We start from the raw sequence: 57671 nt of genomic DNA, 5'->3' as shown, positions 1-57671 counted from the left end.
ATACCTTCAACCTGATGGTTGTTGGTAAAGTCTTCTACGGCAGCGGTGATGGTTTTCAGGGTCTCGGCTTTGTGATCATCCAGGAAAACGATGACTGGCAGTAGAGAGCAGCTACTGTTCATCAGACCTGCCGGAACGTAAGCCAGAGAGGCGTTGATTACGAACTGGTTGCGGCTGACAGAGCGCCATTTCAGGTTCCATTCGTTAAGGCCCGCAGTTACCCGCTCAGAGACATCAGTTAAGGATATGCTGGATTGCACCCCTTCAATGCCTTGCAGGTAGAACTGGAAGCGGTCAACCAGTGACAGGGTCTGGAAACTGCTGCACTGTTCCTCTTCAGTTGCGACCATCACCACAAAGACATCGCTGGAAGTGGAGTAGTTGTCGGTGATAAAGGCGTTATCCAGATTGTAACGGGAGTCCAGCCGTAGTTCTGGTGCGCCTTTATCCAGATCACCGATCTTCAGATCTTGACTGAAGTATAAACCGCCAACCAGCATAAACAGGGCAACGGTAATCGCCATGGTGGCACCTTTAGGTGTGGCGAATACAGAGAACATGCGCCAGTGAGAGTTCTCTTTTGCAATATTGCATTTTGCCCGGGCGATCGCATTTTTACCCACACCTACATAGCTCATCAGCAGTGGCAGTAGCATCAGATTGGTCAGTACGATTACTGCAACACCAACCGATGCTGCGACTGCCAGATCCTGAATCACCTGAATCTGAATCACCATCAGTGTAATAAACCCAATACCGTCTGAGATCAGGGCTGTGAGTCCGGGAATATAGATGGTTTTAAATGCATGGCGCGATGCCTGAATCTTATCGGCGCCATTGGTTGCGGATTCCAGAGTGATTGTATTTACAATCTGCACACCGTGGCTGACTGCAATGGCAAAGACCAGAAACGGCACAAGCATGGAGTAGGGGTCGATGCCATAGCCGAGCATTTTGAGCAGCCCCAGCTGCCAGATAACCGCAGCAAGGGAACAGATTAGTGGCACAATCGTACCCATAACACTGCCGGAGTAGAGATAGAGCAGGGCCAGGGTAATCAGAATAGCCACGGCAAAGAACAGAGCCACTTCAGTCGCACCATCAATCAGATCACCGACGATTTTGGCAAACCCGGTGATGTGAATATCGACGGCGTCTGAGCTGTATTTATCACGAATCAGCTCTTCAACCTGTTCCGAAAAGCTCTGGTAGTTAAGGCGTTCACCGGTATCCGGGTGCTTATCAAACAGCGGCACCTGAACCATCGCAGAGCGGAAATCGTTAGCAACCAGAATACCTACCTGACCGGAACGCAGAATGTTAGTCCGTACCTGTTCCAGACTTTGCTCGGAACCGTCGTATTTGGCGGGAATAACCGGGCCGCCGACAAAACCTTCTTCGGTAACCTCGGTCCAGCGGACGTTAGGGGTCCAGATAGATTTCAGGGCGGAGCGGTCGACACCGGGAATGAAAAACAGATCATCGGTAACGTTTTTCAACGTTTCCTGAAATTCTGCTGTGAAGATATCCCCATCTTTTGCAGCCACCACCACACGGATACTGTTGCCTAATCCGGCAAGGTCATCGCGGTAGTTGATATAGTTCTCAACATAGGGATGCGAGGATGGGATCATCTTGATAAAGCTGGCATCCGGGCGGATCTGGCTTGCTTGCCAGCCCAGAATCACAGTAGCAATCAGGAACAGGCCCAGTACCAGTTTGCGATGTGTATAGAGAAAGTATTCGGCCAGGCGTTCACTGGTCTGGATAGGCCACAAAAGCAGAGCGGATAGCTTGTTCATTGTGCAGCCTCCTTACCAATAAGCGATAGGTGCACAATGCCGGTTTCACCGGTAATCACCAGTGAATCAGCCACCTGTGTCAGGGACGTAAATGTTCGCAGCTGACGTTTACCCAGAGGCTCAAATCCAGTGCCTTTCTGGCGCAACAGCGTGCCGCCCTGACCGACCATAATAATCTGATCTTCAACCACAATGGCATCGTTGATGGTGGCTGCGACCGGCAGCTGAACTCTTTGCCAGTTCTGGTTTTGATCATCAAAACGGAAGGTGTTGCCGCGTAACCCCATGATGTACAGAGCATCCGATTCTGCTGCTGAGAAGAAGGAACCATCGTAAGGAAAATCAAGGTTTAGCCAGCTTTCTCCTTTATCGTCACTGACGAGCAGAAGCCCGGCTTCACCGAGAATAAGCAAGCGTCCGGATTTAAGTTGATAGATGCGGTTAAGATGGAAACCTTCCGGGTTCGGTAGCATATGTCCGATAAACTGCCAGCTTTGTCCTGCATCTCTGGTTTCGAGCATCGTACCGTAGGCACCGACCAGGAAACCGTGGCTGGAATTCAGAAACAGCATATCCAGCAGGGGTGAAGTTGGTCCTTCTTCCTGTGCGATGACCGCATCATCCAAGGCATATTCGGTATCTTCAATCTGTTCGGGTGTGAAGTTATCGGTCGTCATGGAACCGAGCAGATTCTCAAGAGCCGAGATTCGTAACTGGTTAATGTCGTTACCGCTAAGAACGGATTTCCAACTGGAGCCACTATCGTTGGTTTTAAGCACCAGACCATCGTGACCAATCGCCCAGCCGGTCTGATTATCCGTGAATTTAATACTGGTCAGCAGTGTACTGGCGGGTACTGATGCCTGTTGCCACTTCTTGCCCTGATCATCCGAGTAAACTATGACGCCTTGCTCTCCGGCAGCAACCAGTCTTTTGCCTGTATTAGCGACGGATAACAGCAGTGACTTTTCAGCACCTTCACGGGTGAGGGCTGAAGTAGACAGGCGATCTGGCGTCAGTTGTTCTGAGGCCGAAGATGAAGATAGAGGTGTAAATAGTGAGCAGAGTATCAGTAACGAACTGCCAGTAATTCTTTTGAACATCTGATAACCAGTAATTATTTTTATATTTGGTGGCCTTTCTGGATCTGCCTGAAAGGTTACCTGAATCATGCTTTATTAGGTATAGAATCGCCAATAACAAAAGTCACCAGTTTTTATGACATTATTTTTCAAACCCTGCTTAGGTGCTTGAATTACTGTGAAAATTGATAGGGAAAAAGGTGGCGTTTACGGTCATAAAAAAGGGCAGGGTTGATCAAAACCGCTGCCCTTTATAGATGGAATGGGTGTTTAAATTGTTGCAGCCAACTGCGTGCCCTGATGAATCGCGCGTTTGGCATCCAGCTCCGCAGCCACATCAGCACCGCCGATCAGATGGACCGGCACATCTTTAATCTGGTCAGCCAGATCACGTTTAGGCTCCTGCCCAGCACAGATAATGACATTATCAACTTCCAGTAATTGCGGTTCGCCATCGACCAGCAGGTGTAAGCCCTGATCATCGATCTTCTGGTACTCACATTTGTTGAGCATTTTCACACCTTTCTTGGCGAGATCGGTACGATGTATCCAGCCGGTTGTTTTACCCAGACCGCTGCCGACCTTGCTTTTCTTACGTTGCAGCAGGAACACCTCTCGAGCAGCCGGTTCAAAGACAGGTTTCATGTTCTCTACACCGCCTCGGGCGTTCATGCTCATATCCACTCCCCATTCTTGCATAAAGGCGGAGATGTTCTGGCTGGTGGATTCACCCTGATGCACCAGTACTTCGGAGATATCAAAACCAATACCGCCTGCGCCGATAACCGCGACTTTCTGACCAACCTCAGCACCCTTCATAACATCCAGATAGCTGAGCACTTTCTGGTGGTTAACACCCTCAATATCCGGGGTGCGGGGGCTAATGCCAGTGGCAAGTACAACCTGATCGAATCCGCCTACCTGAAGTGTTTCTGCAGTTACTTTAGTGTTTAGCTGAAGGTTTACTCCCGTAAGCTCAATCTGCTTACCGAAATAACGCAAGGTTTCATAGAACTCCTCTTTGCCTGGAATGCGTTTGGCAATATTAAACTGGCCGCCGATCTCGGATGCTTCATCAAACAGAGAGACTTTGTGGCCACGTTGAGCTGCGGTGGTGGAAAAGGCTAAACCGGCTGGCCCTGCACCGACTACTGCAATGTTCTTAATATCGGTGGCTGGGGTAATCACCAGTTCTGTTTCATGACAGGCACGCGGGTTAACCAGGCAGCTAGTCAGTTTGCCAACGAAAACGTGATCCAGACAAGCCTGATTGCAACCGATGCAGGTGTTGATCTCATCGGCTCTGTTTTCGGCGGCTTTTTGCACGAACTCCGGGTCTGCCAGAAACGGACGGGCCATAGAGACCATATCCGCATCACCACGGGCCAGGACCTCTTCAGCCACATCGGGCATATTGATTCGGTTTGAGGTGATGACCGGAACATTAAGTGCCTTACGCACCTTGGCTGTCACCCAAGTGAATGCAGCACGAGGTACCTTTGTGGCAATAGTGGGAATGCGGGCTTCATGCCAGCCGATGCCGGTATTGATGATGGTGGCACCGGCTTGTTCAATCGCCAGTCCAAGTTGAACGATCTCTTCGTAGCTGCTACCGCCTTCAACCAGATCCAGCATGGAAAGGCGGTAGATAATGATAAAGTCAGTACCGACGGCTTCACGCACCCTTCGAACGGTTTCCAGAGCAAAGCGGATACGCTGGTCATATTCACCCCCCCAGCCATCATCGCGCTGGTTGGTGCGTGCGGCAATAAACTGGTTAATCAGATAGCCCTCTGACCCCATAATTTCGACACCGTCATATCCAGCTTCCTTAGCCAGCGAGGCACAGTTCACAAAATCTCTGATCTGTTGCTCAATATCGTCTTCCGAAAGCTCTTTGGGTGGGAATGGGTTGATCGGTGCCTGAATCGCAGAGGGCGCAATTGGCTGAGGGTTGTAGGCATAGCGGCCCGTATGCAGGATCTGCATACAGATCTTGCCACCTTCCTGATGTACCCGATCCGTCACGATGCGGTGGTTTTTTACATCTTCTGATGAAGCCATTTGCGCAGCATGACCATGCACAGCACCTTCCTTGTTTGGACCTATGCCTCCGGTTACGATCAGAGCTACACCGCCACGGGCACGTTCTGCGTAGAACTCAGCCATACGTTCAAATCCATTAGGGGCTTCTTCAAGACCCAGATGCATAGAACCCATCAGGACACGGTTTTTCAGAGTGGTGAAACCCAGATCCAGGGGCTGTAAAAGATTAGGGTAGGCTGTTGTCGTCATTCTTAGTATCTCTTTATCGTTATTGTTTTAGTCGGCAGCTTGAAGTGGCTGGGTTATTTTGCGTAATGGTTCAAATACAGCGGCTTTTCCAGAAACCTTCGCGCTGAAGCTTTGCATCATGTCATTAGGTTGAAACATGCCGGACTGCCAGGTAGCCATGTAACTGAGGCTGTCATGCAGGCTGTGATCCCGAGCATAGTTGATCATCTGCTTGGTGCCAGTGATTGCCAGAGGGGAGTGGGCAGCAATCTGTTGGGCAATGCCCATTACTGCATCCAGCATCGATGCCTGATCCGGGAAGGTCTGATTTACCAGTCCGGATGTTTGAGCTTCCTGAGCATGCATTTTACGTGCGGTATACGCGAGTTCTCGGGCGAGCCCAGACGGTATAAGGCCTGGTAAACGTTGCAGGGTCCCCAGGTCTGCAGTCATGCCCAGCGCCGTCTCTTTTACGGTGAAATAGGCATCCTCAGTGCAGTAACGCATATCAGTGGCACACACCAGATCCAGAGCGCCGCCTATGCAGCCACCCTGAATCGCGGAGATAACCGGAAAGCGTGCGGTTTCCAACACCATAAAACATTCTTGCAGTTGCATAACCAGACGGCGCACAGATTCTGCTCTGCGACCGGCTTCACCATTGAACAGGCTTTGGTCCGGCTGAGTAAAAACCTCCAGATCCATTCCGGAACAGAAATGTTTGCCCTGAGAACTGATGACCAGTACCCGGGTGTCTCCCTCAATATCCAGCGCTCTGATGGCTTCCGGAAACTCTATCCAGAAGTCCCTGTTCATGGAGTTGCAGGCTTCGGGGCGTTTAAATTCTAGCCGGGCAATGTGTTTCTCAACGTTGAGGTCAAAACAGCTATAGCTCATCTGAAAACAATCCTGTTTAGGTTTTTGTTATTAAACTAGACGGTGTCAAGATAGTGATCTATTTTGACACTGTCAAGATTGGTTGATAGATTGCGTTCATGAACAGTAGAAAAAAACCATATCACCACGGTGATCTCCGGATTACCTTGTTGCAGGCAGCCACGGATCTGATTGCTGAAGGGGGCGTTGAAAGCCTCTCTATCCGCAAACTTGCGGACAAGGCAGGCGTGTCTCGCACTGCGCCTTATCATCACTTCAAAGACAAAAATGAACTGCTTTGCGCAATAGCAGAACAGGGCTTCCATCTTCAGGATCAATTGATTGAAGCCTTGAACGAAAACGCTAAAGAGCTGAATCCTGTAGAGCAGTTTGAGCGCTATGTGATTACCTACATCCGCTTTGCTGATGAGCAACGCGAAACTTATGACCTGATGTATGGCCGCGATATCTGGAAAACCGGAGAACCTACGCAGACATTGCAGGAAGTGTCCCGAAACAGTTTTCGCGTTTTGCTGAACTGGGTTGAAGAGCTGCAAGCCGAGGGCGTTTTTGAACCTTCTTTACCTGCATTGAGGATCGCTCAGTCTGCCTGGGCTTCTATTCATGGTTTGTGTAGGTTGTTTAATGACGGTATCTATGTAAATCGTGAAGATCTGCAGGATATTGCCCGTACATCGGTGCAGTTACTGATTAATCAGAATTACCCGGCAGAGGCAGAAAAGTGATTCAGTTCAGCCATGCTAACGGATTCCCCGGCAGTTGCTATGGCCACTTGTTCAGCTTATTACCTGAGCATGAAGTCAGCTGCGTTGAAAAGATGGGGCACGGGGATTACCCACTGAATGGCAGTCTGCGTAATTACGCGGAGGAACTGATTGCTGAGATCGAACAGCAGCATAATAAGCCCGTAATTGGGGTTGGTCATTCAGCCGGAGCTGTTGTCACCCTGATAGCCGCTGCGTTAAAACCTGAACTTTTTAGACAGGTTATCCTGCTCGATCCGGTGGTATTCAGTAAACGCAAACGTTATGCCTTGAAACTGTGTAAGGCCCTGGGCCTTATGGATCGGATTACTCCTGCCGGAAGAGCCGCTAAAAGGCGGGCTCAGTTTGCCAGTCGTGAAGAAGCGGAAGCTTATTTTGCAGGTAAAAGCCTGTTCAAAGATTTTCATCCTGCATGTTTTGCTGACTATATCAAACACGGTTTAACCGAAAACGAGCAGGGTGTTGAGCTGAGCATCTCAGCAGATATCGAAGCGGATGTTTTTCGCAATGTCTTACTGGATGTACCCCGGTGCCTTAAGCGTGTACGCGGTACTGTCATCTACGGTCGTAAGAGTCATTTGTTTAACCGTCATGATAAACGCTGGTGGCAACGCAACTTTCCTGAAATGAATCTGGTTGCTGTTGATGGCGGCCACCTTTTCCCTCTTGAATCCCCGGAAATCACAGCTGAACTTATTAATTCAGCGCTTTCAAAATAAGCCTGCCCTCGATTCTCCAGTCACCTGTTTATCAGTCATCAGCTATCAGCCATTTGGACTTTGGTAGAGAGTGGTTCTAATTAGGAAAAACTCCTAAAGAAATTTCTGACACAGCGTCTACTATTATTAGATCACGTCAGTAGGAGTGGGTTGATGAAAGCGAGTGTGGATATCCCGGTTGAATGTAACCAGTGTTTAGAGGAAGTCATGCAAGATGCGATGGCAAAAAAAGAACTCGACTGGGAACGTTATGGTCGTGAAATGCCTCAATGCAAGGAATGTATACAAGCCCTGAAAGAGGATATGGTAAAAACCACTGGAACAGGATTGAGTTTTAACCCAAGTGAGCAAAGAAGTCAGCAAAGACTGCTGTTACAGCTAATACACTTCAGAATTCAAATGGAAAGCCCTCCATATGAGAGGGCTTTTTGTTGTTACCTTGCTGGAGATAACTTGTTATTTTCCCAGTCGACGGATCGACTGAGGGGTAAAGTCTTTATGCTTGAAGCGCTGGGTAAAGTCGAAACCATCACCCTCTTCATTTGTCAGACTGCCAACCAGATAACGGCCGGATTGAAGGTCGTACAACGCTTCAGCCGTCAACCAAGGCACGTTCGCATCCCGGTACTGGAACTGGTGTGCTTCACCTACGCGCCATAGCTCGCCACGACCATCATAGTGATCTACAACAGCGATCTGCCAAGTGTCTTCATCAATGTAGAAGGTGCGTTTGGCATAAATATGGCGTTCACCCTCTTTAAGCGTAGCTTCCACTTTCCAGACTCGATGTAACTCGTAGCGTGTTAGCTCAGGGTTCATATGGCCTGGCTTCAGGATGTCATCATAAGTCAGACCGCGATCTGCGAGTTTAAAACTGTTATATGGGATATACAGTTCCTGCTTGCCTACCAGGTTCCAGTTATAGCGGTCGGGTGCGCCATTGAACAGGTCTAGGTTGTCGGTAGTACGCTGACCATCACTCGCTGTGCCTGGTGCGTCATAAGCGATCTGCGGTGCACGGCGTACACGACGTTGACCCGCGTTATAAGTCCACGCCTGGCGAGGTTGGGTCACCTGGTTCATGGTTTCATGCACAAGCAATACGTTACCGGTCAGACGTGACGGTGCCTTAACCTGCTGGACAAAGTAGAAAAGAATGTTTTCATCTTTCTTCGGATCAGCGCCACCTTCCAGTGATGTAGGCCAGGTCATTTTCTCGTTAATCTTAACCGCTGTGTAGCTACCGTTTGCCTGGACAGGAACCTGCACAAATGTACGTTCCAGTGCGCCGCCTCGATAGCGGGTCATGTGGTTCCAGATAACCTCCAGACCATTTTCAGGAACAGGGAATGGAACAGCGGTAGTAAAACCGCTTAAGCCGTTACCCCCATCAGTAAGGTTAGCTTTAGTCGCATTCTCTTTGGCTGCAGCATAAACATCTGCAGGTAATGCGGCCGTACGATGAGATGGGTACACGGGAATTGAATAGCTATCCGAGTATTTCTTCAGCATCGCAATCTGCCCAGGGGTCAGGTTGGCTTTGTGCTGATCCATGTTTGCTGCCGTAATAGTGAACAGCGGTTGTTCGCTTGCAAATGGATTTGTATAACGATCTGCTGAGCTTTCTAATCCGCCAGTCCATGCCGGAATAGTACCCGCAGCATTACCGGCTTTTTCCGCACCTATAGGCGTAAGTGTATCGCCGAGCTTAGCGGCTTGCTCCGGTGTGGTTGCTGCGTACAGTGTTGACGATGCAACCATAAGGGCAGTGCTCAGCAGCAATTTCTTTTTATTAAACATAAATCTTTTCTCCATTAACTGCTGATCTTAGAACGATACAGATGCGCTGAGTGAAAGAAAGTCTCGGTCTTCAAGCTCGTTATAATCTCCACCGAAGTAATCCGTGTAACTAAGCTGTACAGAGTACTTATTCAGGTAATCAGCAGTAAGGCTTAGGCCAAGCGTTTTTTCTCCTTCACGGAAGGCTGCACCTGGGGCTGGGCCATAACCTTCAATGCCGTGCTTGAAGCTGATCTGAGGTGTCAAATTAACCCCTGCAAAAGCATTAGGGTAATTTAGATTTGCGCGCAGAACATAACCGTAAGAATCCTGAGTTACGAAGCCTTCGTTATCACCTGCGCTGTAACCGTATGCTCCATGGCGACCAAACTTGATAGCATTGGCACTTTCATCAAGTCCATGAACATGGGTCCAACCAAATTCCCCTACAAGCGTTAAGCGACTCGCGCCCAGAACTTGATCGTGAAAGCTGATAAGGCTTGTTTGTAGTTGGGTAATATCGAATAGTTTATAACCGTCGATTTCAGTCCCATTACCGCCTGCAACCCCTGCTTGAATATGTGCATCAAGTGCTGTGTTACTTGTATTGCCTTTACTCAACACCCCTGCAATAAGGGATGTCCCGTTGATCTGCATAGGTGCATCGATTTTATGGCTGATTTCCCCAGACCAGGCAACTTCACCAACATTAGTATTGAAGCTGAGGCCAACCATTTCTATATCTTCAGGGTATTCAACAAAGTAGCGGGAAGCCAGAGTAGTAAGCCCGGGTACTCGACTGCCTTCATCGTAAACACCACTGGCGATAGGCAATCGGCTATGGTACTTAGCCGCGTAAAAACCAAATTCTGTATTATTTAAATCTTCAGCAAAATAGCGGAAGGCAATACCAAACTGGCCATCATCGTCGGCTTCACGACGTCCATTCACATCACGGTAAACAACGGGGTCCAGACCACCTAGCGAAACTGGGTTATTGAAGTAGTCCTGATCATTTAGAAGGCTCAAAGGTCCGGCATTGATACGAACACCATTACAGCCTTCGGCGACGAAATCATTTGTTGAGAAGTAGGTACCACAGCCGTCAATTGCTGTAGGTTCCCATTGCAGTTGATAGAAACCTTCTACGCTGAGATTATCGGTCACCCCTAATGATGCAAAAGCCATGTTCACAGGGAGTAATCCCTCTTTTACCTCAGCGCCAGCTCGTCTAAATGCGTTGACATCAAATGGGTTGATGGCATTTAAACCGCCTTGAATGAAAGTGCTTTCACCCCAGTTAACTACCTGGCGTCCGATTCGAACATCTAAAGGCTTTTCACCCAAATCAAATGCGCCATACCAATAAGCATCTAAGATTTCGAAACCAGAAAATTTTGCAAAATCGTTAAAGCCTGAATCATCCAGCTCTGTATCAGGTGTGTAACTATTAGCGGTATGGCCGTGAGCACGTGCACCTGACTCTAGCTCAGCGTCATACCAATATTTTGCTCGGGTAAAGACGCCCATGTTTTCGTAGCTGAGTTCAAGATCATGCACACCTTTAACTATTTGAGAAAAGGTCTCACCTTTTTTGAAGTTCTGAGTGCCGTCGTCGTAACTGCCACCACCTTTACTAGTGCCACCATTGACACCTGATATCAGGTCTGAAGAAGGCGAATCCATTCTCCAACTGGCACCGACAGAGATCTGTGAATCGAAACGACCTTCAATTTCACCGAGGTTAAATTCGACGGCCTGAGCCTGATTGATGCTGATTGCAGTGCCTACCAGCAGAGGCAGAAGACGGCGTGTAAACACCGGGGAATGGTTTTTGCTGCGCTGCAAAACCCTGTTTTTTATTGCCATTTCGTTCACCTGACTTCTTATTTTTCTAAAAGGTTCTGACTATATATTTATAGATTTTAGTCAAAACATCCAAAAATACTGAATAAATAGAGGGTTAAAGCTCTATATGCAGGTTTTTGGATTTTAGTAATCATTGTCGGTCTTAAAACAGTTCTCAATGACAATTGCCGCCAAGCTTAGTAACAAATTTGTTCTTTAGGGTTGATAAAAATGACCTTAAGTGCCAAAAATAAAAATGGGAAGTGCGTTTCTGGTTAACAAAAAACAGGTTAGAGAAGCAATGGAACGTAAGATAACGGTTCCTGCTGGCTACGTGCGGCAGTTACTGAAACTGGTTGAAGAGCAGGGTTATAGTGTTGATGAACTGCTGAACTATGTTGGTATCGATTCAAGCATGATTGATACCCAAACAGAGTTTCCGGCGGATAAGTTTGGACTGTTGTATCAGCGAATCTATTACATTGCGCAGGATGAATATTTTGGCATGTTGAGTGGAGGAAAGGTGCCTAATGGTACCTTCCGGATGATGTGCCATTGCCTGATTCACTGTAAAACTCTTGAACACGCCATCTATCGTGCCAGTGATTTCCATGAAATTTGTCGTGGCACACAGGTCAAACCTTTTCTGGTGAGAAAAGGCCGATACGCCAAGGTTTCTTTCACCACTACTGATGCCTCTGGAATGGATCTGGAGGAACTGTTGAAGGATTCTACACCGGAAAAAATTCGGACCTCTTTGTCGATGTGGCATCACTTCTTATGTTGGTTGCTGGGCGCCCGACTGGACTTGAAAGCGGCCTATCTGTCATTTCCGGAACCTGAAGATATCTCCTTATACAAAACCGTTTTCCAGTCTGAAGTTAAATTCGATCAGCACGATAACGCAATTGTTTTCCCAGCAAGATTCCTCGATTACCCCATCGTCCAGACCCCGGATACGTTGCGAAGCTTTCTGAAAACGGCCCCTTATCAGTTGATTGTGATGGTAGATGACGATGCCAGTCTGAAGGCTCAGGTAGTTGCTCTGATTGGTAAGGATTTCAGCCAGGAGTTGCCGAGTGCAGAAGACATTGCCTACAGGCTGCACATGTCATTTTCCACCTTGAGACGGAGATTACTTGAGGAAGATACTTCCTATCAAAAAATTAAGGATGAATGCCGCAAAATGGCAGCTTTGAATTATATGAATTCACCGCAGCTTTCGATTAATGATGTGGCCGGCTTGATGGGCTTTGAGGAGCCATCGGCATTTTTCCGATCCTTCAAAAAATGGACCGGGATGACACCGGGTGAATATCGCCGCAGTGACACCTATTGCCAGCAATTAGAGCAAACATAAACCGCGCTGAGGCCTATAATTGCTGAGTTTTTATAGCGTATGAATTTTTTTGTCAGTAGATAAGGCTTGAATTGTTATTGTTTGGGGCGTGCTCTGAGAAGATCATGAATTAAGCATTTCCCAAATGTAAAAACGCTTTCGAAGAATAATAAAAGCAGGCCGGAATGTATTCAGGCTTGCGAGGAACGGAGCAACATGAGCGATGAGTGAGTATCGTTTTCCTTATCAGGATGCATTGTTTGTATTAAATGACTTGGTGGGTCTTGAACAGATTTGTCATCAGGCAGGGCTTGATGAATTCGCTGAAGGCCTTGGTGAAGCTGTGCTTGATGAAGCGGCTAAGCTGGGCGAAGAGCAACTGGCCCCACTTAACCGGGTAGGCGATCTGAAGGGTGCAACCCTTGCTGATGGTAATGTTCAGCAAACCGAGGGTTTTTCTGAGGCTTACCAGCAGTTTTGTGAGGGTGGCTGGCCATCTCTGGCGGGCAACCCGGAATTTGAAGGGCAGGGGTTGCCTTTATCACTGTCTGTTGCTGTGAATGAAATCTGGCAGTCTGCAAACCTTGGTTGGGCGCTTTGCCCGTTGCTGACTCAGGGGGCAATTGAAGCGATTGAAACCCATGGTAGCGAAGAGTTGCAGAATACCTACCTGCCTAAACTGATCAGCGGTGAGTGGACAGGTACCATGAACCTGACTGAACCCGATGCCGGCACCGATCTGGCCGCTCTGAAAACCAGAGCCGTCCCTGAAGGTGATCATTACCGTATCACCGGACAAAAAATCTTTATCACCTGGGGTGATCATCAGATGACAGACAATATCGCTCATCTGGTATTAGCCCGGTTACCGGATGCGCCAGCAGGCGTGAAGGGTATCTCTCTGTTTGTTGTGCCTAAGTTCATGCTGGATGCAGAGGGTAATATCACTGACCAAAGAAACGATGTGGCCCCTGTTGCTCTGGAGCATAAGCTGGGTATTCATGGCAGCCCGACCTGTGTCATGAGTTTTGGTGATAACGGCGGTGCAGTGGGTTATCTGGTGGGTGCTGAGAACAATGGTCTCGCATGCATGTTTACCATGATGAACGATGCTCGTCAGGCAGTAGGATTACAGGGGTTGGCAATATCTGAGCGCGCATACCAGCATGCGCTGGCGTATGCCAAAGACCGTATCCAGGGAACCCTTCGGGATGGTTCTCGCATCAGCATCATTAAACACCCGGATGTACGTCGTATGTTACTGCAGATGAAATCGGGTACTCAGGCAATGCGGGCCCTTGCATATGTGGCGCGAGCAGAAGCTGATCGCGCTAAAAATGCGCAGGATGAAGAGACAAAAGCGATTCACCATGCACGTACCGAACTCTACACCCCAATTGTAAAGGGTTGGATGACTGAGTTGTCTCAGGAGCTCACCTATCTGGCTGTGCAGGTTCATGGCGGTATGGGTTTTATTGAGGAAACCGGGGTTGCGCAGCATTACCGTGATGCACGTATCCTGACCATTTACGAAGGCACAACAGGCATTCAGGCTCTTGATCTGATTGGCCGTAAGACCCTCATAGATAAAGGTGCGGCGCTATCTGCATTGCTGGAAGAGATTAAAGCTGATCTGGATGGCATCAACTCCGAAGCCATGAGCGCTATTGTAAAAGCGGTAGATTCAGCTCTCGATGATGCTGATGTTGCGCGTAAGTGGGTACTTGATAAAGGAGCTAAAGACCCCGCTGCAGCAGGCGCTGCCAGCGTGAACTTCATGATGTTACTGGGTTACCTATGCGGTGGCTGGTTGATGGCGAAGTCCGCGGCTATTGCAGAAGGCAAGCTAGGGGCACCTGATGCAGATAAAGATTTCCTCGAGAGTAAAATCGTCTGTGCGCGTTTTTATGCTGAACAGTTATTACCAAGAACCGGCGCTCTTCTTAAGGCGATGCAGAGCGGTGGTGAAGCGGTAATGGCGCTTTCTGAAGATCAGTTTTAAGCAATAACAGCATAAGTGAGGTTTACGATGAGTGAGATAACGCGCGAATCCATGGAGTTTGATGTTGTTATTGTAGGTGCAGGCCCGGCGGGTTTATCCGCCGCCTGCCGACTGATGCAACAGGCAAACGAAGCAGAGCAGGAACTGACTGTCTGTGTAGTAGAAAAAGGGTCTGAAGTGGGCGCCCATATTCTCTCTGGCGCGGTGATTGAAAGCCGTGCTCTGGATGAGCTGTTCCCGGACTGGAAAGAGCTGGGCGCACCGCTCAATACTCTCGTCACAGAAGATCAGATTTTCCTACTGAAAAACGAAGAAAAGTCCGTTCAGGTACCGAATGCGTTTGTACCCAAAACCATGCATAACCATGGTAACTATATTGTCAGCCTGGGTAATGTTTGCCGCTGGTTGGCGGAGCAAGCGGAACAACTTGGCGTAGAAATCTTCCCGGGTTTTGCCGCTGCTGAAGTGCTGTACAACGATGATGGCAGTGTTAAAGGCATTGCCACCGGTGATATGGGCATCAGTGAATCCGGCGAGCAAAAAGACAGCTATATGCCGGGTATGGAACTGCATGCGAAATACACTATCTTCTCAGAAGGCTGTCGTGGTCATCTGGGTAAAGAGCTGATCGAGAAGTTTGAACTGGACTCAGAAGCGGATGCGCAGCATTACGGCATCGGTATTAAAGAACTTTGGGATATTAACCCGGAGAATCACAAGCCAGGTCTGGTTCTGCACGGTTCAGGTTGGCCTTTAAGCGATGGCGCCAGTGGCGGTTTCTTCCTCTATCACACCGAAGGTAATCAGGTGGTAGTGGGTCTGATCATTGATCTGAACTACAGCAACCCCTACCTGAGTCCATTTGATGAGTTCCAGCGCATGAAGCACCATCCAGTACTGAAACAGTACCTGGAAGGTGGAAAGCGCGTTTCTTATGGCGCTCGAGCAATCACCAAAGGTGGTTTCAATGCTCTGCCGAAGATGACCTTCCCGGGTGGTATTGTTGCTGGCTGTAATGCCGGTACGCTCAATTTCTCCAAGATTAAAGGCACGCATACGGCAATGAAATCCGGCATGCTGGCCGCAGAAACGATCTTTGAAGCTCTGATTGAGGGATGTGAAGGCGGTAAAGAACTTAACAGCTTCACCGATAAATTTGAAAGTTCATGGCTCTATGATGAGCTGTCCCGCTCCCGAAACTTTGGCCCTGCATTGCATAAGTTTGGTCCGATTATGGGTGGTGCCTTTAACTTTATCGATCAGAACCTGTTTAGCGGCAAGATCCCGGTCACCCTACACGATGATAAAGAAGACTATGCACAGATACGGCCGGCCAGTGAATGCACACCGATTGACTATCCAAAACCGGATGGTGAGTTGAGCTTTGATAAGCTGGGTTCAGTGTTCCTGTCGAATACTAACCATGAAGAAGATCAGCCTTGTCATTTGCAGCTTAAAGACAGCTCAGTGCCGTTGCAACAAAACCTGCCGAAGTTTGCAGAACCTGCTCAGCGTTATTGCCCTGCGGGGGTGTACGAAGTGGTTGAAGATGATGCCGGACAGCACTTCCAGATTAACGCCCAGAACTGCCTGCATTGCAAAACCTGCGATATCAAAGATCCGGCTCAGAATATACGCTGGGTAACGCCAGAGGGTATGGGCGGACCGAACTATCCGAACATGTGAGGATGTGTAGTGGTCAAGTAAAACTGGCCACCACTTTGTAGTCATTCCAGTATATTTCTTCTGCCAAATTCGGTGGCAACATCCCGTTATGCTGATGCGGCCTTTGCTGGCTGTAATATCCAACGATGTAGTCAGTAATTGAGTTCCTAGCCTCTGTTATTGAGGCGTAACCTATCTCTGGAACCCATTCGGCTTTCAAGCTGCGGAAGAAACGCTCCATTGGAGCATTATCCCAGCAGTTGCCGCGTCGACTCATGCTCTGTTTTATCTTGTGCCGCCACAGTAGCCTACGATACTTCACACTGGTGTACTGGCAGCCCTGATCGGAGTGGAACAGTAGGCCTTCAGGTCTACCCCTTAATTCAAAAGCCATCGTTAGGGCTTTACTTGTCAGGTCACTATCTGGATTAAGAGAAAAAGCCCAACCAACAGGTTTGCGAGCATATAAGTCCAGTACGACTGCCAGATAGGCCCAACGCCGCCCCGTCCAGATATAAGTAATATCGCCACACCATACCTGGTTTGGAGCCGCAGACTTAAATTGTCTTGCCAACAGATTGGGGGCAACGGGATGCTCTTGTGTTGCTTTCCTAATAACGGTGCTTGGGTTGCTGGCAACTAAACAGTTGTAACTCTGACATCAGTTTGCCCGCAACATAACGACTGAGCGGTGTGCCTGAGAGCGTCACCATAGCTGCTACACTTCGTGCACCTGCTGAACCCTCGCTAATGCTGAAGGCCTCTCTGACTTTCTCTTTCAAAAGGATGCGAGCAGGGTTTTCCCCTTTGGCATAATTCCGCCAGTATTTGTAACTGCTACGGTGTACGCCGAATAGATGGCATAGTCGTGTTGCAGAGTAGCTCCCTTGAAGTCGACGTATTACCGCAAACCTTTCAGCTCGTCGGACATCAAGAGAGCTGAAGCCTTTTTTAATATCTCTTTTTCCATCTCAAGCTGCTTTACCTGCTTCTCCAGCTCTCGAATACGACGTTGCTCTTCTGTCATCGGCGTGGCTTTGGGGGATTCTCCTTTACGCTCTGCTCGCAGCTGTCGAACCCACTTATCCATGGTGGATTTACCCACGCCCATTGCTTCAGCAGCCTCTCGTACCTTGTATCCTTGATCGACAACAAGTTGCGCTGATTCTAGACGAAATTCGGGGCTAAAGTTAGGTCGTTTTGGTTTTGTCATAGTGTCACCTGTGTAGTCAGGAGGCGATCATATCACCTCTAATCAGGTGGCCAAATTCACTATGCCACTACAGTCCGGCCATGTAGGATTAAGTGATAAAGCACTTTTAAAACTAGATTTTGAGTTGCCTATAAAGCGTAAAGCATTACTCAGTGATAACAGTGGCTGGAAAAGTTATGACATAAGCATTCAGGCAGAAGTAAGTAGTTCTAGTTTCACTTTTGATCTATCGGTAGGAGTTGATTATTCATCAACATGCCCCTGTTCTGCTTCATTGGCAAGACAGCTTTTGCAGGAAAAATTCTCTGCAGATTTTACTACCAGGGAAACAGTGTCAGTTTCTGAAGTTGAGGGATGGTAATTGAGTGCCAACGGTTCACATGCGACACCGCATAGCCAGAGAAGTAGGGCAACTGTAACCGTGAGACTGGGTAAAAGCTTCGAGCATTTCCCAATTTTTGAGCTGATAAATAAGGTAGAAAAAACCTTGAAAACTCCGGTACAAACTGCGGTTAAACGAGAGGATGAACAAGAGTTTGCGAAAAGGAATGGGCAAAACTTGATGTTCTGCGAGGACGCCGCGCGGAGAATTAAACGCGAGTTAAGTCTGGATCCAGTCTACACGGACTTCAAAATCAAAGTGGAACACTTTGAGAGCTTACATGCGCACGATGCTGTTGCCATGGTGGTAAAAGGGGTTCCTGGCGGTTTGAGCTATTCGTAGATCCTTGAGCATATGCTTTTTGTCGGCAATTTACGGCTGTTCTATCGGAAGTTAATTAACAGTGCATTTGCCAAACATTGTTTGTAGGTTCCAGCAGGTTATTATACGTAAACAGCCACCATGATTTGGACAGGAATTTCTTCTTTTGGACTCTAAGAAGACCTCCTCATAAGTCGGTTTAAAATCTTCATAAGTATGCTCATTTTGAAGCCTTTTGGCTTTTTGTTTTGTTTCAAAAAATTCTTTCTTGCTTATGGCATAAGAGATGTTATCATCCGTGCAATCGTTTCATTCTTGCCCAGACAATCGAGCTAATATGCGCTTGTAAGTAAGATTATATAGTAGTTTGAAACAATGGCTGTTTACTTTACTGAAGATATGCTCTCAAAGCGTTTGTTTACGTGGCTGCTAAGCATTCACATGAAATGAAACATTTCTCTTTGAACTTATTAAAAGACGCTGTAAACAAGTAATATCGGTTATTCCAGGGGTGCGCTTTAGCGCGTAAGAGTTTCAGACTCTCCCCACTAAAAAAGCGCATACCTCAGGTTGCGCTTTTTTTAATTCATAGGACACTCAGTCATGTTGCAATCAATGCGTGATAATTCACAAGGGATTATTGCTAAAGTTCTGGTTGGTTTGATCATTGTCGTTTTCGCTCTGTGGGGCGTTGACTCACTGGTCGGCCTAGCTACAGCCGAACCACCTCCCGCTGAAGTCAATGGTAAAGCCATTACTAAGAATGAGCTCTATCGTGGTATCGATCTGCAACGTCGACAAGTTCTAACTCAAATGGGCGACAATGCTGATCCAGCCATGTTAGACGATGTTGTTCTACGCAAAGTGGTTTTGGACAATCTCATAGATCGCAACGTACAGATCAGTGCAGCAGAAGAGCTAGGGCTTTTTGTGTCTGATCAAATGCTGGACCAGATGATCGTTGCAACGCGGGAGTTTCAGGTTGACGGTCGATTCGATCGCAACCAGTTTGAATCCGCTCTACGAGGAGCTGGTTTTACTCCTTTGACGTACCGTGAGCTTCTTAAGAGTGAAGCGCTGATGAATCAGGTGCGCGGTGCTTACGAGCAGTCAGCTTTTTTAACCGCTTCGGAACTTGATCATCTTCTTGCTTTGAATACACAGACGCGTGATATCCGAGTGGCGCGTTTCTCTGTTGACGCTGATTCACAGACAGTGAATGATGCGGATGTGCAAGCTGCTTATGACAGTATGGGCGATCAGCTAATGACCCAAGAGCAGGTCGTTGTTGACTATGTTGTACTGGACCAAGCGGATTTTGTTGACCCAGACAGTGTGACCGAAGCCGAAATTAACTCTGCCTATGATCAGTTAAAAGCCGGTTTTGAAGGTGGTGAAGAGCGTTCTGCTAGTCACATACTCCTTGAGATAAGCGATGCCCAGCCTCTGGATGCAGCGCTGGCAAAGGCTGAAGAGATTCGTACGAAGTTGGCGGCCGGCGAAAGCTTCGCCTCACTAGCTGCTGAGTACTCACAAGATATTGGTTCAGCTAATTCAGGCGGTGATCTAGGTTACCTGACGCCAGGCCTTTTTGAAGGTCCCTTTGATGATGCTCTGTTCTCATTAAATGCCGGCGAGTACTCTGAACCTGTCGAGACCGAGTTTGGTGTGCACATCATCAAGTTAAACGATGTACGTGCTAAAGAGGTGCCAGCACTGAGCGAAGTGCGCGAGGATCTCATCTATGATGTTGCTGAAGCGAATGCAGAAGAGGTTTATGTCAGCGCACTAGAACGTTTAACGGATTTGGCCTTCTCTTCAGGCGACCTTGCCGTGCTTGCTGAGGAGCTGTCACTCGAGATACAAACCTCAGAGCCTTTGACTCGTAATGGTGGGACTGGCGATTTTTCTGACCAGAAACTGGTTCGTGCAGCCTTCTCTGATGTTGTGACCAAAGAGCGTCTAAACTCTGACCCTATTGAGGTGAGCAGTGGTCGTACCTTTGTTCTTAATATGAACGAATTGCGACCAGCACGTCAGCTTGAGCTTGCTGAAGTGCGTGATGATTTAGTCAGCAGACTTAAATCTTCTCAGGCGGCTAAGCAGGCCTTTGAACAGGCTCAAAACGCTCTGTCTGCTGCACAAGAGGGTAAAGTTGACCTGGAGTGGACTGCAGTCAAATCGATCGCACGCGGTGCAGCCGTTGATCTTGAACCTCAGATTGTAGAAGCAGCTTTTGCTATGGCACGTCCAGAGGGTAGTGCAGACTATAAGGTTGTCCAGCTCTCTGATGGTACAGCGGCATTGATCACTGTCGATGCTGTTGGAACCTCGCAAGAGCAGATTGCTGATGAGCTTCAGACACAAATTTCAACAATGTTGGCTGCCGGTGAGGGTAGTCAGGCATTTAGAACCCAGTTTGAAACACTAAAATCAAAGGCTGAAATCGTCATTAATTAAGTCGACTTCAGTGAGATAGCCGCTCTTTAGCGGCTATTTTTTTCAGTTGCACGTCGGTGCGCCTTTAACGCTAAGGTAAAAGAGAATGAAATTGGATCAGGTATTTGGCATTCATGCTGTCACAACGCTGTTAAACCGTGACCCTGAGAGGGTAAAACGCCTCTTTATTGTTCAGGGACGCGTTGATCCGAAAGTAGAGAAAATTCTAGCCCTAGCTGCCCAGGCCGGTGTTCATGTTGAGACTATCAGCAAACATCGTTTGGATGAGCGTGTCGATGGTGTTCATCAAGGGGTGTTGGCCGAAGCTAAACCTCTACCCATTCTGGGTGATAAAGAGTTGTTTAAGCTGATGGATGAGGTTGACCAAACACCTCTTCTGCTAGTGCTTGATGGGGTTACTGACCCTCACAACCTAGGTGCATGTCTGCGTACCGCTGATGCGGCCGGTGTCGCAGCTGTCATCGCCCCTCGTGATAAATCGGCGCCATTAAATGCGACAGCGATTAAAGTTGCTTGTGGTGCAGCGGATGCAGTGCCCTATTTTCAGGTAACCAATCTCTCGAGAACGCTTAATCAGCTTCAAGAGCGTGGAGTGTGGATTGTCGGAACGGCGGGTGAAGCGAAAGGTTCCATTTACCAAACAGATCTAACCGGCCCATTAGCGCTTGTGATGGGCGCTGAAGGCAAGGGGATGCGCCGCTTAACACGAGAGCAGTGTGATCTGTTGATTAAAATCCCAATGGCGGGCGAAGTCTCCAGTTTGAATGTCTCAGTAGCAACCGGTGTTACCCTGTTTGAGATCGTCAGACAGCGATCAAACTAACTGCGTCGCGTATTTGGCTAGCATCCACTCCTCATCCGTAGGGACGACCTGCACTCTGACTTTGGATGATTTAGTAGCAATCTCAACTTGGTTGCTCTGATTTAGCTTGTTATCGATCTCTAGGCCTAGCCAAGCCAGTTGACTGCACACTTTTTCTCGAATGAGTGGGGCATGTTGGCCAACGCCAGCAGTGAAAATGACTCTGTCTAATCCACCCAATATTGCGGTTAACCGACCAATCTCTTGGGTAATGTGATAGCAGTAGTAATCGACGGTGAACTTCGCTTCCTCTAAATCTGATTCGAGCAGTGTTCGCATATCACTGCATAGACCTGAAAGACCCAGCCAGCCACTCTGTTTGTAGAGAAGTGTTTCGAGCTGATTTGCATCCATCCCTTCACGCATCAAATGAATCATCACGCCAGGATCTAAATTGCCTGTTCGTGACCCCATCGGTAAACCATCAACTGCTGAGAAGCCCATGCTGGATGCTTTCGACTCGCCGCCCAACATACCGCAAGCCGATGAGCCTGCTCCCAGGTGGAGAACGACAGTTCGCTCTTCTGGGTTTTCACAGAGTTGTTGGGAGTCTGCTATATAGGCGTACGACAGCCCATGAAAACCGTAACGGCGGATACCCATGTCACGAATCGATTTAGGCAGTGCATAACAAGTTTCTAGCTCCGGTTGATGAGCATGAAACATCGTATCGAAAGCGACCACATTAGTTGAGCCTGGATGTGCGGCTCGCACTTGTTCGATTAGACGTAGATTGAATGGCTGATGCAGCGGGGCCAGTGAGTTGAAAGATGTTAACTGTGCCATCAGGACGTCATCGACAAGGGCTGGTGCCGAGAAAAGGCCGCCTCCATGAACCACACGGTGAGAGACTATCAGTTCATTCTCTACTAAGTTGAACTGCTCAAAGAGTCTATCGACAACGGCAGCATGGATGCTGGCTGGATCAGTTTTGTCGAGGTCGGTGATCTCGATAGCCTTGCCATCAATGTTTAGAGCTAAATGGTCTGAACCTACGCCGGATAAGGAAGCTTCTCCAATCTTGGATAAAAGCTCGTTGTGTCGAGTGTAGAGAGCAGCTTTAAGGCTCGAAGAGCCAGCATTTAGCGTCAGTATGTTCATGACTATATCTTGCGGCCGTGGTGCACCATGTAGGAGGCCAGAGCGCAGCTTGCGAGCCGTGCGAGAACACCATCCGCTCGGCTTGTCAGAATGATCGGTACTCTAGCGCCTACTGCGACACCGGCTGACTGAGCTCCAGCTAAATAGATCAACTGTTTAGCAATCATATTGCCGGCTTCAAGATCAGGTGCTAGAAGAATATCGGCTTCACCGGACACTGGTGAGTTTATATGTTTATCGATCGCAGCCTGTTTTGATATGGCGTTATCAAAGGCGAGAGGACCATCCAAAATCCCACCAGTGATCTGGTTGCGATCGGCCATTTTACAGAGGGCAGCAGCATCAATGGTGCTCTGCATGTTCGCTTTCACCTTCTCGACAGCCGCTAGAATGGCTACTTTGGGGTGTTCATTCCCTAACGCATGCGCAAAGTCTATCGCATTCTGGACGATATCCTTTTTGGTATAGAGATCAGGAACAACATTGATCGCCGCATCAGTGATGATCAATGGTTTGTGATAGTTCGGTACGTCAAACACAAACAGATGACTCAAACGTCGCTCTGTTCTGATGCCACTCTCTTTGTGTAGAACGGCTCCTAGCAGCTCTGAAGTACCTAGAGAGCCTTTCATTAACGCTTGAGCGTCGCCCTGTCTAACGATGTTACAGGCGACCTCAGCCGCTTCATGACTGTGTTCAGTGTTGATGATCTGAATGCCACCAAGATCGGCGTTAATCTCCTCACTAGCCTGACGAATCTTATGCTCGGGGCCAATTAAAATAGGATTGATTAACCCCTGTTTAGCCGCTTCAAGAGCGCCGGCTAAGCCATTACCCTCCACAGGGTGGACGACGGCTGTGGTAATGGCTGTCGTCTGTCGTGCCTGTTCAATGAAGTACTCGAGTTGATTATTGGAGGGTAGATCTTTTATGACAGTCATCACACAGCCTTAAAGTGGTTGCTTAAGTGTATCGGTATAAGGTGGCCATCCCATCGCCTTGCCACCTAACAGGTGAAGGTGAATGTGGTAGACCGTTTGCCCTCCATGTTCGCGACAGTTCATGACAGTACGATAACCATCTGATGAAAATCCTTGGTCACGAGCAATCTCAGCTGCGGCTAATTGGAGGTGACCGAGGGCCTCAATATCCTCTGCAGTGGCATCATCTAAAGTTGAGATATGTTTTTTAGGAATCACTAAAGCGTGAAACGGAGCCTGTGGGTTGATGTCACGGAAAGCGATCACATGATCATTCTCAAATAGCTTTTCAGCAGGAATATCGCCAGCGACAATTTTACAAAATAGACAGTCCATCATTACTCCAATTTTTAAAGTGTTGCGGTAGACAATACCAGACCCGCTAGTATCAGTGCACTCCCAGATGCGCGATTGAGCCAAGCTCTGCCCTTAGGGTCTTGAACAAATTTTCTTAGGCGCGCAGCGATGCCTGAATAACCTGTCATTACAATCCAGTCGACCAATACCAGTGTCAGGCCAATAATCCACAACTGAACTGCTTGTGGCTCGTTAGGGTTCAAGAATTGTGGTACTAGTGCTAGTAGAAACACCATGCCCTTAGGGTTGGTGATATTAACTAAATAGGCGCGAATAAAGCGCTCTCGCTTCTTAAGAGGCTCAGCGTTATGAAGCTCGAGCTCAGCCTGCGAACGGATAATCTGAAAGCCCAGCCAGATAAGGTAGGCGGCGCCTATGTATTTAATGACTGTGAATAGAATAGGTGAGGTTGCAATGAGTGCCCCTAAGCCAAGTGATACCACCAGCATCTGGGTGCCATAGCCACAAATAAGGCCAAACACAGCTGGTGCTGCACCTCGTAAACCATTTGAGAGCCCAAAACTCACAGCGGTAGCAAAGCCTGCGCCAGGGGATAGCGAGATCATGATGGCTGCGCCTAACAGGGCAAGCCAGAGTTCAAAGGACATAGAATTTGCTCAGTCGTTAGAGCTGTTAATTTAGGCTGTCTCGCGACGGTAGTCGAGTACCCTGTCAGTGATGCCAGCACTTAGCCACATGAAGAAGAGTGCAACCCAAGCGGTGAGGGCCATTACTGCACCACCAGTAACACCAGCACCAACTGCACACCCGCCCGCAAGCATGCCGCCAAAGCCCATAAGACCGGCTCCAACCAAATAGCGTGAAAGGCCAGTCTCTTCGGTAAAGGTTTGAATTTTGAACTCTTTTGTTATCCAAGAAGCCAAGAATGAGCCCGCAAATACGCCGACAACAATGCCGATATCGAACGACAGAGGCACCTCTGGCTCGTTGATCAGTGCCATTAAGGTATCGGCTGATGGTCCAGTAAAACTAACGCTTTTCACCGCGATAATGTCAAAAGAGTTACTGGCATGCCAAGAGGTTAGTGCCCAGCCCAAAGCAACACTTAACCCGACCATGACGGCACCAAACTGCCAGTAGATTCTGGGTGAGGTTCTTTTTGCCAAATAGAAAGCGGCGACAAATAGAATAATACCGAATCCTAAAGCCCCAAATTCTGGGAGCCAAAGTGACAGATCACGTGATGATCCATCGATTAGCCACCAAGATGAGATCTCATTTCTGGCGGGAGATAGAATACCTCTTAGTGCGGCTTGCGAGACAACGGTGACCACCAGTCCTGCAATGAGTGCTCGTAGATTACCGGTCGCAGATAGGACTAGAAGGCGGCTTGCGCAGCCTCTAGCCATGACCATGCCAATACCAAACATGGATCCACCAATGATGGCCCCAGACATAGAGCCTGTCGTTACCAGCTGCCGAATACTGCTTTTCTCGAGATCACCGTTAAGCATTAGAAGTTGAGTCAGGATAAGCGCTGTCGAGAAGGTAAAGAGCCAAATGGCGAATTTAGGACCAGGCTTGTTGCGCCAGAACTCAATACAGGCCGCGCGAAGACAGAACCGACTTTGCTGCGCAAAGACACCAAACACCAATCCGGTGATCAAACCTAAAAGAACGGCAACCTCTCCGCTGGAGTAGGCCTCTAAAAACTCAGGCATAGTCGTCTCTTATAAAAGGGTAATATCATTATTTTGCCTTGATCAATACTGAAGTGCGAGTAGTTTGGTTGGATCTGTTGACTGACATCAATGATGATTTTAGGCAATAAAAAAGACCCCGAAGGGTCTTTGATAGGTTAAGTTGAATATCAACCGTTTTCGCGGGCGATCGCTCTGTAAGCGATGTCGGTGCGGAAGTAGGCGTCTTTCCAGCTAACTTGCTTTAGAAGTTCGTAAGCGCGTGCTTGTGCGTCGGTTACTGTGTCGCCAAGTGCAGTGACACAAAGAACACGACCGCCGGCTGTCACGACATCATCACCATTTAGGGCTGTGCCTGCGTGGAAGATTTTGCTGTCAGCTGGAAGTGATGCAGGAAGTGAAATCACATCGCCTTTGTTGTAATCACCAGGGTATCCACCGGCAGCCATAACAACGCCAATGGATGGACGAGGATCCCATTGAGCGGTTGTTTTGTCGAGTTCGCCCTTAAGCGCAGCTTCACAAAGTTCGACAATGCTCGACTGTAGACGCATCATGATTGGTTGTGTCTCTGGGTCACCAAAGCGGCAGTTGTACTCGATTACTTTAGGTGTGCCATCGGCTGCAATCATTAGGCCTGCATATAGGAATCCAGTGTATCGGTTACCCTCTGCAGCCATACCGCGAACGGTTGGGTAGATCACTTCGTCCATGATGCGCTGGTCGATCTCTGGTGTAACCACTGGAGCCGGAGAGTAAGCACCCATGCCGCCAGTGTTAAGGCCAGTATCACCATCACCAACACGTTTGTGGTCTTGGCTGGTTGCCATTGGCAGAACGTTTTCGCCATCGACCATGACGATGAAAGAGGCTTCCTCGCCATCTAGGAACTCTTCAATAACAACACGGCTACCGGCATCGCCAAAGGCATTTCCGGCAAGCATATCTTTGACAGCATCTTCAGCCTCTTCAAGTGTCATCGCGACGATAACGCCTTTACCCGCTGCTAGGCCATCCGCTTTCACAACGATTGGCGCGCCTTTCTCACGAAGGTAAGCAAGTGCTGGTTCGATCTCTGTGAAGTTTTGGTACTCTGCCGTTGGGATCTCTTGGCGTGCTAGGAAGTCTTTAGTAAACGCTTTAGAGCCCTCAAGCTGTGCAGCGCCTGCTGATGGACCGAAAATTGCTAGGCCTTCTGACTGGAAGTAATCCACGACACCATCGACTAGCGGTGCTTCAGGACCTACGATGGTCAAGGCAACGCCGTTCTCTTTAGCGAAGTTGGCAAGAGCAACTTTGTCCATGACATCGATCGCGACGTTTTCAATACCAGCTTCAATCGCTGTACCTGCATTACCTGGAGCAACAAAGACAGTATTTACACGTGCATCTTTAGCGGCGCTCCAAGCTAGCGCGTGTTCACGGCCACCTGAGCCAATTACTAGAATATTCATATCGTTCAATCCCTTTAACGCTTAGTGGCGGAAGTGGCGCATGCCGGTGAATACCATCGCCATGCCATGCTCATCAGCAGCATCGATAACCTCTTGGTCACGCATTGAGCCACCTGGCTGGATAACCGCTTTGATACCCGCTTCTGCTGCAGAGTCAATGCCATCACGGAATGGGAAGAAAGCATCAGATGCCATCACCGAACCAGCAACTTGTAGGCCTTCATCCGCCGCTTTGATACCCGCAATTTTAGCTGAGTAGACACGACTCATCTGGCCTGCACCGATACCGATAGTCTGGCCATCACGAGCGTAGACAATGGCATTCGATTTAACGAATTTAGCCACTTCCCAGCAGAACAGTAGATCGCGGATCTCCTGTTCAGATGGTTGACGCTTAGTGACAATTTGAAGCTCAGATGCGTTCACCATGCCTAGATCACAATCTTGCACCAGTAGGCCACCGTTGACACGTTTGTAATCGAAAGCTGCACCAGGCTGTGCCGCAAATTCACCACACTCAAGTAGACGAACATTGGGTTTAGCGGCAACGATTTCGGATGCCTGAGCGCTCACTTTTGGAGCAATGATCACCTCGACAAATTGACGATCAACGATCGCTTTTGCTGTTTCTGCATCAAGTTCGCGGTTGAATGCGATGATGCCACCAAATGCTGAGGTAGGATCTGTCTGGAAAGCGCGGTTGTATGCTTCCAGAATGTTGCCGCCAATGGCGACACCACAAGGGTTAGCATGTTTAACGATGACACAGGCAGGCTCTTTGAAAGGCTTAACGCACTCAAGTGCCGCATCAGTATCGGCTACGTTGTTAAACGAGAGCTCTTTACCCTGAAGTTGACGAGCGGTTGAAACGCTGGCTTCAGTTGCGTTCTCTTCAACGTAGAAGGCTGCACGTTGGTGTGGGTTTTCACCGTAACGCATGTCTTGAACTTTGACGAACTGAGTATTGAAAGTGCGTGGGAAGGTCTCTGGCTCTTCCACACCCACTCGAGCACCAAGATAGTTTGCAATCATGCCGTCGTAAGCAGCAGTGTGTTCAAACGCTTTAACAGCAAGGTCAAAACGGGTGTTGTAGTTAAGACCCTTGTTGGCTTTAAGGTCAGCGATGATTGAATCGTAGTCAGAAGCGTTAACGACAATTGCGACATCTTTATGGTTTTTGGCAGCAGATCGAACCATGGTTGGGCCACCGATATCGATGTTTTCAATGGCCATCGGAAGATCACAATCTGGACGTGCGACGGTCTCTGCAAAGGGGTATAGGTTGACAACCACCATGTCGATTGGGTTGATGCCATGCTCAGTCATCACCGCATCATCAGTACCGCGACGACCCAAGATCCCGCCGTGCACTTTAGGGTGAAGGGTTTTAACGCGGCCTGCCATCATCTCTGGAAAACCCGTGTAGTCTGAGACTTCAACGGCTGCGATGCCTTCATCACAAAGCAGTTTGTAAGTGCCGCCAGTTGATAGGATTTCAACGCCTTGAGCAGTCAGTTCACGGGCAAAATCTACGATGCCAGTTTTGTCTGACACGCTGATCAGAGCGCGACGAATAGGAGTGTATGAGTCGTTAGACATGAGGCTTTCCATTTTTCAGAGATTTAAAGAAGATCATACTGCTTCAACTTTTTGCGAAGCGTGCCGCGGTTCAGGCCAAGAAGCTCTGAAGCACGGGTTTGGTTATCTTTGGTGTAGCGCATAACAGCTTCAAACAGCGGTGCTTCTACTTCAGTCAACACCATTTGATAAACATCACTTGCGGGCTGTCCATCTAACGTCTTGAAGTAGGTCTCAAGTGAAGATTGAACACTCTCACGCAGTGTTGGTGTCTGGGTTTCTGTTGTTATTTCAGAGATATCGAGATGTTGCATTGTATCGTTACTACTCACTACTACGGTTACCTAAATATTAAGCAGCTTGGGCACGATCAAAATATTGATCGAGGGCGTTAAGCTGCTCTTCAGCTGTTTCCAACTGATTAAATTCTTTTCTAAAGCCAGTCACATCGCTAACTGATTGCAGATACCAATTAAGGTGTTTTCGGGCGATACGAACGCCCATTAACTCTCCATAAAACTCGTGCAGAGCTTTCAGGTGGCGATTAAAAATAGAGTGTATTTCTGAGAGAGTGGGTGGCGCTATTTTTTCACCATGACGCAGATAATGATCAATCTCTCGCAAAATCCACGGGGTGCCTTGCGCTGCACGACCGATCATGACTGCATCAGCACCGGTGTAATCCAAAACAAAACGCGCTTTTTCTGGGGTGGTGATATCGCCATTAGCAATGACAGGGATGCTGATGTTCTCTTTAACGGATTTAATGGTCTCGTACTCAGCGTCACCAAGGTACTTATCTGACCGGGTTCTTCCATGAACGGTCAGCGCGGCTATACCAGCTTGTTCAGCCATTTTGGCGATGGTGAGTGCGTTGCGATTGTCTGGAGACCAACCAGTCCGAATTTTTAGGGTCACTGGTATATCGACTGCATTGACCACGGCTTCCAATATAGATTCGACCAGAGGTTCATCTTTCAGCAGTGCTGAGCCAGCTGCTTTATTACAGACTTTTTTAGCCGGGCAGCCCATATTGATGTCGATGATTTGTGCGCCACGCTCTGCATTTAACTGAGCAGCTAATGCCATCATCTCTGGATCGCCACCCGCAATCTGTACGGAGCGAGGCTCCGCTTCGCCTTGATGGTTTAGGCGAAATGAGGACTTGCGTGTGTGCCAAAGATTTGGATCTGACGTCACCATCTCTGACACAACAAGGCCTGCACCCAGTTCGCGACAGAGTTGTCGAAACGGGCGATCAGTCACACCAGCCATTGGGGCTAGAGCAACTTGAGTGTCAAGGCTGTATGGACCAATCTGTAACATCAAAAACCTGCCACAACGAGGGTGTAACTCCAATGAATTGGAATGTCCGTCGTTGGTTATGAAGGGCGCATATAATACTCTTCACGGACCGAGGGTCCAAGACGTTTTTGAATAAAAAATGATCAATTTTGGGGTTGACAGGCTAACTAGGGAACCTGCGAACAAGTCCATAATTTCTCAGCGTGATCTGAAACATTCAGATACAAGGCGGATTGTGCAACTAATGGCCATCGCCTTTAGTCAGCGATCCAACGCTGTAGATGGATGTTTCAGGTCGCGCCCTACGGGGCTTACAGTCAAATCCATCCTCTGCGTTCTGTTTTCTCGACTTAGCCCGCTAGGCCTTCAAAAACACGCCTGGATGACAAATTTGACTGTAAGCCTGAGATGTCATGGACTTATTCGTAGGTTCCCTAGCGTTGGTTGAAACGGGCTTCAGAAAGGTTCGCTTCAAAAGAGGCGATCGCTTCATCCGGTTTGGTTAAGGTCAGTTGAATTTGAATGGGGAGTTTTGGGCTTAAGCGCTCAGCGTTGATGCCAAGTTCTAAATACTCATTTGGATCAAATGTGCGGCGGCTGATCAGTTTGCCTTGTAGATCTTTTAGAGAGAGTTCAACCGCCGGATAGGGTTGGTAGAGTGTGGATTGGTTGTTGATTCTCAGTGTCACTTCAAGTGCATTGGAGTAACGAGGATGCTCCCTCACTAGGGTCTGTTCAATCGTCAGTAGAGTCAGCCCCTCTTTAGCGCTTAAATCACAATTTATCTGACTGCACGCAATAATATAGAAGGGTCGTAAGCTGGGGTGTGCATTTAGCCTAGCTCGCTCAAACCAGAGATACTGTAGGGCGCCGAGTACTGCGCATAACAGAAGAATTAGAATCATTAATGCCGTTTTGAAAGGCGACTCGGGTTGAGAATTAAATCGCTCAAGTACGATAGGCTCAGCGTCTAGCTGCGCGAATTGTGCTCCAGTGGATGTCTGTTGAGGCTGTTCAGTTGCTGTAGTGGGTGTTCGATCAGTACGTCCATTTTCGGCATCAAAAATAGAGAGGCAGTTGCCGCAGCGAACGCGACCATTAGCCAGGCGCAGTTGACCATCAGTCACTCTAAACTTGGCTTGGCACTCTGGACACTCTGTTACAAACATCTATCCCTTCTCAACCTTAACGTTTGCGACCCGTTAAACGAACCCACTCCTCTTTGGTTGATGGGGGTTCCATATCAAACCACTCGGAGTAGGTACTAATCAATTCATCCGCTTGTTCTATCAGAAGCCCCGATAGAATTAACTGACCACCTGATTTAACCAATTCGGCTAGTGTAGGAGCAAGCTCTTTCAGTGGTCCGGCGAGTATGTTGGCAATGACTAGATCGACCGGTTCTGAATCAAAGCTCTCTGGGAAGAATACCGGTAAACGTTCTTTATCTAGACCGTTTCTAACAAGATTGTCTTGAGTGGCGGTTAATGCTTGCGGATCAATATCGACGCCTGACACTGCGCTTGCACCCAAAAGAATGGCAGCAATGCCCAAAATGCCACTCCCGCAGCCATAATCGATAACCGATCTGTTCTGTAGTGGCTCACTGGCGAGCCACTCTAGGCAGAGTGCAGTGGTTGGATGAGTTCCTGTGCCAAAGGCTAGTCCAGGATCGAGCATCAGATTGACTGCATTCGCATCAGGTACTTCAATCCAGCTTGGGCAGACCCAAAAATGGCTACCGAACTGCATCGGGTGATAGTGAGTCATCCACTCTCGTTCCCAATCTTTGTCCTCAAGAATTTCTGCCTTGAACTCTATTGTATCGCCACCCTCAACGGAGAGTTTTTGCTCGTTTAGAAAGGCAAGTGTCGACTCTAAATCATGCTCTGCTGCAAACAGACCGGTGATTACGGTTGTACCCCAGAGCGGAGTAGTCCCTAATTCAGGCTCGAAAATAGGTTGATCTTTTGCGTCCTCAAAGGTCACGGCAGCACAGCCCGCTTCAAGAAGTAGATCTTCATAAAACTCTGCAATATCAGGATTTGTAACAACTTTTATCTGTAGCCAAGGCATTCTTTTTAGCTCGTAATTTAAAGACAACAAAGCCCGCAACAGAGCGGGCTTTGATTAGGACGTAAGTTAACTTATAGGCCTAATTTCTTTTCTAAGTAGTGAATGTTAACACCACCCACTTCGAAATGGGTATCACGCATGATTTCATGGTGAAGTGGAATGTTGGTACGAATACCATCAATGACCATCTCATCCAGAGCATTGCGCATGCGCTGCATTGCCACTTCACGATCTTCACCATAAGAGATCAATTTAGCGATCAATGAGTCGTAGTGAGGTGGTACTGTGTAGCCCGCATAGAGGTGCGAATCAACACGGATGCCGTTACCACCTGGCGCATGGAAACCATTAACTTTACCCGGTGAAGGCATAAAGGTTTTAGGATCTTCTGCGTTGATACGACATTCGAAAGAGTGGCCACGTAACACGACATCTTCCTGTTTGATCGATAGTTTTTCGCCAGAAGCGATACGCAGCTGCTCTTTTACAATGTCGACACCGGTAACCATCTCTGTCACAGGGTGTTCAACCTGAACACGAGTGTTCATTTCGATGAAGTAGAAGCCACCATCTTCGTACAGAAATTCAAAGGTGCCTGCACCGCGATAGCCGATCTCAATACAAGCATCGACACATGACTGCAGTACTTTTGCGCGTGATTCTGGGTCTAGGTGAGGTGCTGGTGCCTCCTCAACAACCTTCTGATGGCGGCGCTGTAATGAACAGTCGCGATCGTAAAGGTGAATCGCATTCCCTTGCCCGTCGGCTAATACTTGGATCTCTACGTGGCGTGGGTTCTCAAGGAACTTCTCCATGTAGACAGTATCATCACCAAAGGCCGCCTTTGCTTCAGACTTGGTCACTTGCACGGCGTTAACTAGGTGAGCTTCAGTATGAACAACACGCATACCACGACCACCACCACCGGCAGCGGCTTTGATGATTACAGGGTAGCCAATACGTTTTGCAATTTTATAAAGCGTATCGTTGTCGTTCTCTGGCAGTGGTCCGTCTGAACCAGGTACTGTTGGAACACCCGCTTTCTTCATCGCTTCAATGGCTGACACCTTGTCACCCATTAATCGTATGGTTTCAGCTTTAGGGCCGATAAATGTAAAACCTGACTGCTCTACCTGCTCAGCAAAGCCTGCGTTTTCAGCGAGGAAGCCATAGCCAGGGTGGATAGCCACTGAATCAGTGACTTCTGCCGCTGCAATTAGGGAAGGGATGTTTAGGTAACTTTGAGCAGATTGAGCTGGGCCGATACAGACCGCTTCATCAGCAAGACGGACGTGCATCAAATCACGATCAGCCTGTGAATGAACAGCGACGGTTTTAATGCCTAACTCTTTACAAGCTCGCATGATACGTAGCGCAATTTCGCCACGGTTTGCGATCAGAACTTTATCCAACATGATGGAATATTCCTCTGTTGATTAGAGTTTAGGCAATGACAACGAGTGGTTGATCAAATTCAACCGGCTGACCATCTTCAACAAGGATGGCTTCAATCACGCCACTCTTGTCTGCTTCGATCTGGTTCATCATCTTCATCGCTTCAACGATACAGATGACGTCACCCGCTTTAACCGTTTTGCCCACTTCGATGAATGCCGGAGCACTTGGCGCTGGTGAACGGTAGAAAGTACCCACCATTGGTGAGTTAACGGTATGACCCGCTGGCGCAGCTGGTGCAGCCTCTGCTGCAGCAGGTGCAGCTACTGGAGCAGCAGCGGAAGCAGGTGCTGCAGCAACGACAGGTGCAGGTGCTGCTACTGGAGCCGCAACGATAGAACCACCACGGCTAATACGAACAGACTCTTCGCCCTCTTTGATCTCGATTTCGTTGATGTTTGACTCTTCGAGAAGTTCGATCAGTTTTTTAACTTTACGAATATCCATGATGTGCTCCTGTAGCGCAGTTAAGTAATAAATTGTTGGGATATGGCTGTTAATTGCATCGAATAGGCAGATATCTATTAACAGAGCCCTATAAGGTTAAGTTTGCATGAGACTAAAGGGGGTTGTCCAGCTGAAAGTTGCGAAAATGGTGTGAATTTCGGCAAATTTAACGCTATCTACACGTTAATTGTCTATTATTTGTGCAAAATGGCTTTTGATATTAAAACGAGGTTGTTTAAAGCAACTTATCGATGGATTGACCCAAGGGGCTGTACAGGTCATAGTGCAGTGCAGCATTTGTATTTTTGTGATGCTTATTTACGCAAAAGGTAGTGTATGAAAGGTCTATTTAGAACTCTGTTGGATCTCCTTGATCGTCTTCGGGAAGGGCTCGGAGTGAAGCGCTTTTATCTGTTGCTGGCGCCTCTGGCAGCCTACTCACTGGTGGTGGTTGTATTGGGCTTTCTCTGGAGCTGGACTCCAGCTGAATTTGATGTGAAGCAGTTGACTGAAGCTAGCGCTGCCGAGCGAAATGAAACGGTGGTGGTCGGCAGTTACACAACCGCTACACTGATCGAACTGACAGAGTCGCTTCTTAACAAGCCAGGTGGCTACCTCTCCAATGATCGTTTTCCGCCGGGTGTTCTTATGGATAACCTGCCTAATTGGGAATTTGGTGTGCTTGTGCAGATTCGTGACCTGAGTCGAGCAATGCGCAAAACCTTCAGTCGTTCTCAGTCGCAGTCGACTGAACAGAAGGATCTAGCCTCTGCGGAACCCAAATTACACTTTGATAATAACTCTTGGTTGATACCGTCAAGTGAAAGTGAGTATCGAGATGCGTTGGTTTCATTAAGAGCCTATCAAGGCAAACTCTCTAGTCAGGATGAATCACAGGCGCAGTTCTATGCTCGTGCCGATAACCTTCAAGATTGGTTGGGCGACGTTTCAACTCGCCTGGGTAGTATTTCACAGCGCTTAAGTGCCAGCGTTGGGCAGCGCCGTATTAATACCGATCTCGCCGGCAGTCAGGGGGGCGCCCAAGCAACGGCTCAGCCCTCAGAGTTAGAGATACAAACGCCTTGGAGTGAGATTGATGACGTCTTCTATGAAGCGCGTGGAACTGCCTGGGCTCTGATTCATATTTTACGTGCTATCGAGTTGGATTTTGCACAGAGTCTTGAGAAGAAGAGTGCGGTCACCTCGTTGAAGCAGATTGTTCGTGAACTAGAGGCCACACAGGGCACCATCTGGAGTCCCATTATTCTTAACGGCACCGAATTTGGATTTTTAGCCAACCACTCTTTGGTGATGGCTTCGTACATTTCCCGTGCTAATGCAGCCATTATTGATTTGAGAGATCTTCTCTCCCAGGGGTAATTTATGCGTCGAGTTATTTTCAACCAGAAAGGTGGCGTTGGTAAGTCGAGTATCGCGGTCAATTTGGCGGCTATCAGTGCAGCTCGCGGACTTAAAACGCTAGTGATCGATTTGGATCCGCAATGTAACTCAACACACTACCTGTTGGGTGATGACTCCGATGCGCCAGAGCTCGATGTACAGAGTTTCTTTGAGTCGGTATTGAGCTTTCAGCTGAACAAAGTGGCCGAACAAGATTACTGTTTTGCGACCCCATTCGATCATCTCGATATTATTCCCTGTAACCCGAATTTAGGTGATTTGCAGTCGAAGTTAGAGTCGAAACATAAGATCTATAAGCTTAGAGATCTGTGTGACGCTCTGGATGACCATTACGATGCGATCTACATTGATACGCCGCCAGCGTTTAACTTCTTTTCGCTCTCCGCACTTTGCGCCGCTGAGCGTTGTTTGATCCCCTTTGATTGTGATGAGTTTGCACGCCAAGCTCTTTACAGCCTACTGCATAACATCAACGAAACGCGTGAAGATCATAATGAGCAGTTGGTGTTGGAAGGGATTGTGGTGAATCAGTTTCAGCCACGAGCGTCGCTGCCTAGGCAGATCATTGAATCGCTCGTGGAGCAAGATCTGCCGGTGCTAAACGCCAAGCTACCTGCGTCAGTGAAAATGAAAGAGAGTCATATGCTGGCTAAACCACTGGTTCACATGGCAGCCAAACATAAATTGACTGAGGCATTTAACCTACTGTTTGATGAGATCAATCAGTAGGTTACTAAAGACCTTTGACTGCAAAGATACCGGGTGCGTTGCGCCAGTAGCCTTTGTAATCAAGTCCAAAGCCAAAAATGTAGCGATCCGGTATGGTTAGACCGGTGAAGTCTGCTTTCATCCCAGGCACGGCTTTGCGATCGTGTATTTTGTCGATCAGTACGACCGATGCCACGCTTTTAGCTCCACCCTCTTTGAGGTGATTCATCACTTCGTGAAGTGTGTGTCCCTCATCTAGGATGTCGTCGACCACTAACACATCGCGTCCCTGATAATCGATCATCGGTGGAACCTTCCACTCTAGTTCGTGGCCAGAGGTCGTGTTGCGGTAGCGAGTCGCATGTAGGTAGCCCGCTTCGAGAGGGAACTCCAAACGCGTCAGTAGCTGACCGCAGATAACAAGACCGCCGTTCATTATCGTGAAGATGACAGGATCGCGATCAGCATATTCGCCGGTGATCTCATCAGCAATCTTGTCGATCGCTTGGTTGACTTCAGAGTTTGAAAAGAGCAAGTCTGATTCAATGTAAACTTGCTTGATTTCGTTAATATCGGGGCGGCTCATGTTAGCTCCAGAGCGGTTAAACTTGACTGAATCGACAAGTTTAACCTGTTACATACAAAAAAGCCCGACCCGCAGAGCGGATCGGGCTTTTTAATTATCTAATTACTTAGCTGCTTCGTAAGCTTCAGCTGATTTGATGATCGCGTCGCGAGCTGCAGCAGCGTCAGACCAACCTTCAACTTTAACCCACTTGCCTTTTTCAAGCTTCTTGTAGTTCTCGAAGAAGTGAGAGATTTGATCTTTCAAAAGTGGCGACAGGTCATCAACGTCATGGATGTCGTTGTAAGCCTGGCTTAGTTTCTCGTGAGGAACAGCAACCAGTTTCGCATCTTCACCCGCTTCGTCGGTCATGTTTAGAATGCCGACTGGACGACAGCGAATAACAGAACCTGTCATGACTGGATGTGGAGTCAGTACAAGTACATCTAGAGGGTCACAATCGTCAGCTAGTGTGTTGTTTACGTAGCCGTAGTTCGCTGGGTAGAACATTGGCGCAGCCATGAAGCGGTCAACAAAGATAGAGTCAGAGTCTTTATCGATCTCGTATTTTACAGGCGAGCTCTCAGCTGGGATCTCGATGATAACGTAGATGTCGTTTGGCAGGTCTTTACCCGCTGGTACTTTTTCAAAGCTCATGTTGTTTCCCTATGAACGTTTCATTAATTTCTGCGGCGCATTATAGGCACCTTGGTAATATAACTAAATGCTACTAAGCGCTATTTTTCACTTTTCTTACGGTGGTAGGCTTTCAACATCTCTACCTCCTGTTTTGAACCTAGCGCGACGGATACACGTTGGTGAATGTGCTCTGGGCTAAGATCCATAATCTCTTCGTAACAGGTCGAAGCGACGCCACCAGCCTGCTCGATAAGGAAACTCATTGGGTTGCCTTCGTACATCAGGCGTAGTTTGCCCGGTTTGCCCGGATCGCGTGAGTCCCATGGGTAGGTGAAGATGCCCCCACGGGTCAGTAGGCGATGCACTTCGGCCACCATAGAGGCCACCCAGCGCATGTTGTAGTTCTTCTCGCGAGGACCCTCTTCGCCAAGCAGTAGATCGTCGATGTACTCTTGCATCTGAGGTTCCCAGTGACGCTTATTCGACATGTTGATCGAAAATTCGCTGGTCTCTTCAGGAATTTTGACCGACTCCTCTGTCAGGATAAAGTCACCGGTATGAGCCAGCGTGAACATGTTAACGCCGCTACCAGTGGTTAGGGCTAATACTGCAGAAGGCCCATAAAGCACGTATCCTGCCGCCACTTGCTTACGTCCTGGCTGGAGGAACTCATTGGTGTCCTGTTTAGCCCAAGGTTTTGGGGCTTCGATGATTGAGAAGATCGTGCCAACCGAGACGTTGATGTCGATGTTTGATGAGCCATCCAGCGGGTCAAAAGTTACAAGGTAGCGACCATCACGAGATCCCCAAACTGGCTCCTCTTCCTCTTCTGAGGCAACGCCACGAACAAGTCGATTATCCAGAAGGACTTTTTTAATGATGTCGTTAGAAACGATATCGAGTTTCTTTTGGGTCTCGCCCTGTACGTTAGTCAGAGTGCTGGTGCCCAAAACGCCGGCCAGAGCGCCTTCGCGAAGCTGCAATGCAACCTCTTTACAGGCGATCATTAAGACTTCGATCACCTCTACAAGGTCTGCATCGGTTTTGTTGTGCTTTAGGAAGGAGCTCAGTAACTGCATTAGAGAATCTCTTAGTCGTGTGAAATATGATGAAAATTATAGGCAAGTTGGTACGCTATTGCATGTGCGAAATGGGTTTTTCGGTTAATTAAAGCCCATCTTTATAATTTTTTGTGGGATACCACCGGTTTGCATCTTCATTTTCTTGGTATTTGTGGCACCTTTATGGGCTCTTTAGCGATTTTGGCCAAAGAGCTAGGTTATCGTGTCAGCGGTTCGGATCAGAACGTCTATCCGCCAATGAGTACGCAACTTGAAACCTTAGGCATTGAGATTATTCAAGGCTACGATCCCACTCAATTGGACTCCAATCCCGATCTAGTGATAGTCGGTAACGCGATGTCGCGCGGCAATCCTTGTGTTGAGGCGGTGCTTGAGAGAGGGATTCACCACACATCGGGACCACAGTGGTTACATGATCACTTGCTCAAGGATCGTTGGGTATTGGCTGTTTCAGGTACTCACGGTAAAACCACCACAGCGACCATGTTGGCATGGATTCTGGAGTACGCTGGGTTGAAGCCTGGTTTTTTGATTGGTGGCGTTCCGCTCGATTTTGACTGCTCAGCTCGTTTGGGAGAGACCGACTTTTTTGTTATCGAGGCAGATGAGTACGATACCGCTTTTTTTGATAAGCGATCTAAATTTGTCCACTACAACCCAAGAACACTGGTGATTAATAACTTAGAGTTTGATCATGCAGATATCTTTGATGATCTTGCAGCGATTCAGAGGCAGTTTCATCACCTCATGCGTTTGGTGCCTGCTACTGGGCGAGTGATCTACCCCTCGGATATTCCGGCAGTCGAGCAGGTGATAGAGCAGGGGTGTTGGAGTGAGTTAGAGTCAACTTCAATGAATCCTGGTCACTCTGGTGCTGCAATCGGTGAGCAAGAGTCTGGTGGTCAGCGTTTTCAAATTTGCGTCAAAGAGACGGCCCCTGTCTGGGTTGATTGGGAATTGACCGGTGAGCACAATCAACGCAATGCACTGCATGCTCTGTTGGCAGCAAGACACGTTGGCATTACCCCCGAAGTGAGTGCGGAGGCATTAAGCCAATTCAAAAGCGTGAAGCGCCGCATGGAGCTGTTAGGTCAGTTCTCAGGGGTCTCTCTGTATGATGATTTTGCTCACCATCCGACGGCTATTGCGACGACCTTGCAAGGTATGAGAGCGAAAGTGCACGATGAGAAGTTGATTGCCATCATCGAGCCAAGGTCTAATACCATGAAACAAGGCGTATTTAAGAGCCAGTTAGTTGAATCCGCCGCGCAAGCTGATACTGTTTTTTGGTATCAACCGGATTCTCAGGGGTGGTCTTTAGAGAATCAGATTGCTGGCTTTGACGGGCAGGCTGTATTTAATAGCATTGATCTTCTGCTTGAGTCTCTCGAATCAGAGCTACAACACAACAGTCATATCGTAGTGATGTCGAACGGTGGATTCGAAGGCATTCACGAGCGAATTAAACAACTCCTTATTTCGACGACACATTGAGGTGAACCGTGGCAGATTTTGACTCAAGAGTAACCCTAGCCATTACCGGAGCTTCGGGGGTTCAGTACGCACTGCGTTTGATGCACTGCTTGGTTCAGCAGAACGTTCAACTCTTTGTGATGGTCTCCAAAGCGGCTCAAGTTGTTGTCGCGGCTGAAACAGAGCACAGCTTGCCAGGGACTCCTGATGCTCAGCAGCAGTTTTTTACTGATTTCACGGGTGCTAAAGCGGAGCAGATTAAAGTCTTTGGTAAAGAGCAGTGGTTTGCTCCTGTCGCTTCAGGCTCAGGCGCTCCCAGTCAGATGGTGGTCTGTCCCTGTTCAACAGGAACACTGTCAGCCATTGCGACTGGGGCCAGTAATAATCTGATTGAGCGTGCTGCGGATGTTGCCCTAAAAGAGCGTCGATCACTTATTTTGGTGCCGCGAGAGGCTCCCTATTCTGAGATACATCTTGAGAATATGTTGAAGTTGACCCGCATGGGGGCGGTCATACTGCCGGCGTCACCAGGTTTCTATCATAAACCCACCACGGTCGAAGATATGATCGATTTTGTGGTCGCAAGGGTGTTGAGTCAGCTCGGTTATGATCAATCGATCATGCCATCCTGGGGCTCAGATTTAATTTAAGAGTAATATTATGACGAAGGTTCTAGCACTAGATACTTCAACTGATGCCTGTTCAGTCGCCTTACTAAACGGCGAACAGCGCATTTGTCGGTTTGAAGTGGTACCCAGAGGGCATACCCAACTGCTGTTGCCGATGGTTGAAAGTGTTCTTGAAGAGGCCAAGCTATCGGTAAAAGAGCTTGATGCGATCGCTTTTGGGCGCGGGCCAGGGTCATTTGCCGGCATTCGTATAGCAACAGGAGCAACACAGGGGCTAGCCGTCGCCTTTGATACTCCTGTGATCCCCCTATCGACCCTTGAGACCTTGGCTTATCAGGCGCTTGCATTATGCCCAGAGGCTGGCTTTATTCTATCGACTTTGGATGCCCGAATGGATGAGGTCTATTGGGCAGTCTATAAGGTGGAAAATGGCACAATCTTTGCTTTGACTGAGGAGCAGGTGACGGCACCCTCAGCCGTTGTTCTGCCTGAAAAGGTTTCTCAATGCGTAGCAATTGGCCCAGGCCTTAACTACTTGGATCAGTTGAATTCATTAGTTCAAAACGGTTTGGGTAGGGTGTTGTCTGATCAGTACCCTCAGGCTGAGAGTATGCTCAATATGGCAGTGTCAGCTCTAGAAAGGGGTGATCAAGTGCCGCCTGAAGAGGCTTTACCCGTTTATGTTCGAGAGGGCACTTGGAAAAAAAGGAGTGAGCAGTGACGCTCAGTGATTGGATACATACTCTGATATTGGCCCTGATACAGGGGTTAACTGAATTCCTACCGATCTCAAGTTCTGCACATTTGATTCTACCCTCCCAGCTGTTTGGTTGGAGTGATCAGGGATTAGCATTTGATGTTGGTGTTCATGTTGGCACGCTGACGGCTGTCATCATCTATTTTCGGCGCGAAGTGGTGTCGATTGTGGCAGCGTCAACATTAACTCTGGCTGGTAGAACCTCGGATGATGGGAAACTTGGTTGGTTTGTAGCATTTGCGACGATCCCAGCTGTCATAGCAGGCCTGCTGTTGGGCGACTGGATTGATACCTATGGTCGATCCATTTTGGTTATTGCTGGCACCACCATTCTATTTGGCCTTGCACTCGGTTGGGCAGACGCTACCAATAAGGCGACGCGTATTATGAAAGAGCTCGGCTTTAAGGATGCTATTGTGATTGGTGTAGCTCAGGCCATCGCTCTCATTCCTGGAACCTCTCGATCGGGTATCACCATTACAGCAGCGCTTATGTTGGGATTTGATCGTCAAAGTGCCGCCCGTTTCTCATTCTTGCTCTCAATCCCAGTTATTCTGGGGGCAGGGTTATTGAAGGGTAAAGAGCTTATCGATATCGGCGCAGACGCGCATTGGCAGATGATTGGTGTTGGTGCACTCGTAGCGGCCCTCAGCGCTTGGGCGTGTATTCATCTGTTTCTGAAGCTGCTTGATCAAATCGGCATGCGTCCTTTTGTAATCTATCGTTTGATTCTAGGTGTTACTTTGATCGCAGTTTGGGCTTTGACTCGCTGATGATTGGTCTTTCCGTTGAGTCTCATGAACTGCTTCCGGAAGCCGAAAAGCTTAGCAATGGCTTAAATCTTCCCTTGGTAAAAAGTGGTCAATCAGGTTCTGAGTTCGACTATCTACTTCAGGTGGGATTTGATGGTCTGTCGCTGGTCCAGCTTGGCCCTAAAGCGCCCGGTCCTATTCGAGTAGACTTTGAATCGGGTGCGGTGGCTCATCGTCGTCGTTTTGGTGGCGGTAAAGGGCAACAGATTGCTAAGGCTTGTGGCGTATCCTCTGCATTTACCCCTTACATAGCCGATCTGACCGCTGGGCTGGGTCGTGATAGTTTTGTGCTGGCGACCTTAGGTTGTCGTGTGGATATGGTGGAGCGGGTGCCAGTAGTTCATGCGTTGTTGAGAGATGGGTTGCACAGAGCTCAGTTCTCATCCGATCCAGAGTTGCAGGAGATTCTGGCCAGACTCTCATTAAGTCACCTCCAAGCGGTTGAGTTCCTTCAAACGACCTCTAATCAGTACGACGTGATCTATCTCGATCCGATGTTCCCTCACACGGATAAGTCGGCTCAGGTGAAAAAAGAGATGCTAGCCTTTCGCTCGCTTGTGGGTGCCGATCAGGACAGTGCAGAGTTGCTAGACGCCGCTTTGCAACATGACCCAGCAAGGGTTGTTGTGAAGCGACCAAGAAAGGCGCCTATTATTGAAGGACCGAAGCCTAGCTATGCATTAGAGGGTAAGTCTGGGCGTTTTGATATCTATGCGAGACGCAAGTTAGGCAGTTAGTTTGTTAACCGCTAAATGAGTCGATTAATAGTGTGGTGGTGGCACATCCGCCGCTGGTGAAAAGCCACTATTATCAGCGTTCTTAACTCGGTCGTTCAGAATCATAATCATGCGTCGCAGTTCATCCAGCTCTTTCGCTTGGCGAATGGTGATTTCACTCAGTTGATCGATCGCTTCCTCTTGAAACGCTATTCGACTCTCCAGATCATCTAAACGACTGTTCGATTCACTCATAATTTCGTGTTCTTCTTACTCTTTGGGTTAATTTATCCGCCGTAAACCCCTAAGTTGTTGAAAAAATATAACTAATACGTTATATCTCACTTTCTGTGCGGGTTTTTTAATGTCGTACAGAGTAATTTGTTTGTTCCAAAAAATACAAAGAAATATTTCCAATGGGTGGTTAATCAGTGATTAAAAATATCATTATCAGCGTAATTGCAGCCTGTGTTATCGCAGCTGCTGGTCACTTCTTTAAAGCGGAATCGCACTACTTACCAGTGCTTGCCGTTTCGTTTGTGGCTGTTTTCATCAGTACTCTTGTGGCTAGCTCTGGCTCCGCATCAGCATCTCAATCTTCACGTCGTGTAAACGGTGCGGATGAAGAGGATGACATCGATGATGGTCGTGAAGTCGGTACTGTTAAGTGGTTCAATGTTTCTAAAGGTTTCGGTTTTATTACTCGTGCCAATGGAGATGATGTTTTTGTTCATTTCCGTAACATTCGTGGCCGTGGACACCGTTCATTAAACGAAGGCCAACGTGTTCGTTTTAATGTGCACGACAGCGATAAAGGTCTTCAGGCTGAGGATGTCTCAATCATCCGTGAGTAATGAATAAGATGTCTAACACAAGGGTAGCTCAAGCTACCCTTTTTTATGTCCAGGAGGGACGGTATACAGCGATTCCATGGATGGAAATGAGCTGTGAATGTCCAGGACGGACGGTATGCAGCGATTCCACGGATGGAAAGGAGCTGTGAATGCCCAGAATGGTATGCGTATTCATTTTCTACTCAGTTAAGTGGGTTAGAATAAATTTTATGAAAATCTATCCTCTACTTTTTTTGTTCCTCAGCTCTTTGGCGTCGGCAGACACTCAATGTATGCAGAATTATTTTGCATCCAGAGTCGGCGAGACTCTTGAGTATCGTGTTGAAATTGATGGTATTCGGGCGAAAGGGGCTCGAGCGATCTCTCAATCAGATTCAGGTCAGTTCACATTGCTTCAGTCTGTCTCTGTTCTACTGGCTTCGCTAGAGGAGGAGAGCCATTTTATTGTTGATGAGCAAGGCATCGTTCCGATTAATTACCTCTTTGAACAGCAAGGGCTTGGGGCGCGTAAAACAACCATTCAGTTCAATGGCGCAACGGCTGAAGTGAATAGAAAAGGTAAGACGTCTCAGTTGGAGCTTCCGCAGGGTTTTCAGGATCCTTTGACCTTCATCCTTCAGCTTCAAGCAGCGACTAGTTGCGGTGAATCTATTGAAACGCTGAAGATACCTCTTGTGAAGTCGAAAGGGGTTTCGGAGGTTGTTTTTGTTAAAGGTGAGGACTCTTTAATTAAGAGCCGTGATAAGGATTTGGTTCTGGAAACTTGGCAAAGGGTCGATGGTGATAAAATTGAAAAGGTCGGCTTAATTCCTGAATTAAATAACCTTCTGTACTCATTTGAGCAACGAGAAGGAGAGAAGATCAATCGCCTTCAGTTGATTGATCTTCCTTAGTCTCTGCTGATTTTTGTGCTGCCTGCTGCTTTTGCCATGCGGCTCTATCTGCATAGTAGACATCCCAAACACAGGGTTCACAACCACTTTCGCAGCAGTCGTAATCCCCTGGTGGAATCGGTTCCTGAAGAGAGTCTATCGAGCTCATCAGCCAATAATCTTCCCAGGGTTAAGAATCCCTTTAGGATCCAGAGCGGCTTTAATACTGCGCATGACGGCGAGTTCAGCTTCACTTCGGCTTAGCTGGATATAGGGCTTTTTACTCAGTCCAATGCCGTGTTCTGCCGAAACAGAGCCTTTGTATTTCTCTAGGATCTTATAGACTACCGTGTCGATCGCTTTTTTATCGCTGACCGGACCTACACAGAAGTGAATGTTGCCATCGCCAAGGTGCCCAAAGGTCAGGCAGGTCGATTCAGGGAACTGTTCTGACAGTGCCTCTTTGACTTCGTTTGTGTAGGCTTCCATATGACGCAACGGTAGGCTGATATCGTAAGGAATCAGAGGACTGAAGGCTTGAACCATCGCCTCAATGTCATCTCGAACTGCCCAGAGTGCCGCTGACTGCTGCTGACTTTCGGCAATCACAGCATCGACAATGACCTCTTGTTCTAGAAGTTCGCCAAGCACCTCAATGAACTGCTCTTTTCCGCGAGTGTCATCGACACACTCTGACTCTACTAGGATGTAGTAGGGTAGGGAGTCATCAATAAACTTTTGATGATTACCGGTTTCGTTAACCATAAAGCTATAGAAACTGTTCCACATCGCTTCAAATGCCGAGAGCTTACCTTCGAGTTTCTGTTTCAGCGTGTTAAGCAGTAAGAGTGCGTTATCAAAACTCTCGACGCCGACCAGTGCGGTTTGACGTGCTGGCGCTGAAGGCCAAAGTCTCAAAACGGCGCGTGTGATAATACCTAGAGTTCCTTCTGAGCCGACAAACAGCTGTTTTAGGTCGTATCCGGTATTATCTTTCAGTGTCTCTTTAAGATTGGTTAGGACGGTGCCATCGGCTAGCACCACCTCTAGACCGAGAACTTGATCACGTGCCATACCGTAGCGAATAACCTTATTGCCACCGGCGTTGGCTGCAAGCATTCCTGCAACCTGTGCTGAACCCCGAGCACCCCAATCTACTGCAAAAAGGAGGTCGTGCTCGGCTGCTGCATTTTGAAGATCCTCAACAACCACACCGGCTTGAACGAGCACAGTGGCACCTTGGGTATCTAACTGCTCAATGGAACGCATGCGCTCAAGGCTTAGAACAAAATCCCCTTCAGTCGCTTTGGTCGCGTCCGCTAAGCCGGTCATGCCGGCTTGTGGAATGATGGTCTGATTTGCCTCGTGACACAGGGCGAGCACTTTTGAGACCTCTTCCGTCGACGCGGGTCGAATCACCGCTTTCGCCGGACAGCTGCCTTTACTCCAACTCTCATTAGGTCGTTGAGCAACACGCTCGTCGGTGATGAGACCTTTATCACCTACAATGGCGTGGATTGCATTCAGTAGTTCAGACATAGTGTTTACCTGTTAGTCGCAAAGAGCATCCAGTTTAGATTTAAGTATGCCGGTGACCGCACCTGGGTTGGCTTTGCCGCCGGATGCTTTCATGACCTGGCCCATAAAGAAACCAAGCATTTTGCCCCGTTTCTCTGGTTCAGCAGCTTTATACTGTTCAACCTGTGCTGTTGCATTGGCAATGACCTCGTCGATCATGGTCTCTATTGCACCGGTGTCGGTGACTTGCTTCAACCCTTTGGCTTCAATCACTTCGTCAGCTGTACCGCCTTCGTTCCATTGGATTTCAAAGACTTTCTTAGCAATGTTGCCAGAGATGGTGTTGTCCTTGATGCGAACTAGAAGACCGCCTAACTGCTCTGCGCTAACGGGGCTGTTATCAATGCTCAGATCGGCTGCGTTTAAGTTTTTGGCCAACTCTCCCATCACCCAGTTGGCAGCCAGTTTGGCATCACCACAACACTCAACCACTGACTCAAAGTAGTCCGCTTGGTTGCGATAAGCTGACAGAACACCAGCGTCGTATTCAGATAGAGCCAGTTCACTGATGAAACGCTCTTTTCGTGCGTCGGGCAGTTCTGGAAGCGTTAGACGAATGGCTTCTACATAGGCATCATCGACCACGACAGGAAGTAGATCTGGGCAAGGGAAGTAACGGTAGTCGTTAGCATCCTCTTTCGAGCGCATGCTTCGAGTCTCGTTTTTGTCTGGATCGTAAAGACGAGTCTCTTGTACTACTGTGCCGCCATCTTCTATTAGGTCGATTTGACGCTCTACCTCGGTGTCGATTGCACGCTCAATGAAGCGGAACGAGTTGATGTTCTTCAGCTCGGTGCGAGTACCTAGGGTGTCACTGCCTTTAGGGCGAATGGAGACGTTACAGTCACAACGCATTGAGCCCTCGGCCATGTTACCGTCACAGATGCCCAGAGTAGTTACTATCGCATGAATCTTGCGAGCGTAAGCAGCGGCCTCTTTAGAGGTGCGCATATCGGGTTCAGAGACAATTTCGACTAGAGGTGTACCGGCTCGGTTAAGGTCGATACCGGATTGGCCGTGAAAATCTTCGTGTAAGGATTTTCCGGCATCTTCCTCTAGGTGAGCGTGATGAATACGAACACGACGTTCGCCATCTTCCGTTTCAATATCGACGTAACCTTCGCCAACAATAGGTGCTTCTAGTTGGGTTGTCTGGTAACCCTTGGGAAGATCTGGATAGAAGTAATTTTTGCGCTCAAAAACGGCACGTTTACCGATTTCGGCATTAATCGCTAAGCCAAACATGATGGCCATTTTCTGTGCGCCATCGTTGAATACCGGCAGTGTGCCCGGCAATGCCAGATCAACGGCGCACGCTTGTGTATTGGGTTCGGCACCGAAGGCAGTGCTAGCACCTGAAAATATTTTCGTATTGGTCGCGAGCTGAACGTGGATCTCTAGACCGATAACTGTTTCCCATTCCATATCGATCTCCTTATGCCGTAACCGGTGACAGGGTGTGCCACTCTGTATTTTGTTGGTATTGGTGAGCTACGTTCAATAGGCGAGCTTCGTCAAAGTAGTTCCCTATCAACTGAAGGCCAACAGGCAAGCCGTTTACCTGTCCACAAGGTACGGACATACCGGGAAGACCAGCCAGGTTTAACGACAGTGTGAAGATGTCCTCCATGTACATTGCGACAGGGTCATTCACTTTTTCACCAATGGTAAACGCAGGGCTTGGTGTTGTCGGCCCAACAATGACATCGACCTCTTCAAAGATGCGCATGAAATCTTGTTGGATTAAACGGCGAATCTGTTGAGCTTTGTTGTAGTAGGCGTCGTAGTAGCCGGCACAGAGTGCGTAGGTTCCAACCATGATGCGGCGTTTAACTTCAGAGCCAAAGCCTTCGCCACGAGTCCGTTTATAGAGGTCTTCCAAATCTTGTGGGTTCTCGCAACGGTAGCCATAACGTACGCCATCAAAACGTGACAAGTTTGACGATGCCTCCGCCGGAGCAATGATGTAGTAAGCCGGAATCGACATGCGTGTATTCGGAAGGCTAACCTCTTTGATTGTGGCGCCCAGCGATTCAAGCTGTTTGATCGCTGTCTCAATCTGAGCCGCCATTGCACTGTCTAAATCGGCACTCATAAACTCTTTCGGAACTCCGATTTTTAGGCCTTGAAGCGAGTTGTTGAGCGACGCAGTGTAATCCTCAGTCGGTTGTGCCGATGAGGTTGAGTCCATTGAGTCCTGTCCCGCCATGACGTTCAGCATAAGAGCACAATCCTCAGCACTGCGAGCCATTGGACCGCCCTGATCAAGCGAAGAGGCGTAGGCAACCATGCCGTAACGAGAGACGCGTCCATAAGTTGGCTTGATGCCGGTAATGCCACAGAACGCTGCCGGTTGGCGAATCGAACCACCTGTATCTGAACCTGTTGCTGCAGGTGTTAGTCGTGCTGCGACTGCAGCAGCAGAACCACCTGAAGAGCCTCCTGGTACACGGCTTGTATCCCAAGGATTTTTACAAGCACCATAGAAAGAGCTCTCGTTGGTTGATCCCATCGCAAACTCATCCATATTGGTTTTACCCAACATAACGGCGCCCGCTGACTTAAACTTTGCTACTACGGTAGCGTCATAGGGGGACTCAAAGTTATCCAACATTTTGGAGCCACAACTGGTTTTGACCCCCTCGGTGCAAAACAGATCTTTGTGCGCGATCGGAAGTCCTGTGAAGGTGCCCGCTGTGCCCGCTGCAATACTCTCATCAGCTGCTTTTGCTTGCTGCAGAGCCAGTTCAGGGGTGGTGGTGATGAACGAGTTGTACTCGCTGTCACAACGGTTGATGCGATCGATAAACGCTTGGGTAAGCTCAACACTGCTCACAGTGCCATTGCGAAGGTCTTGAGCCAGTTCGCTCAGTGTTTTTTCAAACATATCTCTAATCCGAATCCTGTTACTCAATGACTTTAGGGACAAGGAAAAGCCCCTCTTCAACAGCTGGTGCAACCGCTTGAAGTTTATCTCGTTGATTCAGCTCGGTAACTTCATCAGCACGCAAGCGTTGGACTGCATCCAGTGGGTGTGCCAATGGCTCCACACCGTCTGTATTAATCTGCTGCATCTCATCAATAAGATTTAAAATGCTGCTTAGGTTTTCGGTGTAGGCCGGAATATCCTGCTCGTTCAACTCTAAACGGGCAAGATGGGCAATACGTTCAACATCGGAGCGATCGATGGACATGCTTAACCTTCTTTCTTTAAATGGTGTGATTGAAACTATTTTGCGGCTGTAAGAAGTGGAAAATAGTTTCGTAAAAACATTGTGATGGCGCGTAATCTATCACATTTGCGCCTTGCCCAAAATCCCCGTCGTTGCTAACATTCTTTGATTAATGAATTGGCTTCTAAAGTCATCGCTTATAAGGTTTTAAATCCAATGTTTAAAAAGATTCGTGGTCTCTTTTCTAGCGACCTTTCCATCGACCTGGGAACTGCCAATACGCTGATCTATCTTCGAGATAGTGAGATCGTGCTAGATGAGCCATCTGTAGTGGCTATCCGCCAGCAAGGCAACCAGAAGACCGTAGCGGCTGTCGGTACCGATGCAAAAAGAATGTTGGGTAGAACGCCAGGCAATATTACCGCTATTCGTCCATTGAAAGATGGTGTCATTGCTGATTTCCACGTGACTGAAAAGATGCTTCAGTACTTCATCAGTAAAGTTCACAACAACAGTTTCCTTCGTCCATCGCCTCGCGTTCTGATTTGTGTACCTTGTAAGTCAACTCAGGTTGAGCGTCGAGCAATCAAAGAGTCTGCAGTAGGTGCAGGTGCTCGAGAGGTCTACCTAATCGAAGAGCCAATGGCGGCTGCGATCGGTGCTGGTCTCCCAGTTGATGAGGCAACTGGTTCGATGGTGGTCGATATCGGTGGCGGTACCACTGAGATTGCGGTGATCTCGTTGAGCGGTATCGTCTACTCTGAATCTGTTCGTGTCGGCGGTGACCGATTTGACGAGGCGATTGTTACTTACGTTCGTCGGAATTATGGAAGCTTGATTGGTGAAGCGACAGCCGAGCGAATCAAACAAGAGATAGGTACAGCCTACCCAGCACCTGAAGTGCTAGAGATTGATGTGCGTGGTCGTAACCTTGCTGAAGGTATCCCACGTATGTTCACGCTTAACTCGAACGAGATTCTTGAAGCCCTTCAAGAGCCTCTCCAGTCGATTGTTCAAGCCGTTAAAGGTGCACTAGAACAGTGTCCACCTGAATTGGCAGCGGACGTTGCTGAGCACGGTATTGTTTTGACAGGCGGTGGTGCACTGCTAAGAAATCTTGATCGCCTTCTGACGGAAGAGACCGGCCTTCCAGTGATTGTGGCAGAAGATCCATTGACCTGTGTGGCTCGTGGTGGCGGTAAAGCACTTGAGATACTGGATAAACAGGGTTTTGAGTTACTGTCACGTGACTGATCTTTAATAACGGCAACGCGAAGGGTTTAAAGTCATGATCTTTAAAAGTGGTCCGTCGCGTTTGCTGTTTACTCTTCTCATAATCGTAGCGCTCTCTATCGTTGCGCTCGATCTTACCTCCAATAAATTTCGTGAAGGCAAAGCCTATCTAAACCTTGTTGCTACCCCCTTGCAGTGGTTGGTGGATTTGCCAGTCAAAATGGCAGGTGGCGTTTCAGATGTGGTGGTCAGTCGAGCCACACTGATTGCAGAGAATGATGAGTTGCGAACAGAAGCCATTCTGCTAGAACAAAAAGTGCTACAAAACGCGACTCTTGCCAGTGAAAATCGCCGTTTAAGAACTTTGCTGAATGCTCGCCAAAAGGTGGAGGAAGAGGTTCAGATGGCAGAGTTGATAGGCGTTAGCTCTGACCCTTTTCAGCATGAAATATTGATTAACCGCGGTGAACAGGATGGAGTTGTTATTGGGCAACCTGCACTGGACTCCGGCGGTATCATGGGTCTTGTCGTTGATCTTGCGCCCGTCACCAGTCGAGTCATGTTGGTGACTGACTCTAGATCCTCTGTTCCTGTTCAACTCTTACGTACGGGTTTCCGTACCCTTGCGCTCGGTAGTGGATCCACTACTGAGCTCAAACTGGACCACATCCCCAATACTGAAGATATTCGTATTGGTGACCTACTTGTTACCTCTGGGTTGGGCGGCGTCTTTCCAATGGGTTACCCCGTCGCTGAGATAACCGAATTTAGACAGGAGCCTGGTCGCTCCTTTGCAGTGGTCAGAGCAAGGCCAACGGCAACGCTTGATAAGAGCCGCTATCTGCTTTTGGTTCAGCAGGTGAATGGATTAAAGAGGTTGGAGAGTGAGTGATCAAGCCTCTGGTGGTGGCTTTTTTGTCACACTGGCTACTTTTCTGCTAGCAATAACGCTGAGTCAATTTCCTTTGGACAGCTCTCTGCAGTGGTTCCGGCCAGACTTCGTTCTGTTGGTTCTTTTCTTTTGGCTTATTTGGGCCCCCAATCGTGTTGGCTTAGTCTATGCGTTTTTTATTGGGCTATTACTGGATTTAATGCGAGGCTCAGTGCTCGGTTTAGGTGCTCTATCTCTGACTCTGATTGCCTTCATTACACAGTTACTGCACAGTCGGTTAAGAGTGTTTCCAATGCTTCAGCAGTCCTTTGTGTTGCTGCTGTTGGTGGGGCTGAATCAATTGATCTACTATTGGATGCAAGGTCTGGTTGGAAATTCTGCTGATACACTGCTGTTTCTTTTGCCGGCTTTGACCAGTGCGCTTCTCTGGCCATTCGTGTTTATGACTTTGCGTCGCTTGGCACGATCCTTGGATTTGAACTAATGAACGTGGTTTTGGCCTCTCAGTCACCTAGACGACTGGAGTTATTAAAACAGATAGGGATCTCTCCAGAAGTGCATCCGGCTCATATCGATGAGACACCGTTGAGCGAGGAAACACCTGAGGATTATGTAAACCGCCTGGCACGTAATAAAGCCGAAGCCGTTGCACAACACTACCCAGGGGCTCTGGTAATAGGGTCCGATACCAGTGTAGTGATCGATAATCAGATATTAGGGAAGCCTGAAAGTCCTGACCACTTCTTTACTATGTTTAAACGCCTGTCGGGTGCCCAACATCAGGTTATGACCGCAGTGGCTATTTCTGATGGTCAACAGACTCGCAGCGAAGTGGTGATTACTCAGGTCAGCTTCTATCCTGTAAATAAGAGAGAGATGGAGCGCTATTGGCTCAGCGGAGAACCTCAGGATAAAGCGGGTGGCTATGGCATTCAGGGCATGGGTGCACTGTTTGTCAAAGAGATTAAGGGAAGTTACAGCGCAGTCGTGGGTTTGCCGATCGCTGAAACTGGAAAGATTTTAGAAAAATTTGGATTCTCAGCGTGGACCCAAGGGTCTGTTGAGTAAGGAGTAAGGTTTTGGGTGAAGAGATACTGATTAACTTCACACCGATGGAGACTCGAGTCGCAGTCATTGAAAATGGCATGCCGCAAGAGATCTATGTTGAGCGTGCAAAACGTCGCGGGATTTTAGGCAATATCTATTTAGGACGAGTGGTACGAGTACTTCCAGGCATGCAGGCTGCATTTGTCGATGTGGGACTTGAGCGAGCTGCTTTCATACACGTTGATGAAGTCGTTGATCAATCTCTGACACCGGATGAGCGTGCTGCTCTCTCCATTGCTCAGGTGTTGCGTGAAGGCGAATCACTGCTAGTACAAGTGACTAAAGATCCTATTGGCAGTAAAGGAGCCCGCCTGACGACCCATATATCTCTTCCATCACGCTATCTGGTCTTAATGCCAGATGCCTCTCATATTGGGGTCTCTCAACGAATTGAAGATGAAGAAGAACGAGATCGCTTGAAGCAGATTCTCAGATCTGAGTTGATCAATTCTGACGATGAGACAGCTGAGCCTGAGTATGGTTACATTCTGAGAACTGTGGCTGAAGGCGTGACAGAATTGGAATTAAAAGCCGATATCAGTTTCTTACATCGCTTGTGGGAGAGTATTCAGAACCGAGTCAAAGGGGCGAAAGCGCCGGCAACCGTCTATGAGGACCTGCCGCTCAATATGCGAGCACTCAGAGACATGACTCATTCTGAGATTGAACGTATCAGAATTGATTCTAAAGAGACCTTTCAGCGTGCACAAAGTTTCGCTCGAACACTAGTCCCTGAAATTGAATCAAAGCTGGAATACTACCCAGGCGAACGTCCCATTTTTGACCTCTTTAACGTTGAAGAGGAGATTGAGAAGGCACTGGGCCGCAAGGTTGAGCTTAAGTCAGGTGGCTACCTCATCTTTGACCAAACCGAAGCGATGACTACGATTGATATCAATACCGGCGCTTTTGTAGGCCATCGCAATTTGGAAGAGACGATTTTTAAAACTAATTTGGAGGCTGCGACAGCGATTGGTCGCCAACTGAGGCTTCGTAATTTGGGTGGCATTATTATTATCGACTTTATCGATATGGAAGACCCAGAGCACCAGCGTCAAGTTTTGAGAACTCTTCAGCGACAGCTAGATAAAGATCACGCTAAATGCAAAGTGACCGGCGTATCCGAATTGGGGCTAGTTGAGATGACGCGTAAGCGTACTCGAGAGAGTTTAGAGCAGGTTCTGTGTGAAACCTGTGAGACCTGTTCAGGTCGAGGCATGATTCGTACGCCTGAGACGGTGTGCTATCAAATCTTTCGAGAGATCTTGCGTCAACATAGGGCCTACGATACCGACTCCTATTTGGTCATTGCGGCTAAAGCCGTGGTTGATTATTTGCTGGATGATGCATCAGACCATGTCGCTGAACTGGAGTCGTTTATTGGGAAAACGATTCGATTCCAGAGTGACACTCACTACAACCCAGAACACTTTGATGTGGTTCTGAGGTAGCGGGGAATTCATGGTTCGGCATACGCTTTGGGTCAGTTGGTGGGTTTTGATGGTGGCAGCACTGTTAGCCATCCTGCTAACGGCTGTGCGTCTAGCATTCCCTTTGCTGGGCGATTACCGAACTGATATTGCGGCTCAGCTTAGTCAATACCTTGGTATTGAAGTCACCATAGGCGAGCTAGAGACTGGCTGGCGCGGTCCCTATCCAACCTTTGAGTTCAAAGAGATCCATTCGGATATTGACTACCTCAAATCAAAGCAGATCGAGTTTCACCTCCAAAACATCTCGTTTGAATTGGATCCATGGCGTTCATTGATTGATGCTGCGCCTATTTTTCAACGGGTCACGGCACAGGGTCTGAATGTAAAGTGGCGTCAGTCTGAAGGGCGTTGGCTGGCTGACTCGAATCAATCAGAGACCGATAATCGCGCATTCGATACGTTGATTGCTATTCTATTTGAACAGCCCTCCATCGAATTTTCTGAATCACAACTTCATCTGATTCCAGAATCAGGTCGCTCCCGCTTCATCAATCTGGACAATATGTCTCTTGAGAGCAGTGAAACAGAGCATCAATTGAGCGGTAGTTTTTGGATGCCAGTGTTGGGTCAAGATAGTCGCATGCGTTTTGCGATTCAGCACCAAGGTCAATCCTCAAACGGTCAGCTACTATTACCTTTCTATGTTGAACTCGATAACATTGGCTCAGAGTTGGCCGATCTTGCAGGGGTCGAACAGCGCTTCTCTATTAGTGCGAATGCGCGGCTATGGGGGCAGTTGCGTGGCGCCAGTCTGGATTATCTTGTCGGTAATTTATCAGCCAATAGCTTGCAACTTGTACTGCCCGATGAGCTTGGTGAGCTGGCACTAGAGCAGCTTTCAACAAATTTCTCTGTTCAGTCGGTTGATCGTGATTATCAGCTGCAACTTCAAGACTTTTCAACCCTCTATCAAGGCAGTGAATTCTCACTGCCACCGACTGCGATCGATTTAAGTACTGGCGTCAATGGTTGGATGGCTAATCGAATTCAACTGGCTGAGCTTAATCTATCAGACCTGTCGGCTCTTGCGCTTAACCAGCCTTTGGGTGATCAAAGCAGAGAGGTGATTAAATCGCTCTCTCCCGGTGGTTTAGTCAAAGGGTTAACCGTTGATCTTAGCCAGGGATTTGAAAACCTCTCTGTGGTCGGTGAGTTGTCAGATGTGTCGGTCAAATCCTGGAAAGGTTCACCTGCTGCATCACAGTTGAATGGTTCGTTTTATGTTTCAAGTGACCGCGGCTGGGTAGATATTGACAGTCAGCAGCTTGTCATGGAATTTCCAACGGTCTACGACTGGGCATTGCCGTTTAATTCTGCGCAAGGACGTGTTAATTGGCAACTTCACAGTGATTATGCGGCCGTTGGATCTGATCTATTAGAGCTGGGTCTGAATAACATCCGAACACGAGGGCAGTTCTCGATCGATCTACCCTATGATAAAGAGCAACAAGCGCTACTTAATCTATCGATGGGGCTTAAGGGTGCAATAGCCCGAGAGGCACTCCTGTTAACTCCGCCTAAGGTAGTCGGTGAAGGGCTTTATAGCTGGCTAAACAGAGCGCTGATTCAAGGTGATGTCAAAGAGGCTGGTTTAGTTCTGGTGACTCCGACTAGGTCTGTGGCTGATAGACCTAAGCCATTGAGCGAGCTCTACATTGCGGTAGAGAATACAACACTAGATTATCAATCACCCTGGCCCGTGTTGAACCGGGCCGAAGCCATCATACATGCTCGAGATGGGTCCGCTCGTGTTCAGTTAGAGCAGGGCAGTGCCGCAGGCACTGAGATCGGTTTTGCAGATCTTTGGATGGGGAGCGGCTCTGGGGAACTCAAGACCTTGTTGGCGATTGAGGGTTCAGCGTTTGAATTGAACAGCCTATTTCACAGTGAGGCATTGGCCAACAGTGTTGGCAATAAGCTAGGGGATTGGCAGCTCTCGGGTAGTCATAAATCACTAGTGGATCTATACGTTTCTCTCAAAGGAGGATCTCCTAAACTGCAGGTTCAATCCGAGCTGAATCGTGGTGTCTTTATATCTGAAACCCAACGGGTTGCCGTAACGGATATAGATGGCACAGTTAATTTTAATTTGGCAAGTGGACTGTCGGCTGAGGGTTTGAAAGCAAGCTTCTTAGGTCGAACATTTGATGTTGATATCTCAAGTGACTCAACCGCTACTGATATTCAGATCGCGGGTCGAATTGATTCTCAAAGATTAATGCACTGGGCTGGTATTCCGTTGTCAGGTGTCATCTCGGGTGAAATTCCACTCAACTCGACATTAAAACTCTGTACTAAACAGTGTCAATCGACTCTAAAAGTGGAGTCTCAATTAACCGGTACTCGAGTAGATGCTCCAGACTATTTGGCACATCAATCTTCCGATATTAGCCGTTTGAGCCTTTTGATGAGCTTGCAGCCATCACCATCCTTACAACTTAATTATGCGGATCGTTTAAAGGCTCACCTAAATTTAGATTCACCCTTAACCGGTAATATTCGTCTGGGTGGCAATCAGGCGAGCTATAAAATATCTGATCGCCTTCACATTGATGGATCCCTTCCTTCGGTTGAAGTTGATGAGTTACTTGGCTTTATTGATGCTCTATCAGAGTCAAAAACTGGAACTAAAGAGGGGCTTTCCGTTACGACAGCAATCGAGATCGGACAGCTGAATGTTGGAGCTCTTAAATTTGAGTCAATCCTTGCTGAGGCGAGCAATCCTAATGATCGGTGGTCTATTGCACTGGATGGTCGAGATATTCAGGGTGTTTTAGATTACAAGCTTGCTGATTCCAGCTTGAACTTAAATCTTCGCCACCTTCACCTGCGCACACCAGAGAGCGATCCATCGATAATAGAACCAGAAGTTCCATTGCCTGATCCGACACCCATCGAGGTGATTAGTAAAATACCTTCAACCAACCTTCTGATAGAAAATCTTGTGTGGAATGATGATCATTGGGGTCGTTGGACAACCCATCTACTTCCATCCGGCAATAGCCTCTTGATCGATCAATTGGAGGCTGATGTCGCAGGCATTAGCTTAACTGGACAGGGTATCTGGTCCGTCGGTGAGGGCGAGCAGAGTCGCATTGCCCTGAGAGCAAAAGGTAGTAACCTTGCCGACTATCTTGAGTCGATGGGTGATCCAAGGGCGATAGAGACGAAAAGTCTCTCCGCTGAGTTTGCACTGAGCTGGCCTGGCGCACCTTGGTCATTCAGTCGTTATCGCCTAGGAGGTGATCTGCAATTTGACCTTCGAAATGGGCAGATTTCCGAAGCAAAAGGTAACTCAGCGCTTCTTCGATTGTTTGGAATACTCGATTTTAACAATCTATTTAAACGTCTGCGCCTCGATTTCAGTGACCTTTATAAATCCGGTATTACCTTTGATAAGCTGGTCGGTAAGTACCATTTAGAGGATGGGGTTGCAAAGACTCAAGAGCCACTCATTATGAGAGGCGCTTCGGCCGATTTGACTGCAGAAGGCTCTTTAAATCTTATCAATAGAACGGTGGATAAACGGGTCGATGTGATTTTGCCGTTAACCGGTAACTCACCGCTGGCCGCCGTTCTACTTGGGGCCCCTCAGGTGGCAGGAGCCCTGTTTCTTATCGACAAGTTGATTGGGGATAAGATCAACGAAGCGACTAAACTGAGCTATTCAATGACAGGCCCTTGGAGAGAACCTGTGCTTGAAATCATTAATAAGAGAGATCGTTAAGATTTATCCTCAAGACTCGTCATCTAAGTCACGAAGGTACTGAAATACCTTTCTGAAGTTGGCCGGTGGCTTGTTCTCTTTGCGCTCTTTTTGAGCATTTCGAATCAAAGCTCGTA

The 57671-nt window shown here is 48.2% G+C and carries 51 protein-coding genes and 2 pseudogenes (2 of these 53 running past the window's edge); 23 read left to right on the top strand and 30 right to left on the bottom strand.

Annotation, left to right across the window (positions count from 1 at the left end; genetic code table 11):
* From XMM383_RS06455 to XMM383_RS06440, 4 genes are all read right to left on the bottom strand, one after another.
* Window positions 1-1802: the 5' portion of an RND family transporter gene (locus XMM383_RS06455; RefSeq protein ID WP_173488550.1), read on the bottom strand. Its footprint begins 565 nt before the window's first position; the window shows 1802 of its 2367 coding nt (coding positions 1-1802); it begins with the start codon at window positions 1800-1802; the stop codon falls past the left edge of the window.
* A complete protein-coding gene (locus tag XMM383_RS06450; RefSeq protein ID WP_173494704.1) occupies window positions 1799-2905 on the bottom strand; it encodes a YCF48-related protein in 1107 nt (368 codons plus the stop codon). Before XMM383_RS06450 ends, XMM383_RS06455 begins: the two co-directional genes overlap by 4 nt.
* A 249-nt stretch (window positions 2906-3154) precedes the next feature.
* Window positions 3155-5179 carry an FAD-dependent oxidoreductase gene (locus XMM383_RS06445; RefSeq protein ID WP_173480463.1) on the bottom strand — a complete coding sequence of 675 codons (2025 nt, stop codon included), beginning with the start codon at window positions 5177-5179 and terminating at the stop codon, window positions 3155-3157.
* Window positions 5180-5206: 27 nt separating this feature from the next.
* Window positions 5207-6055, bottom strand: coding sequence for a crotonase/enoyl-CoA hydratase family protein (locus XMM383_RS06440; RefSeq protein ID WP_173494703.1), 849 nt, complete (start codon window positions 6053-6055; stop codon window positions 5207-5209).
* 98 nt (window positions 6056-6153) lie between these two features.
* Here XMM383_RS06440 and XMM383_RS06435 point away from each other — a divergent pair, with 98 nt between their 5' ends.
* Window positions 6154-6780: a TetR/AcrR family transcriptional regulator gene (locus XMM383_RS06435; protein WP_173483346.1), complete on the top strand. Its 627-nt coding sequence runs from the start codon at window positions 6154-6156 to the stop codon at window positions 6778-6780.
* Window positions 6777-7538, top strand: coding sequence for an alpha/beta fold hydrolase (locus XMM383_RS06430; RefSeq protein ID WP_173480466.1), 762 nt, complete (start codon window positions 6777-6779; stop codon window positions 7536-7538). Before XMM383_RS06435 ends, XMM383_RS06430 begins: the two co-directional genes overlap by 4 nt.
* A gap of 456 nt (window positions 7539-7994) precedes the next feature.
* On the opposite strand, the gene XMM383_RS06425 is transcribed toward XMM383_RS06430, so the two are convergent.
* Both XMM383_RS06425 and XMM383_RS06420 read right to left on the bottom strand, forming a co-directional pair.
* Window positions 7995-9338 carry a DUF1329 domain-containing protein gene (locus tag XMM383_RS06425; RefSeq protein ID WP_173494702.1) on the bottom strand — a complete coding sequence of 448 codons (1344 nt, stop codon included), beginning with the start codon at window positions 9336-9338 and terminating at the stop codon, window positions 7995-7997.
* Window positions 9339-9365: 27 nt separating this feature from the next.
* A complete protein-coding gene (locus XMM383_RS06420) occupies window positions 9366-11186 on the bottom strand; it encodes a DUF1302 domain-containing protein (protein WP_173494701.1) in 1821 nt (606 codons plus the stop codon).
* 280 nt (window positions 11187-11466) lie between these two features.
* Here XMM383_RS06420 and XMM383_RS06415 point away from each other — a divergent pair, with 280 nt between their 5' ends.
* The 3 genes from XMM383_RS06415 (at window position 11467) to XMM383_RS06405 (ending at window position 16192) form a co-directional block, all read left to right on the top strand.
* Window positions 11467-12525 carry an AraC family transcriptional regulator gene (locus tag XMM383_RS06415; protein ID WP_173480469.1) on the top strand — a complete coding sequence of 353 codons (1059 nt, stop codon included), beginning with the start codon at window positions 11467-11469 and terminating at the stop codon, window positions 12523-12525.
* A gap of 202 nt (window positions 12526-12727) precedes the next feature.
* Window positions 12728-14506, top strand: coding sequence for an acyl-CoA dehydrogenase (locus XMM383_RS06410; protein ID WP_173480470.1), 1779 nt, complete (start codon window positions 12728-12730; stop codon window positions 14504-14506).
* Window positions 14507-14533: 27 nt separating this feature from the next.
* Window positions 14534-16192, top strand: coding sequence for an electron transfer flavoprotein-ubiquinone oxidoreductase (locus XMM383_RS06405; RefSeq protein ID WP_173494700.1), 1659 nt, complete (start codon window positions 14534-14536; stop codon window positions 16190-16192).
* A gap of 13 nt (window positions 16193-16205) precedes the next feature.
* On the opposite strand, the pseudogene XMM383_RS06400 reads toward XMM383_RS06405, so the two are convergent.
* Window positions 16206-17384 (bottom strand): annotated as a pseudogene (locus XMM383_RS06400) (IS3 family transposase).
* A 31-nt stretch (window positions 17385-17415) separates the two neighbouring features.
* On the opposite strand from XMM383_RS06400, the pseudogene folE2 reads away from it, so the two are divergent.
* From folE2 to rlmB, 3 genes and pseudogenes are all read left to right on the top strand, one after another.
* Window positions 17416-18108, top strand: a pseudogene (gene folE2, locus XMM383_RS11695) (GTP cyclohydrolase FolE2).
* Window positions 18109-18690: 582 nt separating this feature from the next.
* Window positions 18691-20547: a SurA N-terminal domain-containing protein gene (locus tag XMM383_RS06385; RefSeq protein WP_173494699.1), complete on the top strand. Its 1857-nt coding sequence runs from the start codon at window positions 18691-18693 to the stop codon at window positions 20545-20547.
* A gap of 85 nt (window positions 20548-20632) precedes the next feature.
* Window positions 20633-21370 carry a 23S rRNA (guanosine(2251)-2'-O)-methyltransferase RlmB gene (gene rlmB / locus XMM383_RS06380; protein ID WP_173480474.1) on the top strand — a complete coding sequence of 246 codons (738 nt, stop codon included), beginning with the start codon at window positions 20633-20635 and terminating at the stop codon, window positions 21368-21370.
* On the opposite strand, the gene XMM383_RS06375 is transcribed toward rlmB, so the two are convergent.
* The 13 genes from XMM383_RS06375 to accB all read right to left on the bottom strand — a co-directional run bounded on the left by XMM383_RS06375 (window position 21362) and on the right by accB (window position 33823).
* Window positions 21362-22510 carry an acetate/propionate family kinase gene (locus XMM383_RS06375; protein ID WP_173483902.1) on the bottom strand — a complete coding sequence of 383 codons (1149 nt, stop codon included), beginning with the start codon at window positions 22508-22510 and terminating at the stop codon, window positions 21362-21364. The two genes, rlmB and XMM383_RS06375, sit on opposite strands and share 9 nt — an antisense overlap.
* Before the next feature lie 2 nt (window positions 22511-22512).
* On the bottom strand, window positions 22513-23451 hold the full coding sequence (locus XMM383_RS06370; protein ID WP_173483903.1) for a bifunctional enoyl-CoA hydratase/phosphate acetyltransferase: 939 nt from the start codon (window positions 23449-23451) through the stop codon (window positions 22513-22515).
* Between the two features lie 9 nt (window positions 23452-23460).
* Window positions 23461-23826: a histidine triad nucleotide-binding protein gene (locus tag XMM383_RS06365; protein ID WP_217363598.1), complete on the bottom strand. Its 366-nt coding sequence runs from the start codon at window positions 23824-23826 to the stop codon at window positions 23461-23463.
* A gap of 14 nt (window positions 23827-23840) precedes the next feature.
* A complete protein-coding gene (locus tag XMM383_RS06360) occupies window positions 23841-24455 on the bottom strand; it encodes a LysE family transporter (protein WP_173494698.1) in 615 nt (204 codons plus the stop codon).
* A gap of 30 nt (window positions 24456-24485) precedes the next feature.
* Entirely contained in the window at window positions 24486-25529 is a 1044-nt protein-coding gene (locus XMM383_RS06355) for a YeeE/YedE family protein (RefSeq protein ID WP_173494697.1), read from the bottom strand.
* A 149-nt stretch (window positions 25530-25678) separates the two neighbouring features.
* Window positions 25679-26962, bottom strand: coding sequence for a phosphoribosylamine--glycine ligase (gene purD / locus XMM383_RS06350; RefSeq protein ID WP_173480480.1), 1284 nt, complete (start codon window positions 26960-26962; stop codon window positions 25679-25681).
* A gap of 21 nt (window positions 26963-26983) precedes the next feature.
* Window positions 26984-28561 (bottom strand): bifunctional phosphoribosylaminoimidazolecarboxamide formyltransferase/IMP cyclohydrolase, encoded by a 1578-nt coding sequence (purH, locus tag XMM383_RS06345; protein WP_173480481.1) that lies wholly within the window; start codon window positions 28559-28561, stop codon window positions 26984-26986.
* Window positions 28562-28584: 23 nt separating this feature from the next.
* On the bottom strand, window positions 28585-28854 hold the full coding sequence (gene fis / locus XMM383_RS06340; protein WP_173480755.1) for a DNA-binding transcriptional regulator Fis: 270 nt from the start codon (window positions 28852-28854) through the stop codon (window positions 28585-28587).
* A 37-nt stretch (window positions 28855-28891) separates the two neighbouring features.
* Window positions 28892-29866: a tRNA dihydrouridine synthase DusB gene (gene dusB, locus XMM383_RS06335; RefSeq protein ID WP_173480482.1), complete on the bottom strand. Its 975-nt coding sequence runs from the start codon at window positions 29864-29866 to the stop codon at window positions 28892-28894.
* A gap of 413 nt (window positions 29867-30279) precedes the next feature.
* Complete coding sequence (locus tag XMM383_RS06330; protein ID WP_173483333.1) at window positions 30280-31014, bottom strand: DUF3426 domain-containing protein; 735 nt, start codon at window positions 31012-31014, stop codon at window positions 30280-30282.
* A gap of 16 nt (window positions 31015-31030) precedes the next feature.
* Window positions 31031-31921: a 50S ribosomal protein L11 methyltransferase gene (gene prmA, locus XMM383_RS06325; protein WP_173483332.1), complete on the bottom strand. Its 891-nt coding sequence runs from the start codon at window positions 31919-31921 to the stop codon at window positions 31031-31033.
* 71 nt (window positions 31922-31992) lie between these two features.
* A complete protein-coding gene (gene accC, locus XMM383_RS06320; protein ID WP_173483331.1) occupies window positions 31993-33336 on the bottom strand; it encodes an acetyl-CoA carboxylase biotin carboxylase subunit in 1344 nt (447 codons plus the stop codon).
* Between the two features lie 28 nt (window positions 33337-33364).
* Window positions 33365-33823, bottom strand: coding sequence for an acetyl-CoA carboxylase biotin carboxyl carrier protein (gene accB, locus XMM383_RS06315; RefSeq protein ID WP_173494696.1), 459 nt, complete (start codon window positions 33821-33823; stop codon window positions 33365-33367).
* Between the two features lie 336 nt (window positions 33824-34159).
* Here accB and XMM383_RS06310 point away from each other — a divergent pair, with 336 nt between their 5' ends.
* Together XMM383_RS06310 and XMM383_RS06305 are read left to right on the top strand one after the other, a co-directional pair.
* Window positions 34160-35203, top strand: coding sequence for a DUF2333 family protein (locus XMM383_RS06310; RefSeq protein WP_173480486.1), 1044 nt, complete (start codon window positions 34160-34162; stop codon window positions 35201-35203).
* Window positions 35204-35206: 3 nt separating this feature from the next.
* Window positions 35207-35974 carry a ParA family protein gene (locus XMM383_RS06305; protein ID WP_173480487.1) on the top strand — a complete coding sequence of 256 codons (768 nt, stop codon included), beginning with the start codon at window positions 35207-35209 and terminating at the stop codon, window positions 35972-35974.
* A gap of 4 nt (window positions 35975-35978) precedes the next feature.
* Here XMM383_RS06305 and XMM383_RS06300 read toward each other — a convergent pair whose 3' ends face one another.
* From XMM383_RS06300 to XMM383_RS06290, 3 genes are all read right to left on the bottom strand, one after another.
* A complete protein-coding gene (locus XMM383_RS06300; protein WP_173480488.1) occupies window positions 35979-36539 on the bottom strand; it encodes a hypoxanthine-guanine phosphoribosyltransferase in 561 nt (186 codons plus the stop codon).
* Window positions 36540-36641: 102 nt separating this feature from the next.
* Window positions 36642-37175, bottom strand: coding sequence for an inorganic diphosphatase (gene ppa, locus XMM383_RS06295; RefSeq protein ID WP_173494695.1), 534 nt, complete (start codon window positions 37173-37175; stop codon window positions 36642-36644).
* A gap of 80 nt (window positions 37176-37255) precedes the next feature.
* Window positions 37256-38236: a class 1 fructose-bisphosphatase gene (locus tag XMM383_RS06290; protein ID WP_173480490.1), complete on the bottom strand. Its 981-nt coding sequence runs from the start codon at window positions 38234-38236 to the stop codon at window positions 37256-37258.
* Window positions 38237-38365: 129 nt separating this feature from the next.
* On the opposite strand from XMM383_RS06290, the gene mpl reads away from it, so the two are divergent.
* From mpl to XMM383_RS06265, 5 genes are read left to right on the top strand one after another with little or no spacing between them, the layout of a single operon-like run.
* Window positions 38366-39733, top strand: coding sequence for a UDP-N-acetylmuramate:L-alanyl-gamma-D-glutamyl-meso-diaminopimelate ligase (gene mpl / locus XMM383_RS06285; RefSeq protein ID WP_173494694.1), 1368 nt, complete (start codon window positions 38366-38368; stop codon window positions 39731-39733).
* Window positions 39734-39741: 8 nt separating this feature from the next.
* Window positions 39742-40362 carry a flavin prenyltransferase UbiX gene (locus XMM383_RS06280; RefSeq protein WP_173480492.1) on the top strand — a complete coding sequence of 207 codons (621 nt, stop codon included), beginning with the start codon at window positions 39742-39744 and terminating at the stop codon, window positions 40360-40362.
* A gap of 10 nt (window positions 40363-40372) precedes the next feature.
* Window positions 40373-41062, top strand: coding sequence for a tRNA (adenosine(37)-N6)-threonylcarbamoyltransferase complex dimerization subunit type 1 TsaB (tsaB, locus tag XMM383_RS06275; protein ID WP_173480493.1), 690 nt, complete (start codon window positions 40373-40375; stop codon window positions 41060-41062).
* Window positions 41059-41871, top strand: a complete 813-nt coding sequence (locus XMM383_RS06270) for an undecaprenyl-diphosphate phosphatase (protein WP_173480494.1) — start codon at window positions 41059-41061, stop codon at window positions 41869-41871. Before tsaB ends, XMM383_RS06270 begins: the two co-directional genes overlap by 4 nt.
* Window positions 41871-42647, top strand: a complete 777-nt coding sequence (locus XMM383_RS06265) for a class I SAM-dependent methyltransferase (RefSeq protein ID WP_173480495.1) — start codon at window positions 41871-41873, stop codon at window positions 42645-42647. The genes XMM383_RS06270 and XMM383_RS06265 overlap by 1 nt, the downstream gene beginning before the upstream one ends.
* Before the next feature lie 24 nt (window positions 42648-42671).
* Here the strand turns inward: XMM383_RS06265 and XMM383_RS06260 are convergent, their stop codons facing one another.
* Entirely contained in the window at window positions 42672-42881 is a 210-nt protein-coding gene (locus XMM383_RS06260; protein ID WP_173480496.1) for a SlyX family protein, read from the bottom strand.
* 176 nt (window positions 42882-43057) lie between these two features.
* Here XMM383_RS06260 and XMM383_RS11820 point away from each other — a divergent pair, with 176 nt between their 5' ends.
* On the top strand, window positions 43058-43480 hold the full coding sequence (locus XMM383_RS11820; protein WP_371731415.1) for a cold-shock protein: 423 nt from the start codon (window positions 43058-43060) through the stop codon (window positions 43478-43480).
* A 149-nt stretch (window positions 43481-43629) separates the two neighbouring features.
* On the top strand, window positions 43630-44373 hold the full coding sequence (locus tag XMM383_RS06250) for a DUF3108 domain-containing protein (RefSeq protein ID WP_371744229.1): 744 nt from the start codon (window positions 43630-43632) through the stop codon (window positions 44371-44373).
* Here XMM383_RS06250 and XMM383_RS06245 read toward each other — a convergent pair.
* Genes XMM383_RS06245 through gatC form a run of 5 tightly spaced genes read right to left on the bottom strand, consistent with a single transcriptional unit; the run spans window position 44342 to window position 49124 of the window.
* Window positions 44342-44521: an oxidoreductase-like domain-containing protein gene (locus XMM383_RS06245; protein ID WP_173494693.1), complete on the bottom strand. Its 180-nt coding sequence runs from the start codon at window positions 44519-44521 to the stop codon at window positions 44342-44344. The genes XMM383_RS06250 and XMM383_RS06245 overlap by 32 nt on opposite strands.
* Entirely contained in the window at window positions 44521-45891 is a 1371-nt protein-coding gene (locus tag XMM383_RS06240) for an FAD-binding oxidoreductase (RefSeq protein WP_173480499.1), read from the bottom strand. Before XMM383_RS06240 ends, XMM383_RS06245 begins: the two co-directional genes overlap by 1 nt.
* Before the next feature lie 12 nt (window positions 45892-45903).
* The gene (gene gatB, locus XMM383_RS06235) at window positions 45904-47355 is read right to left on the bottom strand and encodes an Asp-tRNA(Asn)/Glu-tRNA(Gln) amidotransferase subunit GatB (protein ID WP_173480500.1); all 1452 of its coding nucleotides are present in this window, start codon (window positions 47353-47355) and stop codon (window positions 45904-45906) included.
* Between the two features lie 10 nt (window positions 47356-47365).
* The gene (gene gatA / locus XMM383_RS06230) at window positions 47366-48817 is read right to left on the bottom strand and encodes an Asp-tRNA(Asn)/Glu-tRNA(Gln) amidotransferase subunit GatA (RefSeq protein WP_173494692.1); all 1452 of its coding nucleotides are present in this window, start codon (window positions 48815-48817) and stop codon (window positions 47366-47368) included.
* Window positions 48818-48836: 19 nt separating this feature from the next.
* Window positions 48837-49124 (bottom strand): Asp-tRNA(Asn)/Glu-tRNA(Gln) amidotransferase subunit GatC, encoded by a 288-nt coding sequence (gene gatC, locus XMM383_RS06225; RefSeq protein ID WP_173480502.1) that lies wholly within the window; start codon window positions 49122-49124, stop codon window positions 48837-48839.
* A gap of 195 nt (window positions 49125-49319) precedes the next feature.
* Between gatC and XMM383_RS06220 the strand changes: the two genes are divergently transcribed.
* The 6 genes from XMM383_RS06220 to XMM383_RS06195 are packed head-to-tail and all read left to right on the top strand — an operon-like array spanning window position 49320 to window position 57555.
* Complete coding sequence (locus XMM383_RS06220) at window positions 49320-50357, top strand: rod shape-determining protein (RefSeq protein WP_173480503.1); 1038 nt, start codon at window positions 49320-49322, stop codon at window positions 50355-50357.
* 34 nt (window positions 50358-50391) lie between these two features.
* On the top strand, window positions 50392-51228 hold the full coding sequence (gene mreC, locus XMM383_RS06215) for a rod shape-determining protein MreC (RefSeq protein ID WP_173480504.1): 837 nt from the start codon (window positions 50392-50394) through the stop codon (window positions 51226-51228).
* Window positions 51221-51712, top strand: a complete 492-nt coding sequence (gene mreD, locus XMM383_RS06210) for a rod shape-determining protein MreD (protein WP_173483326.1) — start codon at window positions 51221-51223, stop codon at window positions 51710-51712. The genes mreC and mreD overlap by 8 nt, the downstream gene beginning before the upstream one ends.
* Window positions 51712-52296, top strand: coding sequence for a nucleoside triphosphate pyrophosphatase (locus XMM383_RS06205; protein ID WP_173483325.1), 585 nt, complete (start codon window positions 51712-51714; stop codon window positions 52294-52296). Before mreD ends, XMM383_RS06205 begins: the two co-directional genes overlap by 1 nt.
* A gap of 11 nt (window positions 52297-52307) precedes the next feature.
* Window positions 52308-53786 (top strand): ribonuclease G, encoded by a 1479-nt coding sequence (gene rng / locus XMM383_RS06200; protein WP_173494691.1) that lies wholly within the window; start codon window positions 52308-52310, stop codon window positions 53784-53786.
* 10 nt (window positions 53787-53796) lie between these two features.
* The gene (locus tag XMM383_RS06195) at window positions 53797-57555 is read left to right on the top strand and encodes a YhdP family protein (protein WP_173494690.1); all 3759 of its coding nucleotides are present in this window, start codon (window positions 53797-53799) and stop codon (window positions 57553-57555) included.
* A gap of 9 nt (window positions 57556-57564) precedes the next feature.
* Here XMM383_RS06195 and yjgA read toward each other — a convergent pair whose 3' ends face one another.
* On the bottom strand, window positions 57565-57671 hold the final stretch of the coding sequence (gene yjgA / locus XMM383_RS06190) for a ribosome biogenesis factor YjgA (RefSeq protein ID WP_173494689.1). It continues 415 nt past the right edge of the window; the window shows 107 of its 522 coding nt (coding positions 416-522); its start codon lies beyond the right edge, outside the window — the gene reads right to left on this strand; the stop codon is at window positions 57565-57567.

This window comes from Marinobacterium sp. xm-m-383, assembly GCF_013283255.1.
Taxonomy (GTDB): Bacteria; Pseudomonadota; Gammaproteobacteria; order Pseudomonadales; family Balneatricaceae; genus Marinobacterium_E.
Note: the sequence above shows the minus strand (reverse complement) of the source record. Positions and strands in the feature narration are given on the sequence as shown.

Bases quoted from the DNA above. Each gene is read 5' to 3' on its own strand.
- XMM383_RS06450 (WP_173494704.1), bottom strand. From the start codon at position 2,905: ATGTTCAAAAGAATTACTGGCAGTTCGTTACTGATACTCTGCTCACTA.
- XMM383_RS06445 (WP_173480463.1), bottom strand. From the start codon at position 5,179: ATGACGACAACAGCCTACCCTAATCTTTTACAGCCCCTGGATCTGGGT.
- XMM383_RS06440 (WP_173494703.1), bottom strand. From the start codon at position 6,055: ATGAGCTATAGCTGTTTTGACCTCAACGTTGAGAAACACATTGCCCGG.
- XMM383_RS06435 (WP_173483346.1), top strand. From the start codon at position 6,154: ATGAACAGTAGAAAAAAACCATATCACCACGGTGATCTCCGGATTACC.
- XMM383_RS06425 (WP_173494702.1), bottom strand. From the start codon at position 9,338: ATGTTTAATAAAAAGAAATTGCTGCTGAGCACTGCCCTTATGGTTGCA.
- XMM383_RS06420 (WP_173494701.1), bottom strand. From the start codon at position 11,186: ATGGCAATAAAAAACAGGGTTTTGCAGCGCAGCAAAAACCATTCCCCG.
- XMM383_RS06415 (WP_173480469.1), top strand. From the start codon at position 11,467: ATGGAACGTAAGATAACGGTTCCTGCTGGCTACGTGCGGCAGTTACTG.
- XMM383_RS06410 (WP_173480470.1), top strand. From the start codon at position 12,728: ATGAGTGAGTATCGTTTTCCTTATCAGGATGCATTGTTTGTATTAAAT.
- XMM383_RS06405 (WP_173494700.1), top strand. From the start codon at position 14,534: ATGAGTGAGATAACGCGCGAATCCATGGAGTTTGATGTTGTTATTGTA.
- XMM383_RS06385 (WP_173494699.1), top strand. From the start codon at position 18,691: ATGTTGCAATCAATGCGTGATAATTCACAAGGGATTATTGCTAAAGTT.
- rlmB (WP_173480474.1), top strand. From the start codon at position 20,633: ATGAAATTGGATCAGGTATTTGGCATTCATGCTGTCACAACGCTGTTA.
- XMM383_RS06375 (WP_173483902.1), bottom strand. From the start codon at position 22,510: ATGAACATACTGACGCTAAATGCTGGCTCTTCGAGCCTTAAAGCTGCT.
- XMM383_RS06370 (WP_173483903.1), bottom strand. From the start codon at position 23,451: ATGACTGTCATAAAAGATCTACCCTCCAATAATCAACTCGAGTACTTC.
- XMM383_RS06365 (WP_217363598.1), bottom strand. From the start codon at position 23,826: ATGGACTGTCTATTTTGTAAAATTGTCGCTGGCGATATTCCTGCTGAA.
- XMM383_RS06360 (WP_173494698.1), bottom strand. From the start codon at position 24,455: ATGTCCTTTGAACTCTGGCTTGCCCTGTTAGGCGCAGCCATCATGATC.
- XMM383_RS06355 (WP_173494697.1), bottom strand. From the start codon at position 25,529: ATGCCTGAGTTTTTAGAGGCCTACTCCAGCGGAGAGGTTGCCGTTCTT.
- purD (WP_173480480.1), bottom strand. From the start codon at position 26,962: ATGAATATTCTAGTAATTGGCTCAGGTGGCCGTGAACACGCGCTAGCT.
- purH (WP_173480481.1), bottom strand. From the start codon at position 28,561: ATGTCTAACGACTCATACACTCCTATTCGTCGCGCTCTGATCAGCGTG.
- fis (WP_173480755.1), bottom strand. From the start codon at position 28,854: ATGCAACATCTCGATATCTCTGAAATAACAACAGAAACCCAGACACCA.
- dusB (WP_173480482.1), bottom strand. From the start codon at position 29,866: ATGTTACAGATTGGTCCATACAGCCTTGACACTCAAGTTGCTCTAGCC.
- XMM383_RS06330 (WP_173483333.1), bottom strand. From the start codon at position 31,014: ATGTTTGTAACAGAGTGTCCAGAGTGCCAAGCCAAGTTTAGAGTGACT.
- prmA (WP_173483332.1), bottom strand. From the start codon at position 31,921: ATGCCTTGGCTACAGATAAAAGTTGTTACAAATCCTGATATTGCAGAG.
- accC (WP_173483331.1), bottom strand. From the start codon at position 33,336: ATGTTGGATAAAGTTCTGATCGCAAACCGTGGCGAAATTGCGCTACGT.
- accB (WP_173494696.1), bottom strand. From the start codon at position 33,823: ATGGATATTCGTAAAGTTAAAAAACTGATCGAACTTCTCGAAGAGTCA.
- XMM383_RS06310 (WP_173480486.1), top strand. From the start codon at position 34,160: ATGAAAGGTCTATTTAGAACTCTGTTGGATCTCCTTGATCGTCTTCGG.
- XMM383_RS06305 (WP_173480487.1), top strand. From the start codon at position 35,207: ATGCGTCGAGTTATTTTCAACCAGAAAGGTGGCGTTGGTAAGTCGAGT.
- XMM383_RS06300 (WP_173480488.1), bottom strand. From the start codon at position 36,539: ATGAGCCGCCCCGATATTAACGAAATCAAGCAAGTTTACATTGAATCA.
- ppa (WP_173494695.1), bottom strand. From the start codon at position 37,175: ATGAGCTTTGAAAAAGTACCAGCGGGTAAAGACCTGCCAAACGACATC.
- XMM383_RS06290 (WP_173480490.1), bottom strand. From the start codon at position 38,236: ATGCAGTTACTGAGCTCCTTCCTAAAGCACAACAAAACCGATGCAGAC.
- tsaB (WP_173480493.1), top strand. From the start codon at position 40,373: ATGACGAAGGTTCTAGCACTAGATACTTCAACTGATGCCTGTTCAGTC.
- XMM383_RS06265 (WP_173480495.1), top strand. From the start codon at position 41,871: ATGATTGGTCTTTCCGTTGAGTCTCATGAACTGCTTCCGGAAGCCGAA.
- XMM383_RS06260 (WP_173480496.1), bottom strand. From the start codon at position 42,881: ATGAGTGAATCGAACAGTCGTTTAGATGATCTGGAGAGTCGAATAGCG.
- XMM383_RS06250 (WP_371744229.1), top strand. From the start codon at position 43,630: ATGCCCAGAATGGTATGCGTATTCATTTTCTACTCAGTTAAGTGGGTT.
- XMM383_RS06245 (WP_173494693.1), bottom strand. From the start codon at position 44,521: ATGAGCTCGATAGACTCTCTTCAGGAACCGATTCCACCAGGGGATTAC.
- XMM383_RS06240 (WP_173480499.1), bottom strand. From the start codon at position 45,891: ATGTCTGAACTACTGAATGCAATCCACGCCATTGTAGGTGATAAAGGT.
- gatB (WP_173480500.1), bottom strand. From the start codon at position 47,355: ATGGAATGGGAAACAGTTATCGGTCTAGAGATCCACGTTCAGCTCGCG.
- gatA (WP_173494692.1), bottom strand. From the start codon at position 48,817: ATGTTTGAAAAAACACTGAGCGAACTGGCTCAAGACCTTCGCAATGGC.
- gatC (WP_173480502.1), bottom strand. From the start codon at position 49,124: ATGTCCATCGATCGCTCCGATGTTGAACGTATTGCCCATCTTGCCCGT.
- XMM383_RS06220 (WP_173480503.1), top strand. From the start codon at position 49,320: ATGTTTAAAAAGATTCGTGGTCTCTTTTCTAGCGACCTTTCCATCGAC.
- mreC (WP_173480504.1), top strand. From the start codon at position 50,392: ATGATCTTTAAAAGTGGTCCGTCGCGTTTGCTGTTTACTCTTCTCATA.
- XMM383_RS06205 (WP_173483325.1), top strand. From the start codon at position 51,712: ATGAACGTGGTTTTGGCCTCTCAGTCACCTAGACGACTGGAGTTATTA.
- XMM383_RS06195 (WP_173494690.1), top strand. From the start codon at position 53,797: ATGGTTCGGCATACGCTTTGGGTCAGTTGGTGGGTTTTGATGGTGGCA.